Raw genomic sequence first — 57,671 nt, forward strand, 5'->3', positions numbered from 1 at the left:
TTGAGTTACCTCAGTAGATATATTCTTTTTGTTTACTTATCTTAACATAGTTCGGTTTTTTTGCGCCGACCTACTTACATAATTTTTCATTGTAGTCTATGATTGAATGTAATTAAATGTAATTAATGTTACACAATATCTATCGCAAAAAGTCACATTTTGTAAGAGATATCATAAAATGTCATAAAAAGTCTGATAAAATAAGCAAAACCACTACACCTACCCGACCAATGGACGTTCAAGAAGTCTTGAGATTTGCCGACGAAATGGTTTTCGCCAAAACAGGAGAGCACTTGGACGATCTGCAAAAAGCTATCCTGCTGGGTGTATGGGAAGGTCAAAAATACTCTCAAATCGCAGAAGCATCATATTGTAGCGAAGGTCACATCAGGAATGTAGCTTCAAAATTATGGAAACGTTTATCAAATGTATTAGATGAAGAAGTAACTCAATCGAATTTACGCTCAACACTTGAGAGGCGACAAGTATTTATTGTTTCACAAAATTTTGGTAATGATTTTGTATTTTATAACGTCAATGTCAGTACAGATAGCCAATCTCCAGAAGTTCCAAAAGAACGATCGCTCTCAACCCCCACCTCAGACACCTCCCAAACCGTAACCCGACTAGACTTAGCCGATGCACCTCATATTTCATTATTGTGCGATCGCACATCCCAACTCGCCACCCTGGAAAAATGGATCGTCCAAGAAAAGTGTAACCTTGCAGCAATATCAGGACTCAGCGGTATTGGCAAAACCGCACTTTCCCTCCACCTCATCCCAAAAATTCAGCATAACTTTGAATACGTCATCTGGCGAAGTCTCCGCCACTCCCCACAGTTAGAAACTACCCTAAAAAATCTCCTAGAATTTCTCTTAAATAAACCAGAAATCGAACTCCCTACCAGCATTCCCGATCGACTTTCCCTGTTAATGGAATATCTGCGAAAAAACCGCTGTCTCATCATCCTCGACGACGTGCAAACCATTCTCAGCAGCGGACAACTAGCAGGAAATTACCGCCCCCAATGGGAAAATTACAGCATCCTCTTCAGACAAATCGGAGAAACAACCCACAACAGTTGTTTAATCCTCAACAGTTGGGAACCCCCCAGAGAAATTACCGCCTTAAAAGGTGAAAATTCACCAGTTCGCAGCTTACAACTCAAAGGCATAGGTACAGCAGCAGCGGAAATTTTCCGACAAAAAAGTTTACTCAATCCCGAAACATGGGAAAATCTAATTAACACCTACCGAGGCAATCCATTGTGGTTAAAAATAGTCGCCACCACTATTCAAGAAATATTCCGAGGTAGGGTTGCAGAATTTTTGAAATATGATATGCTATTCTTAGGGGAAGAATTGGCAGCAACATTGCACCCGCAGATAAATCGTTTGTCAGAATTAGAGAAAAACCTCATCTGCCACCTCAGCCGCGAAGCAAATTCAGTTTCAATAGAGCAATTGCTACAAGATGCCAATTTACCGCCCTCCGACTTATTCGACGGGCTGCAATCTTTGGGGAGGCGATCGTTAGTTGAAATAGAAGAACAGGAGAATGAAACGCTATTCAGCGTTTGTCCTGTGGTGAGACAATATGTGCTCTCAAATCCAGTTTGTTGATACTTTCCGACAGTCCGACAGTCCGGCAGGGGTTGAAACCCCTGCCTCAAAGCTAAAGTCGGTTAAAACCGACTACAGAGTGTGATGAAAATGCAATGAATTGTAGTCCTCTTTTAGAGGACTTTCGCTGTGAGACAGGGGTTTTCAACCCCTGTGGGACTCGAAGTCAAACGAGAGATTCGATCGCAAATATGAATACTGCTCAACCTTCATTAACTAAAACCGAATTAAGAAAATCGCTCCTCAACACCCGCAAATCCCTATCAGCACAAGAATGGAGACAAAAGAGCACGAGCATCTGCAATCACCTGCAAAACTCGCCCCTATTCACCCAAGCAAAAACAATCCTCGCCTACTTCAGTTGTCGCCAAGAACCAGATTTAAGTCCCCTATTTGTAACTCCCCGCAAATGGGGATTTCCCCGCTGTGTCGGCAAAGAGCTATCCTGGCACATCTGGCAGCCGGGAGATGCTTTACATACTGGAGCTTATGGCATACTCGAACCCCTGCCAGATGCTCCTAAAATAGACCACTCAGAAGTAGATTTAATCCTCGTACCCTCAGTAGGCTGCGATGTTCGCGGCTATCGCTTGGGCTACGGCGGTGGCTATTACGACAGAATGCTCAGTTTAGCTGAGTGGGAATCAAAAGTTACGATCGGCATTATCTTTGAATTTGCCTTGCTCGCCCAACTACCAGTTGACTCCTGGGATAAACCGCTGCACGGAATTTGCACGGAAAGCGATTTGACAATCGTACAGCAAAAATCAAGAAGGTCGATCGAGCAATAAATTTTCAGAAATTATCCCTAGATCCATGTTTATATATATTCTATTTAGGACTTGCACAAGTCTTTTTGAATCTAGAATCTAAAACCTAAAATCTAAAATAGTATGGCCCAGCGCTACGTTCGAGTCAAAACAACACAAGGACACATCCATTACGGTTTACTGCAACTCAGCCACAGCGTTCAAGTATTTGATGCACCGCCCTGGTTAAAAGGACAACCAACCGATTTGGAACTTTCACCAGATACTTACCAAATTCTCGCCCCGTGCTCTCCCTCAAAAATTGTAGCCGTAGGCAAAAATTATGTCGATCACGCCGCCGAGATGGGAACCCCAGTACCGGAAGAACCTCTGTTGTTTTTCAAGCCTCCGAGTGCCGTCATCCCTGCAGGTGCAACGATTCGTTATCCGCAGCAGTCGGAAAGGGTAGACTACGAGGGAGAATTAGCCCTGGTAATTGGCGAACATTGTAGCAACTGCACTCCCGAACAAGCACACAGCAAAATTTGGGGATATACGATCGCCAATGACGTAACAGCCAGAGATTTGCAAAAGCGAGACAACCAGTGGGCGAGGGCCAAAGGGTTCGATACTTTTTGTCCCTTGGGGCCTTGGATTGTCCGCGAACTGAGTCCTGCTGCACAGTTGCAGACTTTTGTCAATGAGAGCGAGCGACCGGTACAGTCATCCCAGATCGATCGCATGGTATTTTCCCCAGACTTTCTCGTCTCCTACATCAGTCAAATAATGACCCTAATTCCCGGCGATGTGATACTGACTGGAACGCCGCAAGGAGTAGGGCCGCTACAAATAGGCGATCGAGTCAGAATTGAAATAGAAGGCATCGGCAGTCTTGAAAATACAGTAGTTATTGGTTATTAGTTATTGGTTATTGGTTATTGGTTATTGGTTATTGGTTATTGGTTATTGATTGTTATAACCAACAACTAAGAACTTAACTGCTGACAAGTCACAACTAACAAATAACCAATAACTACTGACAACTAACAAGTAACAAATAACCAATAACTACTAACTAACGAACCTGCATATAAACAGCATCCGAAAGCGGAGGAATCTCTGCATAGCGTCCCAAAAGCGACTGAACGACTGCATAGACAAATGCAGCAAAAGCGCCCAAAAACACCATGTTATTCAGAGTTTCCGCAATAAATGCGACTTGGGGAACCTCAAAAATCGGCAAAACCAGACGGCACAGGATCAAAACAATGTCTAAAAGAATTGCCTGCATCGCATTAAAACGAATGAAGTGACTGATGTTTTCGTTTCTAACTACTCCTAAATACAGAGCAAAGAAGATAATCAAGCTAGCCAAGGGCAAACTATAAATTTGCATCAAAGGAGCTAGCGGTATCAACAACACTTGCAGGACAGGAAACTGTGTAAATAGAAACCTGCCAAACCACAGCCCGTCAATCAGCGGGAGCAAATAAGGCAAAGAAGCAAAAATCCGGTCTGGAACAGTTGTAGATCCGCGCCAAGTCATAATGAAGTCTCCTGAGTCGATCGATTAACTATGAATTCCATTAAACTCAGGATAACGCAGCAGGCTCAGTTCCGACTCGCCCGGAATTTGCTCATTTGTGGGCCGATAGCAGCCTCAAGTACCAGATAGGGGAACTTAGATCGAATCGGGTTAATAATAGTCACCATCCCCCATGCCCGATGCCCGATGCCCGATGCGCGATGCCCAATGATTATTTAATATTGGCAATGACAAAGCCCATTTGACACTCGTACTGATCGGGCAAATTTTCCGTAGGTTTAGCAACTCGATGACCGCAGCGAAGCTCTCCACCGCTCCAGCGCGGTTGGCCAGTGCGATCTGCCAGCAAACAACTTTGGCAAACACACTGAGGGGCAAGCATCTGATTTTCCATTAAAATGACTAACATTTGATACCTCCGACAGGTTTCACACCAGTAATTTCATTGTATGTCAGGAGTTGGGGACAAACGGCTTAACCTGAACACAACGTAATATTTATATCAATGGTGCGAAATCCGTAGTACGGTATAAGATCCCCAATTCCCAATCCCAAAACTGTCAAGAGGTTGATTATTGTGACGGACACTAACTTAGAATTCCTTTCCAAAACCGATCCGCTGATTGCCGATTTAATCGGGCAAGAGCTCCAGCGGCAGCGAGACCACCTAGAACTCATCGCCAGCGAAAACTTTACCTCCGCAGCGGTAATGGCAGCTCAAGGCTCAGTGCTGACCAATAAATACGCCGAAGGACTGCCAGCGAAACGCTACTACGGCGGCTGCGAATTTATTGACGGCATCGAGCAAATTGCGATCGATCGCGCCAAACAGCTATTTGGAGCCGCTCACGCCAACGTCCAGCCCCACTCCGGCGCTCAAGCCAACTTTGCAGTATTTTTGAGCTTGCTGGAACCCGGAGACGGAATTATGGGCATGGATTTGTCCCACGGCGGACACTTGACCCACGGTTCGCCGGTTAACGTATCCGGCAAATGGTTCAAAGCTTTTCACTACGGCGTCAGCCAAGAAACAGAACAGCTTGACTATGACGAAATTTTGGCCAGTGCCAAAGAAAACCGACCGAAATTGCTAATTTGTGGCTATTCAGCATATTCGCGAATTATCGACTTTGAGAAGTTTAGAGCCATCGCCGACGAAATCGGAGCCTACTTGCTCGCCGACATCGCCCACATCGCCGGGTTAGTCGCCACAGGGCACCACCCCAACCCCCTCCCCCACTGTCACGCAGTCACCACCACCACTCACAAAACCCTGCGGGGCCCCCGTGGCGGCTTGATTATGACTAATGACCCGGAATTAGGTAAAAAATTTGACAAAGCAGTGTTCCCCGGCACTCAAGGTGGGCCCTTAGAACACGTCATTGCGGGTAAAGCAGTAGCTTTCGGCGAAGCATTAAAGCCTGAATTTAAAACTTATTCCGGTCAAGTAATTGAAAATGCGCGCGCTTTAGCTGAACAGTTGCAGCAGCGGGGTTTAAAACTCGTTTCCGGTGGCACGGACAATCACTTAATGCTAGTTGATTTGCGATCAGTAAATATGACAGGTAAGCAAGCGGATCAATTAGTCAGCGGTGTGAATATTACTGCTAATAAAAATACCGTACCTTTCGATCCGGCATCGCCCTTTGTCACCAGCGGTTTGAGACTCGGTTCGCCGGCGATGACGACCAGGGGAATGGGAACAGCAGAATTTACCGAGATTGGCAATATTATTGCCGAGCGCCTGCTAAATCCCGATGATGAAAGCGTCGCAGCCGACTGCCTGCGTCGAGTAGCAGCACTGTGCGATCGCTTCCCGTTATATCCCCACTTGTACTTGAAAGTGCCGGCATTAGCTTAATTTTCCTGATCGGCAATGGGAAATTGGTAGTTGGAAGTGTACGGGTAAAAGGGTAAAAGAGCAGGAAAAGATTGAGAGTTGCCGGTAGCGATATTGACAAGCGGTTTTCACCAAAAATATCGATCGCCAATACGGTTTTTAGTAAAGATATTTGTCGGGCGGGGCTGGTTTGACTAACGGTATTTGTCGGTTGCGAAAGATACCGCTAGGGCTGGGCCCGCTCGCCAAATATCAACTTTTTTGCTCGCGAAAAAGTCGATATTTCAAATCGTTAATTCGAGAGTTATGAATGAAAAACCTGACAATTCGCCCCAGGGCAACTGCCATTGCGGCAAATCTCCGACTCCCAAACCCCCAGTCGCTCTTCAAGATGTTTCCTTGTTATAAGCCATCTGAAATGTAGTAGACTCTGCCTGACAGCCTAATTGCCCCGCACTATTTAAAATTGATTTCAGATGCCGTACCAGTATCTGTACCACATACTCGCTTTCCTGGTTTCTGCGATCATCGTCCTCTGGAGTACGCCAATAGTCAAAAAAATTGGTCTCAAAAGCGGGCGAGTCGATCGGCCAGGCGAGCGAAAAGTCCACAAGCGCCCGATGGTGCGCTTGGGAGGAGTGTCCATCTTTCTCGGCACTATCACTGCCCTCTTATTTGTCTGGCTCTCAGGAGGCTTCATTGATGCTAGCGGACAAGTTCTCAATCCCAAAGACGAATACGAAATTTGGGGAGTCACCCTCGGCGGCATCGGATTCTTCCTCATCGGTTTAGCAGACGACCTATTTTCGCTCTCGGCCTTAAAACGCTTGCTCATGCAAATTGGCGTATCCAGCATCGCTTGGATGGCAGGCGTACAGATTGAGTTTCTGACAGTTCCCTCCTTGGGACTGACTAATATTGGCTGGCTGAGCTTGCCAATTACCGTGATTTGGCTCGTCGGCATGGCGAATGCCATCAACTGGATTGACGGTTTGGACGGTTTAGCTGCCGGAGTTTCAGGGATTGCAGCAGTTGTGATGCTGATTGTCAGTTTGGCGATGCAGCAACCAGCGGCGGCCCTGATTGCAGCGGCTTTGGCTGGCGGGACATTGGGGTTTCTGCGCTACAACTTCAATCCTGCTCAAATCTTTATGGGAGATGGCGGGGCTTATTTTATCGGGTTTACTCTCGCTGGAGTGGGAGTAATTGGGTTAGTTAAAACTACGGCTGTTACTTCTGTGTTGCTGCCATATTTAATTTTAGCTGTACCGATTTTAGATATGTCGGCGGTGATTCTCGATCGACTTCGCAACGGCAAGTCACCGTTTATTGCTGACAAGCGCCATCTCCACCACCGACTTCTACAAGCCGGACTATCCCATCGATTTGCGGTTTTATTTATTTACTCGCTGACACTGTGGGTGGGAAGTTTAGCCCTAGCTTTTTCGCTTCCCAGCGGCGTAATTTACGCTATGGGTGCAACCAGTTTGCTGGGATATGCTAGCTGGAAAGTTTGGAGACACGCTCGATAGTTAGTTGACTGTTGACTGTTGACTGTTGACTGTTGTTAGTAAGAATCACCAATCACCAATCACTAATCACTAATGACCAATTTCCACTGCCCTATGCCCTATGCCCTATGCCCTATGCCCAATTCCCCAATCTAAAATCTAAAATTGAATGGTTGCTGAAATTATTTGTGTTGGCACTGAATTGCTGTTAGGCGATATTCTTAATAGCAATGCCCAGTTTTTAGCCAAAGAATTAGCGAGTCTGGGAATCCCTCACTACTATCAAACAGTGGTGGGGGACAATCCAGAACGCATCAAACAAGTGTTAGAAATTGCCGTCAGTCGATCGCAGCTTTTGCTCTTCACCGGAGGCCTGGGCCCCACACCAGACGACCTCACAGTCGAAACGATCGCCGATTTTTTTGGGGTTCCCCTCATCGAAAAGCCGGAAATTATCGCAGATATCGAATACAAATTTGCCCAGCGGGGACGCACCATGAGTCCCAGCAATCGCAAGCAAGCTTTAATTCCAGAAACTGCGGACATTCTGCCGAACCGCAGCGGTTCTGCACCGGGCATTATTTGGCAGCCGGTTTCTGACGTGACAGTAATGACATTTCCCGGCGTACCGGCGGAAATGCACTTGATGTGGCAAGAAACCGCCGTTCCTTACCTGAAAAATGGCGGCTGGTGCAGCGCCACTATTTACAGCCGCACATTGAAATTTTGGGGGATTGCTGAGTCGGCATTGGCCGAAAAAGTAGAGAGTTTTCTGAATTTAACTAATCCTACTGTGGCTCCCTACGCCAATCACGGCGAAGTCAAACTGCGGATTTCGGCCCGCGCGGAGTCCTCCGTGGCGGCGAAAAACTTGATTGAGCCGATCGAACAACAATTGCGGCAAATTGCCGGCTCGGACTGCTACGGTGCTGATAGTGATACCCTCGCTTCGACTGTGGGCCAATTGTTGCTGGATGCGGGGCAAACTCTTAGCGTGGCTGAATCCTGCACCGGAGGAGGATTGGGGGCGATGCTGACTGGTGTTTCCGGCAGTTCGAGCTACTTTTTAGGCGGGATTATTTCTTACGACAATCGGGTTAAGGAAGGATTATTAGGTGTTAATCCGCAAGATTTAGCCGAGTTTGGGGCAGTCAGCCACCAAGTGGCAAAACAAATGGCTGCAGGAGTTCGCGATCGCCTCAATACCGATTGGGGATTGAGCATTACAGGCATCGCCGGGCCCGAAGGCGGCACAGATGCTAAACCTGTCGGACTGGTTTATGTTGGTTTAGCAGGGCCCCACGGCGACGCAGAAAGCTTTGAATACCGCTTTGGCGATGCCAGAGGCCGCGAGTGGATTCGGAATCTGAGTAGCTGTACGGCGCTCGATGGGCTCCGGCGTAAATTATTGTTGGCAAAAGCGTAGAAAAAATCCTATGATTGGTCAATTGTCAACAGTCAACCGTAAACTTAAGCTTTATTTAACACTCTATACTCCGATATAATTCGGCAATTTTCCTTTTGCCTCTTGATTATCTGTAAAGATTCGTTATGATAATAAGATAGGACTGATTGGCCAAGATACTGACTCTCTCCATTGCTCAAAATAACCAGCAAGCGAGAAAGCAAGTTTGACCTTTGGTTTCAAAGTCGTGCTTGCTTATTTTCAGATATTTAGCCGTCGGTTTAGCAATCTAGACTATAAGAAAAGGAGCTATCCGTTCAATGGAAGACATTGAAAAGGTGCTGGAACAAATTAAAGAATGGGTTCGCAAGCTGATAGAAGGACTGCTGAGTCCCGAACCTGAACCGGAACTCGAACCGATTCGTATTCCTGTAAACCAACCGAGGAATCGCAGGTAGTCGGGACTGAATTAGAAGTTTGAGGTTTAAGGTTTGAGGTTTGAGGTGGCAGACGGGTTCTAAATCCCATGTCAAAACTCTCATAATTTTTGTTGCGCTGGAAATTTTAAAATTGTTAAATATCCTGGTACTTCACGGCCCCAATCTGAATCTATTGGGTCAGCGAGAACCTGGAGTTTATGGTTCTGCGACTTTAAATGATATCAACAAGTTGCTAGAACGAGAAGCGCAAGCCCTCCAGGTGCAAGTCTCTATTCAGCAGTCGAATCATGAAGGGGTATTGGTGGATGCAATTCACTCGATGTTAGGGCAGCACCAAGGCTTATTGATTAATGCTGGAGCTTATACTCATACGAGTGTGGCAATTAGAGACGCGATCGCCGCGGTGAATATCCCTGCGGTAGAAGTTCATCTGAGCAATATTTACCGGCGGGAAGCTTTTCGGCACCACTCGTTTATCGCAGCGGTGGCGATCGGGCAAATCAGCGGTTTTGGCCCAGAAAGTTATCGGCTGGGGCTGCAAGCTCTAGTTAGTTACCTGATTAAAAATTAAAAATTTACCGATTGTAGCGATCGGATGAGGGCAGGTTTTAGATGGAAAACCAGCCCTTATATGTTTGGGTTGAATTCAAATTAATCACAAGAATTAGGAAAAGAAGCAAACCAGGAAGAATTCTAAATTACCAATTACCAATTACTAACAACTTGAGTTAAATTCAAATGCGGCATTCCCTGTTGAGCAAGTTTCAAGGAACCATCCTGGGGGCAGTTTTAGGAGACTCTATAGGCCTGCAATACCAGAGGCAACTCGTGGGTATTCCCCCCCAAACAGAAGACTTGCAGCCGATTTTACAACTGACGAAACACCAACAATTGACCCTAAGAGGGGCAACATTAGCGCTGAATTCAGTCAACAGTAAAAGCCCAAGTGGCAAAGACTCATCCGCATCCGGGAGACTTGCGGTAGCCTGTACTCAAAGTTTAATTCGGTGTAGGGGTTTAGATTTAAAAGATTGGCGCGATACTTGGGAAGCATTTGCCAAGTCGGAAATCTACCATCCCCGCAACAGTGAGTTTCAAACCCTGCTTAACCCTGGTGAAGCTGCCGTTGCTGCGCTGCCATCCGCGATGTTTTTTCACGAAAATAAAGCCAAGCTGCGAGAAAAAATCATGCTGGCGATAGAGGTTTGGCCCAACGAAAACCAGCCAGAATGGGAAACAGCAATTTTAGCAGTAGCATATACGATCGCCCGGGCTCTCAAAGAAAGACTTGACCCCGCGACAGCGATCGAGCAAACACTTGCCTACCTGAAAACAGATAATGCCTTAACAGAGCTGCTGCTGCAAGTGCAAATACTACTAGAAAAGGGAGCCGATTTAGAAACAGCCGCCACTCATCTGTGCAAAAGCGCCACAGCTTTGCGAGAAAGACAGGGCGAAGGTAAGAAAAAATTACAAACCGAGTCAATTGTCAACCCAGGAAATTTCATTCCCATTGCCTTAGCTTTCTACTGCTTTTTGAACACCCCAGAAGACTTGCGCTTGTCAGTGGTGCGCGCTGCCCGCTGTGGTATAGCCGGACAAATAACCTGCGCTTTGACGGGAGCTTTGTCTGGAGCCTATAACGGCGTTGCTGCGATTCCTGTAGAATGGCGACAGGTATCTTCGGCTGAGGTTAAATCGCAGCAGCTAGCCGAGGGCCTAGAACCCTCGCTCTGGGGAACTGGCAGCGATGCAAAAATTGTAGAGTTAGCAAATAACCTGTTTGCTGTTTGGGCAGGAGTTTACAGACCCGATGCCGGACTGGATTCCGCAGCGCTAGCCCGATCGGTGGCTGCACCTTATGTCATTAGACCTCGTAAAATATAAAGGTTGGAGCTTTTACTGGTAAGGGGAAACCAGAAATTAGCAATTAGCCATTAACAAGTCAAAAGCGAAAGTTGAAGGATAGCGACAATTAAAGATTAAAAAGTGAAAAATTAAATGTGAAAAATTAAATCGGACGCGCCTGCCCCAACAAGCCAGGTTTAAACGAGAATATGGGGTTGGAAAACGAAGAATCTACGGAGAAACAAGGTTTTTAGCCCTCGCCCGCAAGTTCTGTTCAAGACAGACAAGGGAAGCAAAGAAGCTGCTTGCGTTGTTGGCCACCGTCAGGAAAGCCAACTTCTGGCGATAGTCAGGCAAAGTAGCCTGGAGGGTTGAATATTCAGCCAGGGTAGTTCGGATAAAATCAATCAAGATGCATAGTCAGAAATTCTGACAAAGCTGCTGGATAACAGTGATATATCTTCGACACAAATGAATACGCTCTCCTCATTGATGCGGCAGATTGAGCAGCTAGGGGCTGCGCGCTCACTGCGCCAACACATTGCTAAAGTGCAAAATGGCAGCAGCAAAGCAGATACCTCACGCGCTGGCGGGCCTCTCCTGAGCCGTTTGTCGCGCCAGAAATGGCTTCTTCCCGAGACTTTTACTACTAAATTTACAAGTAAAACCTCCAAATCAAGCCTCAAAAATCAAGCTCGTTCTCCTATGTTGGCGCTGGTAGCGGTAGTTTCCCTAAGCAGCACTCTGGGCCACCGCTTCTACAACCAGCCGAAACTGGATGTGGGGACGAAAGCTCCTCAGACGATTAAGGCTCCTGCTACTGCTAGCATCCCCGATTACAAAACTACTGAAGAACAGCGGAAAGCGGCGCGGATAGGGGCTGTAGCGATATTAATGCTGGATTCGGCGGTCGATCGACAAATTTATCAAGAATTGCAACAATTTTTGCAGCAGGGAAGCGAGCTACGGGAGGCGGTAGGCCCGTTTCCGTTTGCGAGTACCTCGGCGCTCTCACTTGCTGTTCAGGTTTACTTGCGGGGCTGTCCTGAGTGGGAGTGGCGCTCGATTTTGGCGCAAGCGGGTGACAAAAGTGCAACTTCCGAGCGATTGAGTTTGGATTCCCCGGCAATTGCTGCGGCAACAGATAACAAGTCTCAGCAAGATGCTATCGCTCAACTGCAAGCTTACAGCCGATCGGTCCGGGCAGCAGAATTTCAAAGCCTGACAGACAGTATTTCCTCTGCTCGCCAGCGCTATCTCAATGCTGTGGAGGCGCTGGGAAAACCGTTGGTTGTGGGGCTGCCACAGATTTACGATACTTCGCTGTTTGATTGGTCAGATGCAGCTTGGCAGAAAACCCAAACCGGTATGAGTCGGGCGGCAAAAAGGATGGTGGCTCAAGGTATCCCGCAGGGGTTGCCAAAAGAGATTTTGAAAGAAGCCGTGAAGCTGCAAGTGGCTGATGAAGTGCCGTTAGAGTCCCAAGCTTTGGCGGTGGAGGGTTTAACAGCGATTTTGCAGCCAAATCTGGTGAGAGATCGCGAGGAAACCAAACAGCTAGCTGAATTAGCGGCGCAAAAGGTGAAACCGGTGATGATCGCAGTAGATCAGGGCGAGATAATTGTTGCCCAAGGACAAGAGATCTCGCAGCAAGATTTCGTGTTGCTGGACTATTTTGGTTTAAGCAGGCGGGGGGTGAATTGGCTGGGGCTGACGGGTTTTGTTTGTTTAGTCGCGGGGGCAATTGCGATCGTACTGCTGGTGGAAAGGCACTACCGCTTGCGCCGCAGAGATCATTTGTTATTGCTGCTGCTGACTTTGAGCGCGCCTGTGCTGGTGAGTTTGGGGCTGCCTTGGACGAGTTTGCCCGCGATCGGGATTTTAGCGGGAGGCTTCTACGGTTCGGCGGTGGGAGTCACTGTGGTGGGGCTGCTGTCGGCGCTGCTACCCATTGGCTTAAATGTGGACTTGATTCATTTGGTGGCTAGCGGGGCGGGCGGATTGCTGGGCGCTTTTATGGCCGGGCGGCTGCGATCGCGCGAGGAATTGGCTCTTTTGGGCGTGGCTGTCGGCTTGGCTCAGGGCACCGTTTATCTGGTGGGGACTTTGATTGCCAGCGCGGCTGCCGGTGCAATTTGGTACGTCGTACTGGGTACGGTGGGCGCGCAAAGTTTGGCCGGTTTGGCTTGGAGCGTTGTGGCGATCGGCATCAGCCCTTATTTGGAACACGTTTTTGACTTGATTACCCCGATCCGGCTGGCGGAACTTGCCAATCCCAACCGCCCGCTGTTGAAGAAATTGGCTGCCGAGGCTCCGGGGACTTTTCAGCACACGCTGTTTGTGGCGAGTTTGGCGGAGGCTGCGGCCCGGGAACTTGGCTGCAATGTTGAGCTGGTCAGAACTGGGACATTATACCACGATATTGGAAAAATGCACGATCCGTTGGGATTTTGTGAAAATCAAATGGGTGGGGGCAACAAACACGATGAAATTAATGACCCTTGGGCGAGCGCGGAGATTATTAAAAAGCACGTTACCGAGGGGTTGGTGATGGCGCGGAAGCATCGATTGCCGAAGGCAATTCAGGCGTTTATTCCAGAACACCAAGGTACAATGTTAATTGCTTACTTCTACCACCAAGCGCAGCAAATTGCTGCAAAAGAAATAGAAGATTTAAAGATGGTTTTGCCAGATGCGGATAATTCAAAGTTAACAATCGCAAGTCGCCAAGTGAGGGAGGAGGATTTTCGCTACGATGGGCCGATTCCGCAGTCGCGGGAAACCGGGATTTTGATGCTGGCGGATTCTTGCGAGGCTGCTTTGCGATCGCTCAAAGATGCTACTCATGAAGAGGCTTTGAATATGGTTAATAAGATTTTGAGGGCTCGCTGGCAGGATAATCAGTTGATTGATTCGGATTTAACGCGGGAGGATATGTCTCTAATTGCGGAGATTTTTGTGCGGGTTTGGGAACAGTTCAATCACAAGCGGATTGCTTACCCTAGTGCAGTTTTTACTCCCAGGTAGGCGAAAATTTTTAGTTAGGAAAAATCAGTTCGCATTTCAGTTGTGAATGAGATTTCATTGCGATTTGCCCGGTAAAGCGCCATGCACTTCAGGATTGTGGCTGACAATTACCACAGTTTGTTTGATTCCTCAAAATTCCGAGGAGTCGATATCTCTTTCGCCAGCTAGGTGCGATCGCAATTTTTGCCAGTCTTCGGCATCGATCGCATTTGCAAACCCGATGATATAGTCATTTCAAATAAATGTGAGACAAATGCAAGATGATGTAAAATCAAGAAAAATTGTTAACTCGGAGCCGAAAAATGGCATACAGTCTAGATTTGAGAAAAAGAGTAGTGGATTATGTGGAAAATGGAGGGGGTATAACCAAAGCCGCCGCCCTGTTTAAAGTAGGAAGAGCAACAATATACAGATGGCTAGGGAGGGAAGACCTTAGAGCAACCAAGGTAGAACACCGTGAGCGAAAGATAGACTGGGAAGCACTCAGAAAAGATGTAGAAGAAAATCCCGAAGCAAGATTAATAGAAAGAGCAAGGAAATTCGGGGTGAGAGCGAGTGCCATATGCTATGCTTTAAAGAAAATGAAAATTACGAGAAAAAAAAAGAATTTCGTTATAAAGAAAGGAATAGAGAAGAAAGAATAAAATACTACCAAACACTGAGAAATTTAATTAAGGTTTATGGTAGTAAAAGCCTTGTATTTATTGATGAATCAGGATTTGAAGAGTTTCATGCTTGTGTTTATGCGTGGTCAAAAAAAGGAAAAAAAGTATATGGGGATAGACAAGGAAAACGGGGAAAAAGAGAAAACTTAGTAGCAGGAAGAAGAAAAGGCAACAAGGACTTGATTGCACCTATGGTCTTTACAGGGAGCTTGAATGCAGAAAGTTTTGAAGGGTGGTTAGCTTTATATTTATTGCCATCTTTAAAAATACCATCAATATTAATCATGGATAATGCACCGATTCATCGTAAGACAGCAATTAAACTCCTGGTGGAGGAAGCAGGCCATCAGATACTTTTTTTACCAAAATACTCTCCTGACTTAAATGATATTGAGCATGATTTTAGTGCATTAAAGAGAGCTCTAATGTATTCGCATTCTGCCACATCTCTTGATGAGATTATTCGCGCTTATTGTGCAACCTAGTGTCTCATTTTTATTTGAAATAACTATAGTATCTACAACCCCAGCGCAGTCAACTATCCAGCGGATTTCTGGCCGTTCCTACATCACAAATAAGTTTGGTGAGTTGTGAGTTTAAAAGATTTTAATTTTTAACCGCAGATGAACGCGGATAAACGCCGATTTTTTATGTTGATTCTATCCTTTGACTCCCGCAGCAGTTTCTGTTGGCACAATGTATTTTTGCAAAAGCAAAAATAGTCCTAAAACTGGAACAATAGAAATAATAGAACCCGCCGCAACTAAACGCCAATCTAAAGAAAATGTCCCGGCTAAATTGGCTACCCCTAAAGGTAAAGTGTAATATTCCGGCCTGTCTAAAACTAGCAGTGGCCACAGAAAGTCACTCCAAGAACCGATAAATACAAAAATTCCTAAAGTAACTAAAGCTGGTTTAATTGCCGGAATCATGACGTGCCACCAAATGCCTAATTCGCTGCAGCCGTCGATGCGGGCGGCTTCTTCTAGTTCTTTGGGAACTGCTAGAAATGCTTGTCGTAATAAAAATATGCCGAAGGCTGAGGCTAGTCCGGGAAAGATTACGCCTAAATAACTATTTTTTAGTCCGAGTTGTACAGTCAATATGTATAGGGGAATCATGACTATTTGGAAGGGAATCATGATTGTGGAAATGATCGTGATTAAGATGGCTTCGCGGCCGCGAAATTTGAGTCTGGCTAAGGGGTAAGCGGCGAGGGCGCAAAAGAGGACGTTGATGCTAACTGTGAGGCCGGCAATTAGGGTGCTGTTGAACAGGTAGCGGCCGAAGGGGTTGGTTTGCCAAACTTTGATGAAGTTTTCGAGGGTTGGCTGTTGGGGCCACAGTTGCGGGGGAAATTGAAAGATGTTTTCGTTGGGGGATTTGAGGGAGGTACTGAGCAGCCACAGCAAGGGAAACAGCATTAAAAGTGCGATCGCGCTCATGATGCTGTACGTCCACAGGGTGCTCCACGGCGAGGGAGTGTTGTTTGGGGAATTTGGTTTTTTAGTTTTGAGATTGTTCATTGTTGGGATATGATAATAAGTCCTTGCTTCGTGAGAAGCCTTGTTGTCCATAAGGGGATTATTGCCATGAAACCGTTTATTTACGAAACTATGTACATTCTGCGCCCTGATTTGGGCGAGGAAATGACAGACCAGGCGATCGCTAAATATCAAACTATTTTGCGCGATCAAGGTGCTGAAAACATCGAAACTCAGCACCGTGGCAAGCGCCGTTTGGCTTACGAAATCGGCAAGCACCGGGACGGAGTATACGTTCAAATGAACTATACAGCTCCGGGCGCTGCAATTTTTACCCTGGAGCGCGCGATGCGTCTGAGCGAAGAAGTGATTCGCTATTTGACGATCAAGCAAGATGTGCCAGATGCACCGGAAGCGGAAGCTGAAGCTGAAGTCGCCGATTAGCATTCGTGTCAACTTAACGTCTTATGTTGTAGTACCAGTCTACTGTTTGACGATTAGGGCCGCTTATTCCCCGGCACGCCTTTCTTTCTTAAGGGCTACCCTGTACACACAACTTGAAAAACTAACGTCAGAGCCTTTCGCTCCCCCTGGCATCCTCCTGAAAAAGACGCTAGGGGGATATTTGGAATTGTGGGTACAGCATAGTTTCTAAAGGGCGGGACTTGATGTTAATTGAAATTATAGGTGGATGGGCGATTGTTTTTCTAGGGGGGACGATCGCTCTTTGTTGTGGGGAGGCTGCTGGGACTTAATCTATTTTTATCCACAAAGAAAGCTCGCATTTTGAGGATGGCGAGGGCGATTCACTTTGGCTCAACTCTATTATCTAGTTGACTACAAAAAACTTGACTATGCTTGAGCATAGCTGCTTAATCATTGTAAATCTAATTGTGATCCGCTACTTATTAAATTTACTGTCAACTAAGGCAAATTCGACTTTCTTGAGAGGCAAAATTCTGCATCTATAACTCTGAACCAAACTATAAACTTATTTTTGCCCTTGGCAATTAAGCTGTTGTGCATTTAAATTGTATATTTCGAGTCCCGATCAAAAATCGTCAAATCATCTCCCCCGATCCCCATCGGACCCTCTCCCTCTCTAATACCATAGGCAATCTAGATGCAACACAGCTTAGGTAGCAGCTAAAATGTGGCTCTTAGCCCTCTTAAGTCACTCTGGGAAAATAAAAATAAGAGCCAAATTTTTAACTGTAGATAGAGCTAGCATTTGAGCGTTTATTTTCTAACAGAATGGCCCAAATCAAGATTTTTGGTAAAAGTCTTATGCTATAAGCCTTCCAGATTATTTTTTGCCTAAAGTGACAGAAGAGGGTTAAACGAGGATAACCCTAACCCTCTTCTGTCACCCTGGGAAAATAAAAATAAGAGCCAAATTTTTAACTGTAGATATAGCGAGAATTTGAGCATTTATTTTCTAGCAGAATGGCTGAAATCAGGATTTTTGGTAAAAGTCTTATGCTCTAAGCGTTCCTGATTATTTTTTGCTAAAAGTGACAAAAGAGGGCTAATTTTCCTATCCATTCCAAAACCTTGTTCTAGGCGGGGATACTTGTATTTCCCCGCCTAGGGCTTGAAACTGTTAAAGCTAGGTCAGATACAGAGTAAAACTACCACCCTGGGTTTAGATAATCTTCTGCCGAAGTCCCATCACACGAAAAAGGAGTAGCTAAGGACCGTAATTCAAAAATTGTGTCGGTCAGACGGTCAATTTCTCGACCAAGCATACATTTTTCTTCGGTTAAAGTGGTTACTTCGTACTCCAGTGTACATTTTTCGGTGTCTAAGGCGTCGTACCTATCTTTCAAGGAAGAAATTTTTTCTTCACAGTATTTCAGAGCCTGGTCTTTTGCTGTAGTTGCTTCCAGCAAGGTATTGTAAGATTTTACCAACGCTGCATTTTTTTTGAACAAGCAAAAATTAAACTGTGCTAGAATCTGAATCTCTCTTTCTAATGCAGAGAGATTTTTCTTGGCATGAGATAGTTTGTTGTACAAACTAACCCATGTTAGGTTATGCTTAGACATGGATTACAGTGTCCTTTTATTGTTTGTTTTTTGGTGGTAACAGTTAGAAGTTTCGCCACCGGAGATTTTTAATTGAAACAAAAGTCCTACCTGGATGGCCGTCTAGGTGGGCTTTTTGTTTTAATTATCAAAATTAGACCATACCACTTTTTATTTTAAGCAGGCACTACAAAATGCTTGTTTCTCAGGAATCAATGCATCAAAGCACTTAACTCTAAAATAGAAGCGCGATATAGACAAGTTTGACCTTATACCAAAGCATAACAGAAAATTTCAATTTTACAACCACATTTCCAAAAAAAAATCAAAACACATGGGTGTCAATATTTACGGTTTGGCTAAATTTCATTAGCAGAAGACAGCAGACGGTGGACAACGAATCCATGCGGAATTGATACAGAATCGAAAGCGAATCGAAAGCGAATCGATTGCGAATCGATTGCGAATCGATTGTGAAGGGACAACGAATTGACAACGAATTGACAACGAAGGGACAGCGAATTGACAACGAAGGGACAGCGAATCGATTGTGAATCGATTGCGAATTGACAACGAATTGACAACGAAGGGACAGCGAATTGACAACGAAGGGACAACGAAGGGACAGCGAATCGATTGTGAATCGATTGCGAATTGACAACGAAGGGACAGCGAATTGACAACGAAGGGACAGCGAATTGACAACGAAGGGACAGCGAATTGACAACGAAGGGACAGCGAATCGATTGCGAATCGATTGTGAATCGACTGCGAATCGATTGTGAATCGACTGCGAATCGATTGTGAATCGACTGCGAATCGACTGCGAATCGACTGCGAATCGACTGCGAATCGACTGCGAATCGATGCTACTACCTACTTAGAGCGGAATCGGTATTTTCCCGCCTAGGGCTTGGAACCGTTGCCGCTACGTCAGGAAATGTAGCTATCCTGATTGACGACCGGAATCTTAACCCTCTTAAGTCACTCTGGGAAAATAAAAATAAGAGCCAAATTTTTAACTGTAGATAGAGCTAGCATTTGAGCGTTTATTTTCTAACAGAATGGCCCAAATCAAGATTTTTGGTAAAAGTCTTATGCTATAAGCCTTCCAGATTATTTTTTGCCTAAAGTGACAGAAAAGGGTTAGAAGAGGAATATTGTCAAATTTTGCCAACTGCTGCTTGAGGTTGGGCCTGAATCCACGAGCCAAAGCCCGATCGCACTCCCTGCAACCTCGATCGAGATTCTCGCCCCATAGCCCAATTGTAAAGTTTTGTGACAATTTTGATTTGGTAGCTTTAGATACAGAATTGTCTGTTATAGTGATAGAAGAGAAGAAAAAACAAGCCCAACATTAATCTAAAGAATACGGAGGAAACCCATATGTCTACTGAAAATCAAGCTCGCTCTCTGATGATGCGCCACCACCAACTGGTGAAGAACCGCCAGCAATCCATGCTCAACCGCACCGCCACCGAAGTCGGGATGGAAGATACGCACTACTGGGGTCACATTCAAGGCAAACCACAGCCCAGCTTTCAAGCCAGCTACGATCGCAGCAACGCCACTATGAGCTAGGCCAAGCTCAATTTCGACAATTGCCTACGAAGTTATTACCTATAAATTGGAGAAATCAGTTATGTCAACTCAAGAACAAGCCCGCAACCTGATGATGCGCCATCAACACGTCGTTAAAAACCGTCAGGAATCCATGCTGAGCCGTGTGGCTGCTGAAGTGGGTTTAGATGCTGGTTCTCCAGCGAGTATCGATCGCAAATAACCCCTTTTTTCAACGGCGAGATAGTTGAATCGAGTTTGTTGTTTGCCAGCTAAAAATTAATAATGTCAATTACAAAACCGTCGCGACTTCTTCTTGAGTTCTAACTCTAGATTGGAAGCCGCGATTAGTTTTATGGGGAATTGGGAATGGGGAATGAGGAATGGGAAATGGGGTTCAAAAGAATCTAAAATCTAAAATCTAAAATCGTTTGACTGAGCGCTCACGCCGAAGTCTAAAATCTAAAATCTAAAATCTAAAATCTAAAATGGTATAATCCCCTTTCAGCAGATTGAAGGCTACTAGGGAGGTCATGATGTCGGACTGGAAAGAAATTGGCGGCGGAGTTACAGCACCCAGAGGGTATCGAGCATCGGGAATTACAGCGGGTTTGAAGCCTTCAGGCTTGCCAGATTTAAGTTTAATTTTGTCAGAGGTAGACGCGATCGCCGCCGGAGTCTTCACAACCTCCACTGTCCGGGCCGCTTGCGTGGACTACTGCCGCCAGCGTTTGCAAGCTAAACCCAGCGCGAAAGCAATTTTGTGCAATGCGGGACAAGCTAATGCTGCTACTGGCGAACAAGGTTTGGCAGATGCCCTCGAAAGTGCCAAATTGTTGGGAGAAGCGCTGAATATTCCTCCAGAATCAATTCTTTTGGCCTCCACTGGCGTCATCGGACAGCGGATAAAAATGGAGCCGCTGAGGGCGGGAATTCCCCGATTAGTTGCTGAGGCATCGGAAACTGGTTCGGATGCGGCGGCTAAGGCTATTTGTACGACTGATTTAGTGCCGAAAACGATCGCCCTGGAAACCATGTTTGGCGATCGACCCGTCCGCATCGGCGGCATTTGCAAAGGTTCGGGAATGATTCACCCGAATATGGCAACAATGCTGGCATTTGTAACTTGCGATGCAGCAGTGTCATCGCATTTGTGGCAAGAAATGCTGAGTCGGGCGGCTAACAGAAGTTTCAATCAAATTACTGTTGACGGCGATACCAGTACCAACGATTCGCTAATTGCTTTGGCCAACGGTCAATCCCGCACGCCCGCAATTACAGAAATGGGGGCGGATGCTGAAAAATTAGAGGCGATGCTGACAGAAGTTTGCGTGCATTTAGCAAAGGCGATCGCCCGTGACGGCGAAGGTGCAACTTGTTTGGTAGAAGTACAAGTTAGTGGCGCGCTGGATGAAGTTTCTGCGAGTAAAATTGCCAAAACAATTGTCGGTTCTTCTTTGGTGAAAGCTGCTATTTTCGGACGCGATCCGAATTGGGGGAGAATTGCGGCGGCGGCTGGGCGCGCTGGTGTACCTTTCGATCAAGAGAATTTGCGGATTCAATTAGGGGATTTTTTGATGATGGAAAACGGACAACCTAAAGAGTTCGATCGCGCTGCTGCAAGTAATTATATGAAAGCGGCTGCGGAGGGAGAATATTTGAAGGCTGATACGGTTGTAATTCAGGTTAGTGTGGGGAATGGCAGCGGTTTTGCGAAAGCTTGGGGATGCGATTTGAGTTACGACTACGTGAAGATTAATGCGGAGTATACGACTTAAATAAGTCCAGGCGGTTAGAAGTCCGGGTGGTTAGAAACCTCGCCTGCACAAACAAAACCAGACGAGAGCGGGTTAAAGGCAAATTTCACACAATTTAAACTAAACTTCCCCCCGTGGGGGGAAATTAAAAAATCTGAAACCTTTACTCACCGAGTTAATCTCAGCTTTTTTGCTCCTCATTTTAAAATCGCTGAAGCCCTTATACAGATAAGCTTTTTAGGATTTTAACTAAAAATCGATAAAAATATTATTCAGAATAAGTTTCAATACTTTTTAAGCTTATTACCAATAAGTCTAATGTATCACCTTTTCCAAAAATTGCTAATGCTGATTGGAACAATTTTGCTAACAGTGTATATAGCTGCTTGTGCGTTTCTGCTAATTCGGCAGAGGCAAATGATTTTTAAACCGACCTATGACACTTTAGAATTACCCTCAAATTTTAATCTCAAATATGAAGAAGTTTGGTTTTTGGGAAACAGTAGGTCTAATTCGCAAGACAAATTACATGGGTGGTTTATTCCAGCGTTAAAACGAGATACAGAAGTTGGGACTATTTTATATTTTCATGGAGCTGGAACAAATATTAGCAATCCGATTTATCTTCGAGATATTGCACAACTCAACCAACTAGGATTCTCTGTCTTTATATTTGATTACCGAGGTTATGGTCAAAGCGGGGGAGATTTTCCCTCTGAATTGAGCATTTATGAAGATGCCGCAAATTCTTTAAAATATTTAACAGAAAATAGAAAGATTGCACACCAAAACATTTATTTGTTTGGGGTTTCTTTAGGTGGAGCAGTTGCGATTAATTTAGCAGTTAAAGAGCCAACTATAGCGGGACTGATTGTTGTCAGTTCTTTTACCTCTATGCAGGAAGAGGTACTTCATTTAGGTTATAGGATTTTCCCAATTGCATGGATATTAAATCAAAGATTTGACTCCCTTAGTAAGGTTGCATATCTAAAAATACCTATTTTAATCGTTCATGGTACTTCTGATCGGTCAAATCCTGCTAGTATGAGTCAAAAGCTTTATGATGCAGCACCTCATCCCAAGCAACTTCTTTTAATTCCAGGTTTTGGGCATGATAATATCTCAGACATGATTGAAAGTCCTCAGTTTAGGGATGGCATGAAAAAATACATTGAGGAGGTTAATGCAACGAAATGAGAATACTTCTTCTTGGGTTCATATTTTTATGTGATTACAAAGTTTAAAAACACGCCCTAACCAAAACTATCGGAGACAAACACATAGCCGCCGCCATATCCAACATTATCATCCACTAATATTAAGCCCTCGTTACCCTGCGAATCGACACTCTGAGCAAGTCCATAATTGACCACCCGCAACAACCGCTGCGGCGTAAACGATTCCAATTCCACAAAATTGCCGGCTTCCAGCCATGCTAGTTCTTCTGCTGTTAAACCTTGCCTTACAGCGTCGGGTAATTGACGGGCTGTTTGTGCCATTGTTTGAGATTGCTGCACAAACATATCGCGGGTTGCTAAGATTTGACGGGGAGAAATTCCCAAATCAAAAATCGTTACCGCTTGATTCGCAAACCACTCTGGATTAGTCCGCAGTTGATGCACTAAACCAACTCCACCAGGACTCGCATTGTGCAGCGCATAAACTTTTAAATCGGCATTACGGCGCAGCATTTCGATGACGGTGTTGAAGATGCTTTGGGGATAGCCACTAATACTAAGAATCGCGCAGTTGTTTTCAAAATGGACGTTGTTGGCAATTAGGAATTGGGCAATTTCGTCACTGTCGCAGATGATTGCGCGATCGAAGCTGTAGGCGCTGACTTCGCGATCGATGCTGGCGGGTAAAGCTTCTTGACGAGGTGCAGGGAGCAGTTTTTCTAATGTGCCGTTCACTGTTTGCCAGTCTCGCAGCCATTTATCGCTTTGCGCTTGATTAACGAGAAATATTTCACCCGTTATCTGTGGGCGTTTTTTTTGTGAAATGCTGAGCCAGTAGGAAAATAGTCCTAGTGCAGAGGCTGCGATGTATCCTGGAAAATAATTAAATATCAAGCTTCCTGAAATCCCTGTTACTAAAATAATTATTCCTAAAGTTTGTAAATTTGTGGCATTAATTTTTCTGCTGCGAACACTTTGCTCGGTAGATTGGCTGTTCGCGAAAAATCCCCGAATCCAAATAATATTGAAAACTGTCCATACTATCAAAAATCCCGCAGTGTCAGAAAAGATAGAGCTAATGAATATCCCGCCAAAGTTCACCAGGAAAAAACTCTGGACTAAATATCCTAAAATCCAGTTCCAGAGGTTAGATGAGGTGCGATTTTTTAGCCGTTGATCTATCAAATATAAAAACTGTTTGGGCGTAAAAAATAACATATTCTGGCTGGAAATATCTTCGATCGCATTTTTGAAAAAGGGATCGGTGAATGCCAACTTTTTATCAGTGACGGTATTGGGTTCAAAGACAAACGGATGGTTGCACCGTTTACAGCGACCTGAGTTCCTGATACGATCGCTCAAAATGTTGTCGGTTTGACACTGGACGCATTTCATTCCCATTTCGGTTACTCCTGATTGATTTAATGGATTTATATTGTTGACGGTTGTTTTGGAATGATTTAACCGCAGAGGGCGCAGAGGGCGCAGAGGAAGAGAAGAGAGATAATAAGTAGAAGGAAGAAGGAAGAAGGAAGAAGGAAGAAGGAAGAAACTATGCCCAATGCCCAATGCCCAATGCCCAATGCCCTATTAAAATATTTGCCCGTTTAACAAGATAGAATAGTCTTCTCGCTGTCGAATTAATCGATCGCCCTTAGCATCAATCAACACCTCAGCAGGGCGGGGGCGGTGCAGAAAATGCGACGACATCGCATAGCCGTAAGCCCCGCTATCCAAAATCGCGATCGCATCTCCAATTTTGAGTTTCGGTAGCCAACAGTTGCGCCCCAAATAATCCCGCGAATAAGTGGTGTTGCCGCAAATATCCGTTTCGTGTCGCGATACATCGTCGGTTTCCCAAGTTGCGATCGCCCGATAGCCCCCGTGCACCGCAGGCACCGATAGATTTGATACAGTCGTATCCACGCCGACAATTTGCCTATCGCCCAACCACTTCACCGACACAACTTTCGCAAGCAAAACGCCACAACCTGCGATCGCCGATCGTCCCGGTTCAATCACCAACTCGATCGGGCGAGATAGCGCACTCAACCTTTCAGTAATCGCCGCACCAAACTCCCGCCAGTCAAACACTGCACCGCCTCGATAGGGATAGCCAAAACCACCGCCAAAATCAAGGGTTCGCCAATCGGGCAACTGTTGGGCGATCGCAATTAGGCGATCGATCGCCTGCGTAAAAGCACTCGTGGCGTTAGTTCCTGTCCCCCGATAAAAATGCAATCCGGTAATCTTCAACCCCTGCTGCTGCGCGATTTCGTTGGCTTTCTCGAATTCGGCGGGACGCACTCCAATCCGACTGTCTCCCGTCAATTCCGGTGAGTTGAGGCGCAGTCCAATTTCGGCACGGATCGATCGCGGTTGACTCCCGAAATATTCGCAAAAATCTTGGAGTTGCGACAGACTATCGAAATTAAATCGATCGATCTTCCACTCGATCAATTGCTGAATATCCGCCCTGTTGAGGTTACTGCCGGTGTAGACAATGCGATCGCTCGTAAAACCCGCTTTCAGCCCCAAAAAAACATCCCCCGGTGTATTCGCGTGTAGCCCCCAACCAGCCTGCTGAATCAATTGCAACAGAGCAATATTGCCGTTGGTGACGCTAGCAAAATGAAACTGAACGTGCGGATAGTTGATCGATCGCGTAATATGCTCAAGGGTTTGATGGAGGCGATCGGCCTGATACACATATAAGGGCGAACCATAAGTTGACAAAAGTCGCTGGGCCATTGCTTCGGAGAACGGCGGCGAATGAGTTTTGGTTTCATTCTGTAGCAAAGATTCAGTCATATAGAAGAAGGAAGAAGGAAGAAGGAAGAAGGAAGAAGGAAGAAGGAAGAAGGAAGAAGGAAGAAGGAAGAAGGAAAAAGGAAGAAGGAAGAAGGAAGAAGGAAGAAGGAAGAAGAAATTAAGGAAGAAGGAATAAGGAAGAAGAAATTAAGGAAGAAGGAATAAGGAAGATTGTAAAATCGAGTGAATAGTAGTCAACAGTCAACAGTCAACAGTCAACAGTCAACCTCCTTCGATATTTCCAAATGCGCTGTCCGATCGCAGGCGGCAACCAAAACACATGATCAAGCGATCGCTTAACCGGAATTTCGCCTAAAACCTCGGTTCGCCATGCCTGCCACATCAGCAGCAACCAGAGATTATTGCCAATATAGCGATCGCGCATTGCAACTCCAAGTTGTCCCGATAACATCGAGTCGGCCAAATAAGGCTGCCAGCAATTTTCCGATCGCAGCACATTCGGATTCAGCCGATCGCCGATCGCAGCCCAAAACTCCCCGTAATACCAAACCTTCAACGGCACACCCATCCCGCGCTTTTCCCGCCAGACAATTTCCGGCGGCAGCCAGCGTTCGGACGCTTTTTTGAGGATGTATTTTTCGCACGCACCTTGCAGTAGAAGCTCGCCAGGGAGTTGAAACGTCCATGCTGTGAGGTCGGGGTCGCAGAAGGGCGATCGCACCCACAAACCGCAAGCAAACCCCAATGCCGTTGCCCTCGGCTGAATATTTTGGGCACCTTTGAGCATCAGCGAAGCGCGCCGTAGCCTTGCTAGCAGGGAAGGACAGGTTTCGGGGTCGATCGCGTCTTGCAGGTAAACGCTCAAATCGTGAGACTGAATGCGATCGAGCATTTCTGGCGAAAAAATCTGTTTTTCATAACCATAAAATCGCTGAAACGTCCGCAAATACTGCTGTTCAAAGGTTTCTTTTCCGGCAGGATGTTCTGCACTGTAAACTCCGTTGGCAATCAAAGGCTTGTTTGTCCATCCGGCAAATAGCTGATCGCCATTCTCGCCATTGAATACAACTCGCACGTCTTGCGCCGCCGCCTGTTTGAGCAAAAACAGTGCAGCCGTCGTGCCATCTCCATAGGGTAAATCGAGGGCTTTGGCGGTTGGCCCGATCGCCCGCAACACTGCATCACCCGTCGCCGCCACTCGGATCAGCGGAATCTGGAAAAAGTCCGCCACCTGTTGGGCGTAGGGCAGTTCGGAATAGGCTTCGACACCAAAATCGAGGGCATAGGCGCGCACCTGCAAGCCTGCTTTCACTAGCAGCGCCGTCACCAGGGAAGAATCGATGCCACCGGAGAGTAAAACGCCTACGGGTTCGTCGATCGGCAAATCGGCTACTTGTCGATCAATCGCCTGTTGCAACAGCCCTTGTAATTGTGCGATCGCCTCGTCTTCACTCCGCAGTAATTGGGGCGCTTCCTGCCAAGCTGATTTGAGCGATCGCACTTTCGGCAGATTGTTAACATCGGCGATTTCCCAAATCATCTCGCTTCCGGCTGCTACGGATGCAATTTGCTCGATCGGCGTTAACGGCGTGGGCACGTAGGAAAAACAAGCATAACTGTGTAGGGCGATCGGGCTAATTTGAGGGGAAGCGATCAGCGGTAGCAGCAATTGCAGGCGCGTCGAAAACCAAATCGTTTCTCCCAACTGCATCCAATAAAGTGGCACTCGCCCAAACGGATCGCGCCCCAGCCTTAGCTGTTGGGCTTCTACCGCCGCCCAAGCATCTCCCGGAAAATCCGTCGCCCGATCGCGCCCGCAAGCATTCAGCGTCACTCGATCGCCCGCGAGGGCTGATGCAGAGGCGATCGCCCACTCTGATAATTTGCCCTGCCGAATGCAGTAATCTGGGACTAAACGGCTGAGCGTTTTTGTGTGATCGCCCTCTCCCCAATAGCCGATAAAATGTGAAGGTTTGTCGATCGCACCCATTAGATGTCTCCAATAATTATTGTGGAACAGGCATCTTGCCTGTTCAAAACAGGCTTTTTTGGATAAGTCTATTTAGATATCTCCAGTAATCATTGTGGAATAGGCATCTTGCCTGTTCAAAACAGGCTTTTTTGGATAAGTCTATTTATTTCACCGTGAAAGGTTCACTGCTGATCACGCGCCCATCCAGAGACATCCGAACTTCCCATTTGCCTGGGGCTGCTGCAGATCCGAGATCGTAAAAGCAGTGCGTATTCCAAATCGGCGTATCGATCGTGCGAGTTTGATACCTGCCCTGATGAACAATGTCACCGCTGGGATTAATCCAATCGCATTGCAGAGACAACTGATTGCCGATCGGAGCATTTTTCAACGTCACCTGATAGTAAACGCGGGGATTAATTTGACGGTTGACTTGAGTGAGGCTGTCACCGCCCTTTTGAGATAGGGCAATCCTGTCTTCTCCTGCGACAATTTGAGCAGTTTGCTGCTTTTGATTTTGCCCGAACAGTACACCTATAGCGATCGCAGAAATGACAACGGCTGTCGAGGCGATCGCGATCCAGCGGTTGCGTCGCTGCTGTTGTTCTAGGGCTTCGCGGCGGCGCATTTGGGCGATCGCATCTTCTAAAAGCTCATCAGGCAGATTCAACTCCCGTAAAATTTCTCTTACCTGATCTGGGGCCAATTCTAACTCGCGCTGCTGCGATAACTTGTCGATTTCAGCGATCACCTGTGCTAATTGAGTTTGAGTGAGTCGAGGTTCCATAGAGTTATTTCCAGTTAAAATTATATATATAAATCACCCCTCTCTTCTCTTCCTCTGCGCCCTCTGCGCTCTCTGTGGTTAAATTATCCATATTATTCAATAAATAGCTCTCAAAGTCAATTCATAAAAATCATAACCTTAACCTCATAAAATTCATATAAAAGCTATGGTAAGGTGCGTCGCTATCTATACTATCCAATTTTTATTGAATATCTGACAGCGACGCACCCTACACATTATCGCTAATTCCTCTATTTAAGAACCTCTATTATAAAATCAAGGCTGCTGCACTGTTCTATTTTCGTTTCAGTTAAAGGCAATTTGCCTGATTCTACTTTTTCCTGTTGGCGATTCAACCAAATTGCGTTTAATCCCGCATTTTTAGCACCACAATAATCAGCCTTAAAGCTGTCGCCGATATGCAACACATCCTCGGCGATGCCGTTGTGCTTTTGCAAAGCTGCGGTGAAAATTTGAGACTGGGGTTTTGCTGCACCTACTTCGGTGGAAATTGTCACTGATGTGAAATATTCAGCTAAATTTAGTGCTTTTAATACTGCATAAATTCTGGAATCGAAATTCGAGACTACTGCTAATTCAATCCCTTGTTGCTGCCACTTATTTAATGCTGGGAATACGTCGGGATAGACGAACCAAGGTTCAGCGGTGGCAAAATGAGCGTAGAGTTCCGCAAAGAACTTTGGAAAGTCTGAGAATTGATTGAAAACGCCTGCTCTTTGAAAAGCGTTCGCGCAAACTGCTTGCCACCATTCAAATTCTAGCTGGGGAATTTTGGCTAATTCTCTTCCGGGAAATGCCATCGGATTTGAGTCGGCAAAACTTTGGAAAAATGCTGCATTTAACTCTTTGTTAGAAACAGTTATTCCCCAACTGCGGGCAAATTTTCCGTAGACTTCGCCGACGCTGCCCCGAACGTCAAATAGTGTACCGGCTGCGTCTAAAAAAATAATTTTGGTCATTTGAGAAGAAAAAGGGAAGAGGAAAGAGGACTTATCGCACATCCGGTTGCATCGGAATGATTTAACCACAGAGGACACAGAGAACACAGAGGAAAAGAAGAGAAGAGAAGAGAAATGAGATTTGAATAATTCCTTCTTTCTTCTTCCTTTTTCCTTCTTCCTTCTAATTAGTTGTTTGCGGATTTACTACACCAGAATGATTGGCAATGTTGCCCGCAGGTTCAAATCTGCCTCCTAAATATTTGGCTAGGAATTCTTCGGCGATCGCATAAAAGTGCAGGCGATTTTCGGGCCGCGCAAATCCGTGTCCTTCGTCTGTATACAGCACGTATTCTACAGGTTTGCCGGCTTGTTTCATGGCATTGACAATTTGCTCGCTTTCTGCTAATTTAACTCGCGGGTCGTTAGCGCCTTGGGCGATGAGTAAAGGTTTCTGAATGCGATCGACAAAAGATAAAGGCGAGATCGATTTCAGAAACTCTGGTTCTGTTTCCAAATTGCCCACGCGGTGATACAGACTTGCTTTTCTCGGTTCCCAGTAAGGGGGAATAGTTTGCAGCAGTGTAATCAAATTGCTTGGCCCGACAATATCGACGGCGCAGGCAAAAACATCGGGACTAAAAGTCAATCCCGCTAAGGCGGCATAACCACCGTAGGAACCGCCCATAATCGCAATTTTATCGGGTTGGGAAATTCCTGTTTCTACCAGCCAATTCACCCCATCTAGCAAGTCGTCGTGCATCTTAGCGGCCCATTCGCGATTACCGGCATTGAGAAAGGCTTTGCCGTAGCCGGTGGAACCGCGAAAATTGATTTGCAAAACGGCGTAACCTCGGTTTGCCAGCCATTGGGCTTGTGGATTGTAACCCCAGGTATCGCGTGCCCAGGGGCCACCGTGAACTAGCAAGACTGTCGGTACGGGTGTGGCGACGCCAACAGGTTTAGTCAGGTAGCCGTGAATGGTTAAACCATCTCTTGCGGTGTAAGAAATGGGTTCCATTGATGATAGCGGTAGCCCTTCGAGTTTGGGTTGGTTGCTGAACAGAAAGGTGAAAGTTTTGGAAGTGCGATCGTACACATAGTAGTAGACTGGGCCGTCGTCTGTCATATAAGCGACTAGCCAAGTGGTATCGGCGAGGTTGCGGCTGGTGATGGAGAATTCGCCGGGGCGGAATTTGCCGATCGCCTCAAAATCCTCTGCTATGCTTTTATCTAAAATTTGCCACTCTTGCTTGTCTTTGTAGAAGGAAACCGCCTGAATCTCTCGCTTGGTGGGGTGTACGACAATGCCGCCGACATCGTATTCTGGGTCAGAGGCGAGATCGGTTTCTTGTTTGGTTTCTAAGTCTAATGCGATCGAACGTTTGGCGTTAGCATCATGATTGCCCATGATGTAAAGAATTTTGCCGTTTTCTGAGAACATGACCGCACCACCTTCCTCATCGGGCCCCCACCTTCGCAGGCTTTCCCAAGACTTGTCGGCAGTTTCCCGAAACACCAATTCTGAGCCGCCATCGGCAGTTGTGGCTGTGGCCGCCCGCACTTGGAATTGGGCGTCAACAGTCCAACCGACGATGTTACCTGGGTTGTCGGTGTCAAATTCAACGGCACCATTTTGCAGGTTGATGCGGTAAACGTCGTGTTTGCTGCGATGGCGGATGTTCATTCCCACTAATATTTCATTGGGGAAGTTGCGGTCAAAGGCGATAGTGTGAGCTTGAACGCCTTGAAATGGTGTCAAGTCGCGAACCAGATTTGACTGGATATTGACTGAGAATAAATGCCAGTTTTCGTCACCCTCAGCATCTTGGAGATAAATTAGCTCTTCGCCGCTGTAAGTCCAGTAAAAGATGCGGATGCCTCGTTTTTTATCGGCTGTCAGTTGGCGATCGTCTGCTTGACCGACGGTACGCAATTGCACTTGCAAAACGTTGTGTTCATCTGGTGCAATGTAGGCGAGATATTTGCCGTCGGGTGAAAGTTTGGGGCTAGTTTTTTCGGGGTTTCCAAACAGAATTTCCCGCTCGATTAGCGGAGGAACTTCTGTTTTTGACTGTTGAAATGTGGAAGTTTGCATTTTTTTTTGCCTAAGATTCTCTAGCTGTCGCACTCGCCCGCCAGTCCGCCAGGGAATAAATTCCCTGTCTAATAGCTAAAGTCCTCTAAAAGAGGACTGCATAATTCATTAGACATCTCCCAAAAATAGGTTTTTGTCCAAATACGGCAAGGCTTCCATAATTTTTTTAGGAGATGTCTATTAGTCCTCTTTTAGAGGACTTCCGCTTTGAGGCAGGGGTTTCAACCCCTGCCGGACTGACGGACTGACGGAAACAGCCTTAAATTGACAGGCCTTGGACTCTTGGAGTGCCCCTACGGGTATCGATCGATCGGGGGTGTACTTCATAAACGTAGAATCTGCTGTATCTATTTGAAGAAGCATCGATTAACTTTTAAGCAAATCCTGAATCGGCTTGCTAATCCAATTGAAACCAACTTTTAGCTGATGGTCAAATGTTGGCATCCGATAGAGATAAGCTAAGCGGCGAGCAATGTGGGCTAGTTGTCCGTCGAGTTTAATTCCTAAACCTGCCAGGGTGGCGTTATCAATTCCTAATGTCATCATTTCTCCTAGCGGCTGATAGCGGAAAGGAAGTAATGGGCGACCGGTGAGGGAAGCCCAAATGTTCCATGCGGTGTAGTCAGCTTGCTGGAAGGCTGTTTGGGCTGTTCCGGGGACTTTTTGATTAGTTGCATCGTGACATTCTGCTAAGTCTCCCAAGGCAAATATATCTGGATGGTCGATAATTTGCATTTGCGAATTGACTATTAATTGACCGCGGCGGTTTTGTTTGAGGGGTAGTGATCGCACTGCTTGACTAACTTGAGTTCCTACTGTCCACAGCACTATGTCTACGGGCAGAACATCTAATTGTCCTTTGTAAAGTAAGGATATTGTGTCCGCTTCGATCGCCTCTACTTCTGTTTCTAAGTCGATCCACACTTTCCGTTTTTCTAAAGCTTGGCTGGCGGCTTCGCGGTTAAACTCCGGTGATGTCCGCAGAATCATGTCGCTTTGCTCAACTAACCGCACGCGACCTTTTTCTCCGAGTCGATCGGCTAATTTACAAGCTAATTCTACTCCCGAATAACCGGCCCCGACGATCGCCACCCGAATTTTGTCGGTGTTGCTGGCTTCTAAAAACCGCAGTCTTTCTTCTAAGCGGTAGGCGTCGTCGAGAGTGCGAAACGAGTAAGCATATTCAACCGCACCCTTGACCATATCTAGAGGGGTTTTGCCGCCTAAAGCTAAAACCAGGCGATCGCACGGAATTTCTGGCCCGTCGTGCAACTGCACTCGCTTTTCCTCCACATCGATGCCGGAGACAGTGCCTTGACAAAAGCGCACGCCTGTGTTTTCCAAGAGTTCGGCAAACGGTGGGGCAATTTCCCAGGTTTGGAGTTCGCCGGTCAGGAGTTCGTACAGCAGCGGAACGAACAAAAATCGATCGCGACGGTCAACTAGGACAATTTCGGGTTTTTCGGTTTTGGAGAAGGGTAACTGACTCAAGCGCAGGGCTGTGTAGAGTCCGCCGAAGCCTCCGCCGAGAATGCAAATCCGGGGTTGTTGTTGAGTCATGGTGTTTTGTTTGAGGGGCTCACGGTAGCAAGGAAACTTATCTTATTCTAACGAGAGTGAGGGAGTGGGGAAGGGGGAGAGTGAGGGAGTGGGAGAGTGGGAGAGTGGGAAAGTGGGAAAATCTTCCCTCTTTCCCTCGAACCTCAACATCCATTCGTTAAATCCGTTAAACTGAGATCCTGCACCATTGTCAGCAACAGGCAAGATGCCTGTTCCACAAAGAATAAATTTTCTTGTGGAACAGGCATCTTGCCTGTTCAGAAAAGGCTTATTGAGAATGGTGCAAGATGTGAATTTAACTCATTATGTTGCACCATTCTCAATAAGGCAGGACTTACGCACGCATATTGCCTGTTCTTGAGAATAGTTCTCTTCACAAGAAAATGCACTTGTTGTGGAACAGACCGGAAAGCCGGTTCTTGATAATGGTGCTCTGGGCGTGAGTTAAATCCATTAAATCCGTTAGACAATGCGTTTCCGAACTGTTTTCTACATCTCTAGGCTTGATTAGCTTTACCTATTACCCGCCCTCAAATTTTCTGAATGTTCGCAGAACTAATTTTGTACTATATTAGTTTATAACGAATTATTTCGCACATTAAATTCACTTTTTATAGGGTCATCTACTCTACCACTTGCCCCCGCACTCACAAGTGAAAAAAACCATGCAAATTTCTTCCAATTCTTCTAAAGTTAAGAACGGCGATCACAATAACGAAGACGGCTCATCTTTGTTAAAAAGCGAAGAACGATATAAAAATTTAGTAGCTAATATTCCCGGTGCTGTCTACCGCTGTACCTGCGAGTATATGGACGCCGGGGAATTAACACGGACAATGGCGTTTTTGAGCGAGGCTGTTCAAGAAATATCAGGCTATCCCTCTTCTGATTTTATCAACGATCGTGTCCGTTCTTTTGCCAGCATTATCCATCCTCAAGACCGCAAAAATGTGGATGCTGTTGTCAAAAAAAGTGTAGAAACCCGAACTCCGTACATCCTTGAATACCGGATTGTCCGGGCTGACGGCGGCATTAGCTGGGTTTACGAAAAAGGCAAAGCTGTTTGCGGCGAGGCGGACGAGGTGAGAGGAAGACAAGAGGGGCAAGGGCAAATTGAGGGCTTTTTGTCGGCTGTGGTTTCGCCCGTTTCGCCGATTTCGCCGATCGCAAATTCTCAGTGTCGGGTTGTTTATCTCGACGGAGTGATTTTGGATATTACTGAACGAAAGCGAGCTGAGGAAAACCTGCGAAACACTCAAGATTTTCTGAATGCGGTACTGCAAAATCTGCCGATTAGCGTCTTTATTAAAGATGCTGTAGAGCAAAAATTTATTTATTGGAATACTGCTAGCGAAGAATTGTTTGGCTATTCCAGGGATGAAGTGCTCTTAAACAATGCTGCTGACTTGTTGGAGTCAGATCATGCCAATTACTTGCAAGCACAAGATTTAGAAGTGCTGGCAACAAGAAAAGGCGTCGATTTGCCCGAACAAACTATCGAACTTCTGCACCGAGGAACGCGGATTTTGCACACGAAAAAAGTTCCTTTGTTTGACGAGTCGGGCGCGCCTAAGTACATTCTGGGTATTGCTGAAGATATTACGGAAAGCAAAAAAACTGAAACCGAATTGTCACGGTTAGCTATTGTGGCTCAAAAAACGCAAAATGGTGTGATTATTACTGATGCTCAAGGCTGCATTGAATGGGTGAATGAAGGATTTACTCGGATTAGTGGTTATGTGCTGGCAGAAATGCAGGGAAAAAAACCGGGTGATGTACTGCAAGGCCCTGAAACAGACCCGCTAACTATTGCTCAACTGCGATCGGCATTGTCTGCGGGGGTGCCGTTTAATCAGGAAATCTACAATTACAAAAAGGATGGAAAGGGTTATTGGGTGGCGCTTTCGATCGCCCCAATTTATCAAGAAAATGGGGAACTCGAAGGTTTTATTGCGGTGCAAACTGATATTACGGATCGCAAGCGAGCAGAAGAAACACTCAGGGAGAGGGAGAATTATTACCGCTGCATTGTCGAGACGGCTTCGGAGGGCGTTTGGATGTTTGACAGCGAAAGTATCACGACTTTTGCTAACTCTCGGATGGCCGAAATGCTGGGGTATACTGTGGAGGAAATGCTGGGGCGATCGCTATTTGAGTTTATCGACTGCGAGTCTAGGAAAATAGCAGAAAGTTACGTCCAGCGCAGGCGGCAAGGTATTCGCGAACGCCACGATTTTAAGTTTACTCGGAAAGACGGATCTCACTTGTGGGCCATCGTGTCGGCGACGCCGATGTTCGACGGTGAGGGCGAATTTTCAGGTGTTTTGCGGATGATTACCGATATTAGCGATCGCAAACAAGCAGAAGCAGAATTGCGCCAAACTCTCAAAGAGTTGGAATTTGAAAAATTTGCTTTGGATCAATCGGCAATTGTCTCGAATACCGACGAATTCGGAGCCATTACCTATGTCAACGATCAATTTTGCGAACAATTTAAATATTCCCGAGAAGAACTGATCGGCAAAACCCACAGACTTGTCAATTCTGGCTATCACCCAGCCGATTTTTTCAAGCAGCTTTGGTCAACCATCCGCCAGGGAAAGGTTTGGCGAGGAGAAATGAAAAATCAAGCTAAAGACGGCACATTCTTCTGGTTGGATACTACGATTGTACCTTTCTTAAATAGCAGCGGCGAACCCCATCAATATGTAGCAATTCGCAAAGATATTACCGATCGCAAACACGCAGAAGAAGCGGTGCGGCTTTCCGAAAGTCAATTGAGGACTAAAAATCAAGAATTGGCAAAAGCTCTGCGGGACGTGCATAAAACTCAAAGCATGATGGTTCAAAATGAAAAAATGGTAAGTTTGGGGCAATTAGTCGCTGGGGTTGCTCACGAAATCAACAATCCAGTTAGCTTTATTTACGGCAACGTCATGCACGCTGACGATTACTTTAAAGACTTGCTAAAAATGCTGCAACTCTACCAGCAGGAATACCCGCAGCCCACACCGGCAATTCAACAAGAGATAGATGATGTAGATTTAAATTTCCTGCTGAGAGATTTGCCGAAGCTGCTAAATTCGATGAAAATGGGAGCAGAGCGAATTCGCCAAATTGTGCTTTCACTGAAGAATTTTTCGCGATTGGATGAAGCAGAACAAAAGCAGGTGGATATTCACGAAGGGATTGAAAGCACTTTGTTGATTTTGCAGCACAGGTTGAAAGAAACGGCAGGGCGTCCTAAAATTACGCTGCTCAAAGAGTTCGGGAATTTGCCCCACGTACAGTGTTATGCAGGACAGTTGAATCAGGTATTCATGAATATTATTGGCAATGCAATTGATGCTTTGGAAGAGGCAATGGAGACTGGAGAGTGGGCAGAGGGACTACTGGCGCCTATTCCTTATTGTCCTTCGCCGACGCTGCGGATTTGTACGGATGTAAAATATGAACAGGATGCTTTGATGCAGGCAGATTCTGCTGTTTCGGATGATTCAATGCGGCATCCTTCTCATATTGTGATTCGGATTGCTGACAACGGGCCGGGGATTCCGATAGATGTTCACAAAAGGCTCTTCGATCCGTTTTTTACTACGAAAGAACCCGGTAAAGGTACTGGTTTGGGGCTGTCTATCAGTTATCAAATTGTGGTGGAAAAACACGGCGGGCTGCTTAAGTGCAATTCTGCACCGGGTCAAGGCACGGAATTTGCGATCGAGATTCCTGTGGGGAATAGTCAGTAGTCAGTAGTCAACAGTCAACAGTCAACAGTCAACAGTCAACAGCTAACAGTCAACAGCCAACAGTCAACTAATGAAATATAACGTAATTTACGACGGCAATTGCAATCTCTGCGTTACCTTGGTGCAGTTACTAGAAAATTTAGACAAAGGCCAGAATTTTGAGTATATTTCCATGCAAGATTTAGAGCAATTAAATCGCTTTGGGATTACGTCTGGTGACTGCGAAATGGGGATGATTTTGATAGATGGCAACACCCCGGAACGGCGCTGGCAGGGCAGCGATGCGGCGGAGGAAATCGGGCGGATACTTCCTGCTGGCGAGGTGTTTGTGGCTGCTTATCGGGCAATGCCGGGGATGAAGTGGATGGGCGATCGCGTGTACGAACAAGTCCGCGATAACCGCTATACTTTGTTTGGCAAGCGATCGACTACTTACAAATCTGTTTATCCAGTTGGCTGTAAGTCGATCGACAATTGCGACAATCAGAACTAACATGAACTCCACCTTCGTTTCCGTAGGGGCAATCCCCCCGTGGTTGCCCGATTTCAATCGCCGATTGACCTTCAATTTAAAATCTAAAATCTAAAATCTAAAATCGATTGATTGATTAAACAAATCGAATATCTGCTGGCAAAAGTCTTTGAGTTTTTGCGCCGATTCCAGCGCAGGTTCGGTTAGGCCGAGAAAATTCCAATTTTCCACAGTAGAAAAGTGCCACTGCTGACCACTATGATCGTAACCGGCGGCCTCAACTCCGATCGCCCGCCGATATCCTTCCACCGGATCTTGGTAAAATCGGATTTGAATCAAAATGCTGCGGCTTTGCAGCAAGCGGCTTCTACCGGGAAAATGGAAGCCAATGTCGATCGAATCTGGATCTACAAGTTCTCTGGTATCCTCGTCATTCATCCAAGGTTTCAAATCGACTTTTGCATCCGGGAATTCGGACTTGAATAAATTAACAACCGCAGCAATTTTGCTGGCAACTTCTATATTTTTGGCTTGTTCGGCAGCGTTCACTCGAAAAACTCCTATCAAATATAGTTATTACATTTAGCTAATAATGTAACTGCATACTGCCGAATGTAGACTGCCAACAGCGGACTTTTTCAGAAATAATTAGGCATTGACAAATTTTCATATATGTGTTGTGCTGTTTTTATCCGAGTCTCGCTCCCCCTAAATCCCCCTTAAAAAGTGGAGTAGGGGTTGACTTTGAGCAGAATCTTGTCCCTCCCTTATTAAGTAGGGTTAGAGAAGCTCTCCGGGTTTTAATACACGCCATAGTTCCATAATTTTAATTCAAGGGAAGGGCGATCGCAAATTCCGAACCTTCTCCCAGCACCGATTCGCAAGTTAGTTTACCGCCGTGGGTTTCTTCGACAATTTGCCTGCTGATGGACAACCCCAAACCCGTACCTTTTCCTACTCCTTTGGTAGTAAATAAATGGTTAAATATTTTCGACTTGATCTCCGATGACATCCCTTGACCGTTATCTTTGATTTTAATCACCACGCTGTTGCTATCCTCGGAGACTTGAGTGATAATGGCGATCGTATTCGGTAAAGCTTCAATTTCAGCGTAAGTACGACCCTGATTGGATTCGTCAAAACACTCGATCGCATTTGCCAGCAAATTCATAAATACCTGATTCAGTTGCCCAAAATAACATTTAACGGGCGGGATATCTCCGTATTCTTTGATAATTTTAATCGCGGGGCGAGTATCTTTAGCTTTCAGACGATACTGTAAAATCATCAAAGTGCTGTCGATGCCCTCATGAATATTTGCTGACACTTTATTCGCACTGTCAGCGCGGGAAAAAGTCCGCAAAGACTTGCTAATATTGCGGATGCGCTCTGTACCTGATTTCATAGATAAAAGCATTTTCGGCAAATCTTCGATCAAATATTCTAAATCAATCTCCGATGCTTTATCCTGTAATTCATCTCCAGGATTAGGAAATTTTTCTTGGTAAAGTTGTAAGCAATCAATCAAATCTAAGCTCGCTTCAGCAGCAGCATCAAGATTGCCCGCAATAAAACCAAGCGGATTGTTAATTTCGTGAGCAACCCCTGCAATCAAATTGCCGAGAGCAGACATTTTTTCGCTTTGAATGAGTTGCAGTTGCGCCTGTTGCAGTTCATTGAAAGATTTTTCTAACTGTTGAGATTTTTCTTTCTCGCGCGCGTACAAACCAGCATTTTCTACAGCAATAGCAACTTGAGAAATTAACACTTTGAATACTTCTACTCTCTCTGCTGTAAAAGCTCCTACTGTCAAAGCATTTTCTAAATAAATTATTCCCCGCCGCTGAGATTGATAAATAATCGGCAAACAGAGAATTGATTTTGGTTGATATTTCTGAATGTAGGTATCTACCTTAAAAGGTTCCGCGACAGTCGCATTGTCTAAAACCAGATGCTTTTGACTGCGGTGTACGTAATTAATCACAGACAGGGGTACATCTTGACGATTTTCTACGGGAATAGAGGGTAAAAGTGTCACTGTATCCTCCCCATGAGTGCCAGTAGCTTCTATGCAGAGAATATCGTTTTTCAGCAGCAGCAGCACTACTTTTTGAGCCGCCGCATTTTCTAAAATAATTTTGATTAATTTGGTCAACAATTTTTCTAGAACAATTTCACCGTTAATGGCTTCCGCCGACTTAATAAAAGTAGCTAAGTCTAATAAATCGCCTAAACTACTACTGGTAGTATTTCCCGTGGCAGTGCGGGTGACATCGAGGGTTGGGGTTGGAATTGTGCGCGTCTGTGCTGCTAAAAAAGGATGTGTTGATTCTAAGTGTTTAACTTTAGCGATGGCTCCCCAATGGATATATCCATAATAGGCTTTAGTCAGATATGCTTGAGAAACTATCTCTTTACCCAAAGCTTGATAAAATTCTCCTGCTAATTCATAGGCTAATGCTTCCTCTTGAATGTAACCGTTTTTTGCAGATCCCTCAATTGCGCGATCGTACAATTCCATTGCTTCGGTATTTTGCCCCAAAACTCGCGCTATTTCCGCTGCTACTAAGTCGTATTTGTGTTGATAGTTCATCGGAGCATGAACTGCCCATTTTTTCATCCTCTTTTGGTTTTGCAGCACTTTTTCCAAATATTGCTTTTGTTCCCCTTTGCCAGCTTGGGGATACAAAGCTATGATACTGAGAGAGGAGTAAAAATTATTCAGAGCAACCACATCAAATCCGGCTACAGACTCCTCATGTTTCTCAAATAATCTTGAATTTTCTAATGCTTGCGCGTAGTTTCTGAAGAGAAAATTAAGCTGAGTTTTGGCATTATAAACCAACCCAACTAAAAAAAAGTTTTTACATTCTATTAAAATGGGGAGCGTTTTAAGTTCATTAAATCTCTCACCGACTAAATGACAGGGTTCGACAGCTTGACCGCGCAAATTGAGGCCTGTCTGGCTAGCTATACTTATATACTGTACAGCCATTTCAAGTTGAGATTGCTGCATTAGTTTCATATATTTCCCAGTCTCCTGATCCACCAAATCAAGAGGCTCTCCTATCGACAGTTTGTTTAAGCAATATGCACCTATAGCATAACCAGCAAATTCCAAATCTCCAGTTTCCATCCCATTTTTAAACCCTTCTTTGAGATCACCTAATCCTGACTTAAGAGCGGCTTTCCAGTGGTGAATAAAAGAACCAAATGTTGCATAAACTCTACTTTTGATTGAACGGGAGGGAAATTTGTCTAACAGCCTAATTGCGAGTTGACCGAATTGGTATGCCAAACTAATGTCCCCTAACTTGCACATAACTACGCCATAATAAACGTAGGCAATACTTGCATAAGGGGAATTACCGTATTTAATACACAGCTTGACCATCCTAAATGCCAGCAGCGGTATCAGTGGGGGTTTTGCCTGAATAGCACTGCTGAGAATCCCTGATAAAATCCGCATGGCTGCTTGTTTTTCGGGATCAATCATTTCTGGGAAGTTAGCTAAATCCTCAATTCGTTTCAATCCCAAGCTCAGTTTGGTATTACTCAGTCCCGCCATAATATGTAGCGCGTGGGGATTTTGAGGAAAAGAAATGCCTAACAGTTTCAGCACTTCCAGTCCTGTATTGAGGGCTTCTACTACTCTATTTTGAGCGTTATAAGACTGGATTTGAAGTTCATAAACATTCACTTTTTCGATTAAAGTTTTAGCTTTTTGCAGTACAATATCAACCAGATTTCTTGAATCTTCATAGTTGATGTTTAAGTATTCAGCTTCTGCTGTTGACTCGTAGATTTCTAACGTTAAGTCATAGTGACATTGCCAAGAATCGGCCGGCAATAATTCCATAGCAACCCGCAAATACCTAACAGCAGCTTCATAGGCAGCAGCCGCTTTTGCCTTGCGCCCAGCAGTTAAATTTAATTGTGCCAACTGAGTTTTTTCTGACTGTTGGCTAATCGTGTCAATTCCAACATTCAATTGATTGACAATATCAAAGATGTTTTCTTCTAGCTTGTTTGGTGGAGTATTGTTTAACAGTAATTGACCGATTTTTAAATGAGTTAATTGCTTTTGGTCTTCGGGGATTAGCGAATATGCCGCTTGCTGAACGCGATCGTGCAAAAATTTATAACTAACCCGCGAAGTGTCTAACTTGAGGTTGATTGATTCGGCTCGATCGAAAACTAAAGGAATGCGATAGGCATCGCTCAAGGGCAGAATTAACCCGGATTGCAAAGCTGAATAAAGTTCAGTTGCTGTAGTATTAGCTGACTTTTCGCTAACAAGTGACAGCACATCTAGAGCAAATTTATCTCCCACGCAAGCTGCTAGCTTCAACACTTCTTGCGTGGGTGCGGGCAGCTTTTCAATGCGAGAAGCTACCAGTTCCACCACACTTTTATCGGTGATTCCAATGGCTTGGATTTCATCGATACTCCAATACCAGCCACTTTGACTTTCCTCATTTGTAATGTGATCAAATTCAAATTTTAAAAGAGAGTCTTGATAAAGTGCTTGGAGTAATTGAGTCAAGAAAAAAGGATTGCCACCCGTTTTATTCCAGATTAACTCGGCTAGATTTGTTACTTTTTCTGTAGAAATGTTAAGGGTTTCAGTCACTAATTCCGTCACATTTGCTAAATCCAGCGGTTGCAACACGATATTGTTGACTATTGTACCAGTCTTTTCAATTTCTTCTACAGTCTGAATTAAGGGGTGAGTCGGACTAACTTCATTGTCTCGATAGGCACCGATTAGCAACAAATATTCTTGGTCAGGGTCAGTTATCAGTATTTGCATCAACTTTAATGTTGCTGAATCTGCCCACTGCAAATCGTCTAAAAAGATAACTAGGGGGTGTTCTTTTTGGGCGAAAACGCGAATAAATTCTTTGAATACCCGATTGAATCGATTTTGGGATTCTACGGGGGCTAGTTCGGGGACTTCTGGCTGTTTGCCGATGATTAATTCAACTTTTGGAATTACGTCGGCAATTACTTGGCCGTCTGTTCCCACTGCTGTTAAAATTTTAGTGCGCCATATTTCTAATGAAAGTGCACTTTCTGTTAGCAATTGCCGCAGCAAGGAGTTAAATGCTTGGATTAATGAGGCATAAGGAATGTTGCGTTTTAATTGGTCAAATTTGCCGCTGATGAAGTAACCTTTTGACCTGGTAATTGGTTTGCTAACTTCGTTGACTACGGCTGATTTTCCGATGCCTGAGTAGCCTGATACTAGCATTAATTCGCTGCTTCCTGATGGGAGCGACTTTTGTTCTAAGGTTGCTGATTTTTCTAACAAATTGTTAGCTAAACCCCCTCTTACACGTTCAAATGCTGCTAATAGTTCGTTGACTTGTTGTTCTCTACCGTACAATTTTTGGGGGATTAACAATTGGCTGAGAATATCTAAGCGTCCGGGGATGAAGTCGGCAATTTGTCCGGTGGTTTCTAAATGATGCAAAGAAATTTCTAAGTCGGCTAACAATCCTGCCGCACTTTGATATCTATCTTCGGCATTTTTTGCCATCAATTTCATCACTATCTCTGAGATGGCTACAGGTATTTCTGAATTGATTTGATGGGGATATATTGGTTGAACTGCGATGTGGCTATAAACTATTTCTAAGGGGTCGTTGCTGCGGAAAGGCAATTTTCCGGTCAGCATTTCATATAATGTGATACCAAAGGAATAAAAGTCTGTGCGGTAGTCGAGGGTGCGGTTCATTCTCCCGGTTTGTTCGGGTGACATATAGGCTAATGTGCCTTCGACTGAGTTGGGATTGTTAAATTGTGGGTTTTCTTTGTTGAGTTTTGTAGCAATGCCGAAGTCTGTGAGTTTTACTTGTTTTGTCTGCGAGTTAATTATGATGTTGCTGGGTTTAATGTCTTTGTGAATAATGTGCTGGAAATGCAGGTATTGTAAGGCTTTGACTATTTGGATGGCGATGTTTAAATTTGCTTGCAAGCTCAAGGTTTCTCTTTCCAGCAGTTTGGCGAGGGATTCGCCGCCAAAGTCTTCTAAAACGATTCCTAATCGGTGGTCAAATGTTTCGAGACTGATTGCTTTGACGATTTGTTGGCTGTCTAAGTTTTGGCGAATTTGATATTCGTGTTTGAGCCTGGTAATGGCTTCGAGGGTGGGATATTCAGCTTTGAGGACTTTCAGAATTACTGGGGGCGCGTCTGTCGGTGTTTGTCCGCGATAGATTATTGTTTCCACGCCTTCGTGCAGAGTAGAAGTTATTTGGTATTCTGATAAGGTTAACATCACTTAAGTTAAAAATTACAAGAGCTAATTAGGATTAGATTAACACTACTTAATCTAGATTTTGTGTGATTCCGATCGTGTATTGGGCGATTCCAAATCACACGGAATATACACTAAGTGAAAATGTGGGCTGGGTCGTTGGTGTCAACCAACATCTTAAATGTAATATTGGTCTTGTGTGTGAGTCCCGAATGCTTTCGCTGCACCGTTTTTCAGGGGCATCGGAGCGATCGCACTCTCCGTCAAACAGCAGGAGATGGGAGCGATCGCACTCGGCCTCAAACAGGCAATTGAACGGGTTATCAATCGCTGACTACTGTAACTTCACAGATAGTAGAAATAGATTCCGGGTCAGGCAAAATACGCACGCGGGCGAATTTTAAACCGCTAACTCCTTGTTGTGATTCTACCATGCCAGTCTGAACTTTTGGCTCTACCCAACCTTCGCGAGACAAGTAGCGCAAGTATTGCTGATACTCTTCCCACTCCTCCTCGGTGGAATAAACGACAGTTAACATCCCCGACTGGGTAATCCGCTCTTGTGCGTCTTTGTCAACGGCTTTTTCGATCCGCTTTTTGACAAGTTCGTAGCGGATGTCGCGAGTGCCTTTGACATCAAACATTTTTTCGGTGTTTTCGTTGTGAAAAATGTCGATTGTGGTATTCTGCACTAAGACTAAATGTGCGAGTTCCATGTTGATTTGAGACTCGGCTTGCAGGCGAAAAACTGTGCGGCCACAATCGCAAATAGCTCGCAGTTGTTCGTACCGCAAACTGTGCAGGTGAAACTGGCTAAATTTGGGATCGATCGATTTTCCTACATAAATCATGTGATCCATGCCGTCGGTGCATTCGATGTCGCAGTAGTGGGGCAAAATTTGCTGCATTTTTTCTTGCCAGCGGGCCCAGGTTTCTTGGAGTTTGGTGCTGATTAAGTTCAGCATTTGGTCGTACCGGGTGCGATCGCTGTAAACGCAGTTATGTTCATTTTCACAGGCTGCTTGGTAAGCTTCAACGGCTGCTTGAACCTTGGGCCCGCACTGCACAAAATAGTCAAAATATACTTCTAAATGCTCGTTTAAATACTCGGCGGCTCGCACCTCCATATCGACTGTTACTTTTTGTTTTAAATGCTGGATGTAGTCGAGCAAGTCGAGCCGCAATTGCTCGCCGAGGTGGGTAGTTTGTGTTTGGCAAACAGCATCAGCTATGACTAAACCTAAGCGAAATTGTTCGAGCAAATCAGTTTGAATGGCTCGATTTCTTTCGTCGCTAGAACCGCGAATGTCCGAAATTCCGTACAGCGGATGAACGTCAGCAAATACGATTGTTTCTGGAGGCAGTCCCCAACTTCGCCTTTCTGCTTCTTGGGCGAACCGCCACTCGACTGCGGGGTGGATGTTGTGAATGTGGGTAAACCGCTCCTGTATGGCTTGCCGCAGGGCTGCAATGAAGGCGGGAATGAGTTCTTGGGCGTGTTGAGCGTCAATGCCGTTGAAGTGGTTTGGCCGATCGCACAACAGCCCCACGACACCCAAAATCCGCTGCCCGCACCCCTCGCGGGTGACGGATTTGACTACCAGGGGCACCAGCAGCATCGATCGAGTTCCCATTCTCCGCAAAGTTCGATCGCACTCGGTTTCGCACTCCCTACGCAAGTCGGGCACGTTCCAAACTTGATTTGCTGCTGTGGCCTTCAAAAAGTGAGAAGCTTCTAGGGAGTGCATTGAATAAAGAATCGGCTGCAAATGTTGACCGTCTTTTGCAACTAATAGCTGTACCTGTTCGCCGTCGGGCCGCAGCAGCAAAGTGCCGTCAGCATTGAAGAGCGATCGCAAACACCGATCGATTTTCTCAAATTTGTCTGGCCGCAGCATCGAATCTTGATCGATCAATAACTGAGTCAGCCGCCGAATTTGCTCCTGCACAGTGACATCAAAACCTTCTAGCAGCAGCAAGCCTTCTACGCGATAATTATCCAACTGCAATCGATCGGCTAAATTTTCCAGTTGATTCGGCTGCATCAGCCAAGCTTCCCGTTCCGCAACAGGCATTAATTTTAAAGAAACATCCGCAAATTCATCTATTTTTGAGTCAATTCGAGTAATTTTTAACTGTTCCGAACCCAGCCAAAATTCTATAAATCTTGGTTCTCGGTGTTTGGGGTTTTTTACACTCGCCGTGGCAGGTTCTTCTAGCACCCGCAAACCGTCGATTTCAATTTGATAATATTGCTTAAATACCCAGTGCAAAAGGTGGCGACGGTACAATTGTTCTGCTGTTTTGCCGTCCCCATCCTTGAACAGTTGCAGCAAAGAGATGTCGGTTTCTGCAAACAAACCGTTGGTAGATTGAGTTGCCAAGGACGTTTCCTCCCAACCGGCCAAGCGGCAAAATGCTGCGTTAGCGTACCGCAGGGCAAAAGTTCCCGGTTGCATTACTGCGATTAAAACGCGGCGATCGCCGAGAAATTGAAACAATCGCTGTAAATCTTGTTTCCACGTTTTCCAGGGTTCAATTTCAGAAGATTGACTGGGTACTTGGCCCGCCAAAGCTTCCAGTAGCTGTTCTATACTTGGTTCGCTGGGCAGATTGTTACTGTCTGGCTTTGTTGGGACGATATCTGTCGCTGGCAGTGATTTTACGGAGTTGTTGTTTTGATGGGAAGACGATTTAGGAGTAGACATGAGTAAAACACCTGAAAGCAGTGGATTTTGCCAAAAAATGTCAGCGATCGGCGATTATGGCTTTGTAAAGAGCTTAGATCCTGTTTGTAAAGTTTGTGCGTGGGTATCGGAAACTGGGTTTTTTCTCGGACGATGGGCCCAGGGACTTTTACTTTTATTCACAAACAACCTCTCAGTCTCGACGTTATAGGTGATATTAACGTGTTACCGCCTGGGGGGTAACACCCATTATAAGCGGTAGACTGTAGCGGATAGTGTCAGCAACTAATGCTATTTGACTAAAAGGCGAGATGTATAGCAGGTTTGGATTGAATGAGGCACAGCCCTGGTAATTGGTAATTACCAATTGGTAATTACCAATTGGCAAACAGGTTGCTGGTCACTAATTTAGCAAATAAACTTGCGATACAAATTACCATATAACTTTCTATTTGGCAAGGCAAGAATTAACATATATAATACAGATAACATGATTTTTGAAAGGACATAGTTATGGCTTTAACGGTTAACAATCTCATCGGCGATGTGACGGGATTTCCTATATTTGCTGGCGGCGGGCCACGTCTTTTGGCATTCGCTACACCCGATGAGATTAACGTAGGGAATGGAAATTTGTCGTCTTTTCCCTGGGGAGTTTGGGGACTCGATGGCAACGATACTATAGGAGGTTCATCGGATTCCAACGAACGTCTGTTAGGAAATAACGGCAATGATATTATCGGTGGTGGTGGCGGAAATGACATAATTTACGGCGGGAAAGAGGACGATCGCCTGGATGGAAATGATGGCAACGACGTAGTTAGGGGCGACGCCGGAAATGACCTTATCTTCGGAGGGTTCGGAAACGATATCCTGCGGGGAGGGCAAGGAGACGACGATTTAGAGGGCAATGAGGGCAACGATTTCTTAGCGGGCGATCGGGGAGTTGACGTGCTCACGGGAGGCCTCGGTGCTGACATATTCGTGCTCAGAAGCAACGATGAAGCATTTGGTATAAATGGAGCCGATGTCATTACCGATTTTAACTTCGACGAGGGCGATCGCATCGGTTTGACGGACGGTTTAACAGAACTAGACCTTTTCTTTGAAGACGACAATTTGATTGCTTACGATAACGACGGAATTATCAACGACATGGTGATTGAAAACATAATTACCGGACAGATTGTGGGGGTAGTTTTAAATACCAACAGCTTTGAACTTACGGGTGCATTTGAACAGGCAAGTCCTTTTGCTTTGGCAGTTAACGGTTCTCAATTCCAGTTTTTGGCTTAGTTATTTGTAGAGAATTAGACGGGCAATAGAGCGAGTTCCGGGTAGGGGACACGGCAATTTTGCGTAGGGACACGGCACTGCCGTGTCCCTACAGATAGCGGGCAATGAATCTATACGCAACCGTACTTTGCAAAAGTGATATTAAAACAGTTCTCCCTTTAAATATTTTTTAGGCTAATCTAAAAGTAGAAATTAAAATTCGGGTAAAGTATATATGACCATTGCCACTCACCCCCAATTAACTGCACTCCCGGAACAGCGGTTGATTTTGCCACTATCAATGACTTGGGAGAAGTTCAAAGCTTTGGATTCCTTGCTAGAGTACACTCGCAGTGTTCGCTTGTCTTACCTCGACGGATATGTGGAAATTATGACACTTTCGCCGGAACATGAAACCATTAAATGCCTGCTGGCAGGAATGTTAATTACCTTTTTCCTGGAAAAAGATATTAGTTTTACACCGACAGGGAGTGCTACACTCCAAGGGGAAACAAAAGGCAGCAGCAAGGAACCAGATTTATCTTACTACTTTGGCGAAGACCGGCGGCAGCGAGAAACACCCGATTTGGCTATCGAAGTTGTTTTTACTAGCGGAACTATTAATAAACTGGAATACTACCGCAGATTTAACGTAGCGGAAGTTTGGTTTTGGGAAGACGCAGTATTTTCGATTTACCAACTGAACTCGGAGGGTTACGATCGCGTTTATCGGAGTATGCTGTTGCCGGATTTGGATCTAGAATTGCTGGGGAAATGCCTGCAAATATCCGAAGAAAAAGAAGCTTTGAAAGTGTTTCGGGATGCAGTTCGAGCTGGTTAACTTAGAAGATATACAAATAAAATATGACCTAGTAATGCCGACAAGGGCGGAAATATACGAAATGTACGAAATGTCATAAAAATCGAAATTATCGGAAAACATCCAGCGTTTCTGGTTTGCAGAAATTTTATTTTAATCTATACTATTCGCAGTATAAAAAATCTTACTCTTCAGCAATCACCTATGAATAGGGGTTATTCGCGCTTTGATTCCCTCACCAGCATCCTAGCAGGAACGGTAACGGTAGCAGGAATAGTCATTTTTGCGCCTGCACCGATTTTCGCGATTTCCTCACCAGAAATTGCAAAATTAGCTGAATCAGTCACCGTTCAAATCAATGGTAAATCTTCCAACATGGTGAGTAGCGGAACTGGATTTATTATTGCTAAAAAAGGCACGACTTACACTGTACTGACAGCTAATCACGTTGTTGTCAATCCTAAATTTACTTATACGATTCGCACTTCTACAGGAAAAGATTATCAAGTAACCCGTAGTGTACTATTGCAGAAAGGCCAGAATGCTCCAGATTTAGCAGTCGTAACATTTAACAGTGCAGAATCTTATCCTGTTGTGACTTTAGGTGATTCCGAACAAGCTGCAGTTGGTACAGGAATTTTTGTGTTTGGCTATCCAGCTAATGAGTTGCAAGAAAAGTACGGAACCAATCGCAATTTTGAATTTTCACCGGGCTTTGTTACCAGCCGTCTCCCGAATCATGCACAAGGTTATACTTTGCGCTACAACGCTGTCACCAAAGGGGGAATGAGTGGGGGGCCGGTATTTGATGTAGAAGGGCGCGTAGTTGGGATTCACGGACAGGGCGATCAGGATTTAGATGATGTCACAGATACGGACAAAAAATTCCTCATAGGTAATAAAGCAATTACTAAAACAGGATTCAATTCAGCGATTCCTATTAACACTTTTCTCTCTAAATTATCCGAGACTGGCTTAAATCGATCGGCACTTTTAATTAATACCTCTCCAACCGCTAATGCACCTCTGAAACTGAACAATCCGCAAGATGCTAAAACTTATTATGTTCGCGGTTTAACTCGGTTTGACAAAGGAGATTTGTCAGGGGCTGTTGCCGATTTTAACCAAGCAATTCAAACTCAATCTGATTACGCGGAAGCTTATTTCTATCGAGCCCTCGCTTATTTCGATTTGAAACAAATGCCCAAGAGTATCGCTGATTATAGCAAGGCGATCGCCCTAAATGCCAGTTATGTTGACGCTTACTACAATCGGGGGTTGGTTTTGTCGGCAATGGGAGATAAACCGGGGGCGATCGCCGATTATACTCAAGTCATCCGCTTGGATAGAAACTTTGCAGCAGCTTACAACAACCGAGGATTAGCACTTTCGGACTTGGGCGATCAAAAAGGAGCGATCGACGATTTCAATCAAGCGCTGCAAATCAATCCCGGTCGCGCTAACACTTATTTTAACAGAGGATTAGCGATGTTTCGCATCAATAACGATCGCTCTGCCTTAGCTGATTACACTCAAGCAATTCAACTCAATCCCAATTATGCAAAGGCTTTTGCTAATCGAGGAATTACGTTGGTGAGAATGGGAGATAGACAAGGGGCGATCGCAGATTTGCAGCAAGCGGCTCGTTTATTTAGGGCTCAAGGAATGAACGATGATGCTCAAAAAGCATTAGATTTGATTGGTCAATTGCAAAGGTCAAATTGATTTAATACAGTACACCTTTTGCATTATTTCGGTACTCAAAATTAGAAATATTTCGCCAGTCCTGCCTTCGCAATAGTCCGACAGTCCGGCAGGGGTTTAAACCCCTGCCTCAAAGCTGAAGTCCTCTCAAGAGGACTAATATCAAATCCGATTAATTGCACAGAATATTTGTAGGGAAACGGCACTGCCGTGTCCGTATCCGCCGTAGGGAAACTATCGAAATAAATACAGAAAGAGGACACAGCACTGCTGTGTCCCTACCGAATATCTGTATTACGATCCGTCGATCGGCATTTCAGTCCTTTTCAAAGGACTTTCGCTATGAGACGGGGGTTGAAACCCCCGTAGAACCCGATAACAAACGCGAGAATTAATATTACTATTTCCCCTAAAACCTCACCGTCACCAAAATCACCCGCCGAGGCTGATCTTCCGCTTCAATAGTATACTCAACACGCCCAAAACCTTTCTGCCCCGGTTCAACTAAATCATAGCGAGATGTCACTGTACCTGCGGCTGTATCGTATTGAGCAAAAACAGCACCGGGATTCCTCCCAGCAGACGCATCGGCATCCCCTCCCCAAGAACCCCAATCATCCAATCGCGATCGAGTTGGCAATACAGAAGCGGCGATTTCTGGAGGCGTTAATCTTTGATCGGCTAAGACTTGTTGAGCGTTATGAATAGCGCACATTGTCGGCCCGGAAATTTTGGCATCGCTATATTGATCTTCCCATTTTTGTACGAAGCCAAAACCAACATTCGGGCCGACTTGATCCTGTCTTTGCCGCCCCCACAGCCGACTGGTATCTGATGCAAAATTAGAACCGCTGCCAGTTACCGCTAATTCGGTTCTTTTGCTGGTAAAATTGCGGTTAACAAATTCTTTGTCTGCCGTGCGAATGGCATTAGCGGCCGCTGGTTCTATTTTACTGCTAACATTAGTATTGCCTTGTACGATTGGTGAGAGAACGCCGGGGATGGGCTGTGCTCCACAATATTTTTGAATACCGTTAAAAACGCGATCGGCTGATAAGGCACTAATCGGAAATTCTAGGGAATAAGCTTCGGCTGGTTTGGGGAAAAAGATGCCGGATGTGGCGGAAGCAGCAAAAGAAGCGCCACCCCAGATAACGATCCGATTAAATTGACGGCGGCTGATACTCATAATTTATCTACTCCCTGGAGAGCTTGCGCCTGGTATAATATGGAATGAGAAAAAGTAGTATGGTGTAATACTTTCATCACAATTTGTTGCTCTGGAACAAGTGATATCAATAGCTAGACTTTTACCATTACTAACATCTACCTGCATCGTATTAACTCTTCCCTCCTTTCCTACCTGGGAAGCTACTTGATTTCCATCTACGTAAACGTCTATTTTGGGGGGTGGAATGTTATCCTTATCACTAACTCCATACTCCAATCGAAGAGAGAGGCGACCGCCTGGAAGTTTACAAGTGAAACCGGTAGGTAGCGTGTCTAAAATACTTGTGTATAGTTCTCTACCTATGGAAACATCTCTACTCCTAATGCGACTAGCCTGATAACTAGGCCATCTGCCAACACAGCTTAGGTCGAATATATGGATTGGTCGCTGGGCCTGGGCTACTTGTGCGCCAACTGTCGCTAAACTAAAAGACAATACCCCAGCCGAGAACAAACCGCTGAGCCACCGCACTCGCTTCATATAAATATCCTTCTAATACCTTAATCAATTAATATAAAGGATGAGCTGTGTAGGAAAAGTCCTGACTTTAGATAGATGACAAAATCAAAAATGTCACGATTGTACGAAATGTCAGGTATAATGAATCGCGTAAACTCCAGCTTCTCCCTAATCTATGAATATTGCCGAAGTTGTGACACTGGCAGATGAGCTAATTTTTGCTAAGACGGGAAAGCATTTAGATTACGTGCAAGAAGCTATTCTGCGGGGAACTTTACAAGACACAACTTACACGCAAATTGCTCAAGAAGTTTACTCAAGTCCAAGTCATGTCAGAAATGTCGGATCACAACTTTGGAAAATACTTTCTAAAGGATTAGGAAAAAATATTACTAAAGCAAATTTTAGGACTGTATTAGAGAAGGAAAAAATTTATAATTATCAATTAGCTATAGTTGGCGATAATATTAAAGTTGGCGAGAATGTCACAGTCAATAATAACTTTAACGTTTGTCGTGAAAAAGTGCGATCGCCCAAAACACCTCAAAACCCCCAATCAACAGCAAAACAGCCCCGCATCGACTTAGGCGACGCACCCGAAATCTCGACATTTTTCGCTCGCACATCCGAACTCACCACCCTCAAACAATGGATTTTGGAAAACCGCACCCGTCTCATCAGCATCTTAGGATTAAGCGGAAGCGGCAAAAGTGCGATCGCCCTCCAACTAATCCAACACATTCAATATGAATTCGACTGTATAATCTGGCGAAGCCTCCGCGACGCGCCAGCCCTCCAAACACTCCAAACCGACTTAATTAAATTCCTATCGCAGCAGCAAGAAACCGATTTACCATATTTAATCAACTATTTGCGATCGCACCGCTGTCTGATCGTCCTCGATGACGTACAAACAATTTTCAGCAGCCAACAACTAGCAGGAAACTATCAACCAGGATATGAAAATTATGGCACTTTCTTCAAACAAATAGCAGAATCATGCCACAACAGTTGCATAGTTTTGATTAGTTGGGAAAAACCCAGAGAAATTGCAGCATTAGAAAGCTACCCGAAAAAGTGTCAAACATTGCAACTGAATAGTTTAGGCGAACCAGCGCGAGAAATATTTATAGAAAAAGGCCTAGCCGAATCTGAAAAATGGTCAGAATTGATAGACATTTACCGAGGAAATCCATTGTGGTTAAATACCGTATCCGCTGCAATTCAAGACTTATTTAGCGGCAATATTTCTGAATTTTTATCCTATGAGAGCCTAGTTTTAGGAGACTTAGAATATTTATTGCACCAACATTTTCAGCGCTTGTCAGACTCCGAAAAACAAGTAATGTCCTGGTTGGCGAATCAAAACAAAGCAGTCGAAATATCCAAAAAACCAGCCCTTCTGGAATTATCCCCTTCAGAATTTCTAAAAGCCGTCGAATCCTTGAGACGGAGGTTATTAATCGAAAAAGTCCAAAAGGGCGATCGCACCCTCTTCCAACTCCAACCGGCGATCGCAGAATACATAAAAACCAACATCAAATAACTTTAAAACATCCAAATATAAAAACAATCGCCCTTCTACATAAAAGAGCGATCGCCTGTTTTTTTGGGAAGTGATCTAGCTTCAAATCAATAATCAAGCAAACAGCAAGTTTTCTACGAGAGTTTTAGGTTCAGGGAGAGATTTACCATCTACCTGATATTCTTCAACTAAAAGCTCTAATACCTCTACTGCATTCTGCAAAGCTTCTTCGTAGGTATTTCCATGAGTGTGGAACTGCTGAGATGGAAAATCAGGTAAGTGAACTAGGTAGCAGTTATCTTCATCCGACCATTGAATAACAATTATATAAGGTAATTTCATGATTCAGGTTCCTCTTCTTCAATTGCTTTCAATATTCCAATTTTTCGATTAACTTCTCTCTCTAAATACAGTTTCGCATCATCGCCATCATTTCCAGCAATGGTAATTGGTTCATGATAGTAGTAAAGGATGAACCCATCTTGTATGGCTGCCTTTTGCCGAACGATAAGTAAACCCAGCTTTTAGCAGCAGGCTTTTGAGTTCTCGAATCTTTTTGGGCATAAGCAGACAGAAAAAATTGTGGCAAGGTGACGGAAATAGTTTAATAATATTCCATAAAGTATGGTTTGTCAAAACGTACCCTACTACATGAATTTGAATTAGTTTCAGCATCAATCCGCGTAAAAACTCACATCTTATAGCAGTTTTAGGAACAGGCATCTTGCCTGTTCCACAACACATGAATAATTTGCTTGTGGGGTGGGCTTCTAGCCCGCCCAAAAAGAATTATTCAAAAATTAGCAAAACATTAATCCAAACAGCCCCATATAGCCTTAAAATTAAAAAGACTGACTAGCCAACAATGCCCTATGTTTGAAGCCCTTGCCGATCGACTCGAATCCACCTGGAAAAAACTGCGCGGACAAAATAAAATCTCCGAGTCCAACATCCAAGACGCGCTCAAAGAAGTCCGCCGCGCCCTCCTGGAAGCCGATGTCAACCTCCAAGTCGTCAAAAACTTCATCTCAGAGGTAGCGGCAAAAGCACAAGGCGCAGAAGTCGTTTCAGGCGTCCGTCCCGACCAACAATTCATCAAAATCGTCCACGACGAACTCGTGCGCGTCATGGGGGAAACCAACGTACCCCTCGCCACCGCCGAATCCGGGCCCACAGTCGTGCTGATGGCCGGTTTGCAAGGAACCGGGAAAACCACCGCCACCGCCAAACTAGCGCTGCACCTCCGCAAGCAAAATCGTACCGCACTGCTAGTCGCAACCGACATTTATCGACCAGCCGCGATCGACCAATTGCTAACCCTCGGCAAACAAATCGACGTACCCGTATTTGAATTAGGCAAAGACATTGACCCCGTAGAAATTGCCCGCCAAGGCATCGAACACGGCAAACAAATCGGCATCGATACCATCATCGTCGATACTGCGGGCCGCCTGCAAATCGACCAAGATATGATGGCAGAATTGGGCCGCATCAAACAAACAGTACAACCCCACGAAACGCTGTTAGTTGTTGATGCCATGACCGGCCAAGAAGCAGCAAATTTAACCCGCACCTTTCACGAACAAATCGGCATTACCGGCGCAATCTTAACCAAATTAGACGGCGACAGCCGCGGCGGTGCAGCCTTATCCGTGCGGCAAATATCCGGCGCGCCGATTAAATTTGTTGGCGTCGGCGAAAAAGTGGAAGCTTTGCAACCATTTTATCCCGATCGCATGGCATCGAGAATTCTCGGCATGGGCGATGTCTTGACGCTAGTAGAAAGAGCGCAAGAAGAATTTGACATCGCCGATGCCGAAAAAATGCAAGAGAAAATGCTCACGGCAAAGTTTGACTTTACCGACTTTCTCAAACAAACCAGACTGTTAAAAAATATGGGTTCCCTCGGTGGCATCATGAAAATGATTCCGGGGATGAACAAACTTTCAGACGAACAAATGCGGCAGGGAGAAGTGCAGCTAAAACGCACCGAAGCCATGATTAATTCCATGACAGTTGAAGAACGCCGCAATCCCGAACTTTTAGCAAGTTCTCCATCCCGCCGCCGCCGCATCGGCAAAGGCGCCGGCTACGCTGAAAACGACGTAACTAAGCTGGTGAGCGATTTCCAGAAAATGCGTACAATGATGCAGCAAATGAGTCAAGGCAACTTTACAGGAATGGGAGGATTGCCGGGAATGCCGGGAATGCCGGGAATGGGTGGCCCCGGAATGCAGCCCGGTTCGCGTGGCTATATGGGAGCCCAGCAGAAGAAGAAAAAGAAAAAAGATAAGCCAAAAAAAGGTTTCGGACAACTGTAGAAAATATCAACAATATTGCACCATTGTAAAAAAATTGTAGGGGCGGGTTTCACGGAAAATAATTGCCTAAAACACACAATCTCGTAAACCCGCCCCACCCCGTGCGAGAGTCCTTTAACTTTTTCTTGTTGCCGAGTTCAATCTAAAAAAAACTGGAATTGAATATGGTACAAATATTTACTGAACCAGAAACCATCTCTATAGAATTGCCAAACGCGATCGGGCTCTTTGTCACCCCAGAACAATTCGAGGCCCTAGCATTGGCAAATCCCGACTTGAGATTAGAAAGAACTGCAGGAGGAGAATTAATAGTGAATCCACCCACCGGAGGAGAATCAGGCAATCGCAATCTCAGCATCAGCACGCAACTTGGCATCTGGTGCGAAGCAAATGAGGATTTAGGAAAAGGATTTGATTCTTCTACCGGATTCATTCTTCCTAACGGTGCTCGCCGTTCACCGGACGCTTCTTGGATAAATCGAGCTCGCTGGGAAGCACTAACGGCACAAGAACGCAAAGGCTTTGTTCCCCTGTGTCCAGACTTTGTAGTAGAATTGCGATCGGCATCTGACAGTCTCTCCACCCTCCAAACAAAGATGCGAGAATATATTGACAATGGTGCGAGATTGGGCTGGTTAATTGACCCCCAAAATCGGCGCGTAGAGATTTACCGACAACAACCAGAAGTAGAAATATTAATTAATCCAACCGAGTTGTCCGGAGAGGATGTATTGCCAGGATTTGTGTTGAATTTAAGGCGAGTTTGGGGTTAAATTTACGGAGACATTGCTATGGTACAAACATTTACTCAACCAGAAACCATATTTCTAGAAGTGCCGAATTCGAGCGGCCTCTTGGGCATCCCAGAATAATTCAAGGCCCTAGCATTGGCAAATTCCGACTTGAGATTAGAGAGAAATGTATAAGGAGAGTAAGCTTTTGAGCCTTTGCTACAAGAGATTCATAAAATTTATTGAGCCAAACTAGATGGGAGGCCAGCTTACTAGCCCTACTTTTATGCCTAATAGTTCGGTTGCCTTGAAGCTGTCTACAGGCTTAGAAAATAAATATCCTTGCCCCAACTCACACCCCAACTCTCGCAGTTTCTGTAGCTGTGTTGGCGTTTCTATGCCTTCTGCAACGATATCCATACCTCGGCTGCGAGCCAGCGTCACAATTGTCTGGATAATTTCTACGCCACTGTTGTCTGCCCCAATGCGGCTCACAAAAGACCGGTCAATCTTTAACGTATCAATGGGAAACTCATGTAAGCGGCTTAAAGAAGAGTAGCCCGTGCCAAAGTCATCGATACACAACAGAATGCCTAGAGCTTTTAGCTGCTTCAACATCTTTTCTTCCCTGGATACTGTTTCCAAAATGCAACTTTCAGTAATCTCTAGTTTGAGACGGTAGCTGGGAAAGCCAGTCTGCTGCAAAATTTCCTCAATGCGATTGAGTAGGTTTGCTTGCTTGAGCTGCACGGGGGAAAGATTGACATTAATCGCCAAGGGAGGTGTTTGGGGAAACTGTTGCTGCCAAATACTAATCTGGTGACAAGCTTCCTGCAAAACAAACCACCCCAATTCATTGATCAAACCAGTTTCTTCAGCCACAGGGATAAACTCAGCAGGCGGGTAGATGATGCCAGATGGGTGATGCCAGCGCACCAAAGCTTCAAAGCCACTCAGTTGCCCCGTAGAAAGGGAGACAATTGGCTGGTAGTGAACGCAAAATTCTTGTAGCGCCATTGCCCTTCTCAAGTCGTTCTCCAACTGCAAGCGCGTCATCGCCACAGTTTGCATAGCTGGATCGAAAATTTCGTAACGCCCTCTACCTTGAGCTTTAGCATAATACATAGCAATATCCGCATCTCTGAGTACGTCTTCTGGGCGCTCATAACCCATTGTGCTAACGATAATTCCAATGCTGATCTCGGTAAATACTTCATAATCATTCAAATTAAACGGCTGCCTTAATTGATTTTGGATGCGTTCAGCCACCCTGTTTGGTTCATCAATATCTTGAATATCTTCCAGCAAGATCACAAATTCATCTCCTCCAAACCTCGCAACTGCATCTGTATGGCGTAAACAAACTTGCAGTTGACGAGCAATGCTTTTTAGTAATTGATCCCCAACCAAATGTCCGAGGCTATCATTCACTACTTTAAAGCGATCTAGATCAATAAATAGCACCGCATATAGATAATCTTCACGTCTGTATGACAAGTCGATCGCCTGTTGCAGCCGATTCATAAACCAAGCGCGGTTAGGCAACTCCGTTAGGGCGTCGTGAAAAGCATCATGTCCTAATTTTTCTTCCCTTTCCAACAACTGAACTTGAGCCTGTTGAAGCTCGT

42 protein-coding genes and 2 pseudogenes (1 of these 44 running past the window's edge) are annotated in these 57,671 nt (G+C 45.2%); 25 read left to right on the forward strand and 19 right to left on the reverse strand.

The window, feature by feature from the left end; all coding sequences use genetic code 11:
- Positions 1 to 230 precede the first annotated feature (230 nt).
- The 3 genes from QUA83_RS16455 (at position 231) to QUA83_RS16465 (ending at position 3,295) form a co-directional block, all read left to right on the forward strand.
- Positions 231 to 1,625: an NB-ARC domain-containing protein gene (locus tag QUA83_RS16455; protein ID WP_333294340.1), complete on the forward strand. Its 1,395-nt coding sequence runs from the start codon at positions 231 to 233 to the stop codon at positions 1,623 to 1,625.
- A 191-nt stretch (positions 1,626 to 1,816) separates the two neighbouring features.
- Entirely contained in the window at positions 1,817 to 2,416 is a 600-nt protein-coding gene (locus tag QUA83_RS16460) for a 5-formyltetrahydrofolate cyclo-ligase (RefSeq protein WP_333294343.1), read from the forward strand.
- Positions 2,417 to 2,518: 102 nt separating this feature from the next.
- Entirely contained in the window at positions 2,519 to 3,295 is a 777-nt protein-coding gene (locus QUA83_RS16465) for a fumarylacetoacetate hydrolase family protein (RefSeq protein ID WP_333294344.1), read from the forward strand.
- Positions 3,296 to 3,449: 154 nt separating this feature from the next.
- Here QUA83_RS16465 and QUA83_RS16470 read toward each other — a convergent pair whose 3' ends face one another.
- Positions 3,450 to 3,920, reverse strand: coding sequence for a Tic20 family protein (locus QUA83_RS16470; RefSeq protein WP_333294347.1), 471 nt, complete (start codon positions 3,918 to 3,920; stop codon positions 3,450 to 3,452).
- Between the two features lie 211 nt (positions 3,921 to 4,131).
- Positions 4,132 to 4,329, reverse strand: coding sequence for a hypothetical protein (locus tag QUA83_RS16475; RefSeq protein WP_333294349.1), 198 nt, complete (start codon positions 4,327 to 4,329; stop codon positions 4,132 to 4,134).
- A gap of 168 nt (positions 4,330 to 4,497) precedes the next feature.
- Here QUA83_RS16475 and glyA point away from each other — a divergent pair, with 168 nt between their 5' ends.
- From glyA to QUA83_RS16515, 8 genes and pseudogenes are all read left to right on the forward strand, one after another.
- Positions 4,498 to 5,781 carry a serine hydroxymethyltransferase gene (glyA, locus tag QUA83_RS16480; RefSeq protein ID WP_333294352.1) on the forward strand — a complete coding sequence of 428 codons (1,284 nt, stop codon included), beginning with the start codon at positions 4,498 to 4,500 and terminating at the stop codon, positions 5,779 to 5,781.
- Positions 5,782 to 6,236: 455 nt separating this feature from the next.
- Positions 6,237 to 7,292 (forward strand): MraY family glycosyltransferase, encoded by a 1,056-nt coding sequence (locus tag QUA83_RS16485; protein ID WP_333294353.1) that lies wholly within the window; start codon positions 6,237 to 6,239, stop codon positions 7,290 to 7,292.
- A 148-nt stretch (positions 7,293 to 7,440) separates the two neighbouring features.
- Positions 7,441 to 8,697: a competence/damage-inducible protein A gene (locus QUA83_RS16490; RefSeq protein ID WP_333294354.1), complete on the forward strand. Its 1,257-nt coding sequence runs from the start codon at positions 7,441 to 7,443 to the stop codon at positions 8,695 to 8,697.
- A 299-nt stretch (positions 8,698 to 8,996) separates the two neighbouring features.
- Positions 8,997 to 9,134 carry a hypothetical protein gene (locus QUA83_RS16495; protein ID WP_006631912.1) on the forward strand — a complete coding sequence of 46 codons (138 nt, stop codon included), beginning with the start codon at positions 8,997 to 8,999 and terminating at the stop codon, positions 9,132 to 9,134.
- A 112-nt stretch (positions 9,135 to 9,246) separates the two neighbouring features.
- Positions 9,247 to 9,687, forward strand: coding sequence for a type II 3-dehydroquinate dehydratase (gene aroQ, locus QUA83_RS16500; protein ID WP_333208377.1), 441 nt, complete (start codon positions 9,247 to 9,249; stop codon positions 9,685 to 9,687).
- Positions 9,688 to 9,854: 167 nt separating this feature from the next.
- Positions 9,855 to 11,003 (forward strand): ADP-ribosylglycohydrolase family protein, encoded by a 1,149-nt coding sequence (locus QUA83_RS16505; protein WP_333294356.1) that lies wholly within the window; start codon positions 9,855 to 9,857, stop codon positions 11,001 to 11,003.
- A gap of 432 nt (positions 11,004 to 11,435) precedes the next feature.
- On the forward strand, positions 11,436 to 13,991 hold the full coding sequence (locus tag QUA83_RS16510; protein ID WP_333294358.1) for an HDIG domain-containing metalloprotein: 2,556 nt from the start codon (positions 11,436 to 11,438) through the stop codon (positions 13,989 to 13,991).
- Positions 13,992 to 14,293: 302 nt separating this feature from the next.
- Positions 14,294 to 15,141, forward strand: a pseudogene (locus QUA83_RS16515) (IS630 family transposase).
- Positions 15,142 to 15,315: 174 nt separating this feature from the next.
- Here QUA83_RS16515 and QUA83_RS16520 read toward each other — a convergent pair.
- The gene (locus QUA83_RS16520) at positions 15,316 to 16,233 is read right to left on the reverse strand and encodes a carbohydrate ABC transporter permease (protein WP_333294360.1); all 918 of its coding nucleotides are present in this window, start codon (positions 16,231 to 16,233) and stop codon (positions 15,316 to 15,318) included.
- 15 nt (positions 16,234 to 16,248) lie between these two features.
- Here QUA83_RS16520 and rpsF point away from each other — a divergent pair, with 15 nt between their 5' ends.
- Positions 16,249 to 16,584: a 30S ribosomal protein S6 gene (gene rpsF / locus QUA83_RS16525; protein ID WP_333294362.1), complete on the forward strand. Its 336-nt coding sequence runs from the start codon at positions 16,249 to 16,251 to the stop codon at positions 16,582 to 16,584.
- 1,187 nt (positions 16,585 to 17,771) lie between these two features.
- On the opposite strand, the gene QUA83_RS16530 is transcribed toward rpsF, so the two are convergent.
- Positions 17,772 to 18,188, reverse strand: a complete 417-nt coding sequence (locus tag QUA83_RS16530) for a hypothetical protein (protein WP_333294363.1) — start codon at positions 18,186 to 18,188, stop codon at positions 17,772 to 17,774.
- 1,365 nt (positions 18,189 to 19,553) lie between these two features.
- Here QUA83_RS16530 and QUA83_RS16535 point away from each other — a divergent pair.
- The 4 genes from QUA83_RS16535 (at position 19,554) to QUA83_RS16550 (ending at position 22,681) form a co-directional block, all read left to right on the forward strand.
- Complete coding sequence (locus QUA83_RS16535) at positions 19,554 to 19,748, forward strand: hypothetical protein (RefSeq protein ID WP_006631905.1); 195 nt, start codon at positions 19,554 to 19,556, stop codon at positions 19,746 to 19,748.
- A 61-nt stretch (positions 19,749 to 19,809) separates the two neighbouring features.
- A complete protein-coding gene (locus QUA83_RS16540; protein ID WP_015176121.1) occupies positions 19,810 to 19,950 on the forward strand; it encodes a hypothetical protein in 141 nt (46 codons plus the stop codon).
- Between the two features lie 313 nt (positions 19,951 to 20,263).
- Entirely contained in the window at positions 20,264 to 21,505 is a 1,242-nt protein-coding gene (argJ, locus tag QUA83_RS16545; protein WP_333294411.1) for a bifunctional ornithine acetyltransferase/N-acetylglutamate synthase, read from the forward strand.
- A gap of 324 nt (positions 21,506 to 21,829) precedes the next feature.
- Entirely contained in the window at positions 21,830 to 22,681 is an 852-nt protein-coding gene (locus QUA83_RS16550) for an alpha/beta fold hydrolase (protein WP_333294365.1), read from the forward strand.
- Positions 22,682 to 22,737: 56 nt separating this feature from the next.
- Here QUA83_RS16550 and QUA83_RS16555 read toward each other — a convergent pair whose 3' ends face one another.
- Positions 22,738 to 24,057, reverse strand: a complete 1,320-nt coding sequence (locus QUA83_RS16555) for a hypothetical protein (protein WP_333294368.1) — start codon at positions 24,055 to 24,057, stop codon at positions 22,738 to 22,740.
- Between the two features lie 195 nt (positions 24,058 to 24,252).
- The gene (locus QUA83_RS16560; protein ID WP_333294370.1) at positions 24,253 to 25,413 is read right to left on the reverse strand and encodes a decarboxylase; all 1,161 of its coding nucleotides are present in this window, start codon (positions 25,411 to 25,413) and stop codon (positions 24,253 to 24,255) included.
- Between QUA83_RS16560 and QUA83_RS16565 the strand changes: the two genes are divergently transcribed.
- The gene (locus QUA83_RS16565) at positions 25,392 to 25,595 is read left to right on the forward strand and encodes a hypothetical protein (RefSeq protein WP_333294372.1); all 204 of its coding nucleotides are present in this window, start codon (positions 25,392 to 25,394) and stop codon (positions 25,593 to 25,595) included. The genes QUA83_RS16560 and QUA83_RS16565 overlap by 22 nt on opposite strands.
- 86 nt (positions 25,596 to 25,681) lie before the next feature.
- Here the strand turns inward: QUA83_RS16565 and QUA83_RS16570 are convergent, their stop codons facing one another.
- From QUA83_RS16570 to QUA83_RS16590, 5 genes are all read right to left on the reverse strand, one after another.
- Positions 25,682 to 27,424 carry an asparagine synthetase B family protein gene (locus tag QUA83_RS16570; RefSeq protein WP_333294373.1) on the reverse strand — a complete coding sequence of 581 codons (1,743 nt, stop codon included), beginning with the start codon at positions 27,422 to 27,424 and terminating at the stop codon, positions 25,682 to 25,684.
- A 145-nt stretch (positions 27,425 to 27,569) separates the two neighbouring features.
- Positions 27,570 to 28,193: a DUF3859 domain-containing protein gene (locus QUA83_RS16575; protein ID WP_333294376.1), complete on the reverse strand. Its 624-nt coding sequence runs from the start codon at positions 28,191 to 28,193 to the stop codon at positions 27,570 to 27,572.
- A gap of 251 nt (positions 28,194 to 28,444) precedes the next feature.
- Positions 28,445 to 29,173, reverse strand: coding sequence for an HAD-IA family hydrolase (locus QUA83_RS16580; RefSeq protein ID WP_333294378.1), 729 nt, complete (start codon positions 29,171 to 29,173; stop codon positions 28,445 to 28,447).
- Between the two features lie 163 nt (positions 29,174 to 29,336).
- Positions 29,337 to 31,250, reverse strand: a complete 1,914-nt coding sequence (locus QUA83_RS16585) for a S9 family peptidase (RefSeq protein ID WP_333294381.1) — start codon at positions 31,248 to 31,250, stop codon at positions 29,337 to 29,339.
- Between the two features lie 366 nt (positions 31,251 to 31,616).
- Entirely contained in the window at positions 31,617 to 32,810 is a 1,194-nt protein-coding gene (locus QUA83_RS16590) for an NAD(P)/FAD-dependent oxidoreductase (protein ID WP_333294382.1), read from the reverse strand.
- Between the two features lie 665 nt (positions 32,811 to 33,475).
- Here QUA83_RS16590 and QUA83_RS16595 point away from each other — a divergent pair.
- Positions 33,476 to 36,556, forward strand: a complete 3,081-nt coding sequence (locus QUA83_RS16595) for a PAS domain S-box protein (protein WP_333294385.1) — start codon at positions 33,476 to 33,478, stop codon at positions 36,554 to 36,556.
- Between the two features lie 70 nt (positions 36,557 to 36,626).
- Positions 36,627 to 37,049, forward strand: coding sequence for a DCC1-like thiol-disulfide oxidoreductase family protein (locus tag QUA83_RS16600; RefSeq protein WP_333294387.1), 423 nt, complete (start codon positions 36,627 to 36,629; stop codon positions 37,047 to 37,049).
- Between the two features lie 90 nt (positions 37,050 to 37,139).
- On the opposite strand, the gene QUA83_RS16605 is transcribed toward QUA83_RS16600, so the two are convergent.
- The 4 genes from QUA83_RS16605 to QUA83_RS16620 form a co-directional block, all read right to left on the reverse strand.
- Positions 37,140 to 37,577 (reverse strand): hypothetical protein, encoded by a 438-nt coding sequence (locus tag QUA83_RS16605; protein ID WP_333294389.1) that lies wholly within the window; start codon positions 37,575 to 37,577, stop codon positions 37,140 to 37,142.
- Between the two features lie 277 nt (positions 37,578 to 37,854).
- Positions 37,855 to 43,311, reverse strand: coding sequence for an AAA family ATPase (locus QUA83_RS16610; RefSeq protein ID WP_333294390.1), 5,457 nt, complete (start codon positions 43,309 to 43,311; stop codon positions 37,855 to 37,857).
- A 156-nt stretch (positions 43,312 to 43,467) separates the two neighbouring features.
- Positions 43,468 to 43,617 carry a hypothetical protein gene (locus tag QUA83_RS16615; RefSeq protein WP_333294392.1) on the reverse strand — a complete coding sequence of 50 codons (150 nt, stop codon included), beginning with the start codon at positions 43,615 to 43,617 and terminating at the stop codon, positions 43,468 to 43,470.
- Positions 43,614 to 45,998, reverse strand: a complete 2,385-nt coding sequence (locus QUA83_RS16620) for a GAF domain-containing protein (RefSeq protein ID WP_333294395.1) — start codon at positions 45,996 to 45,998, stop codon at positions 43,614 to 43,616. The genes QUA83_RS16615 and QUA83_RS16620 overlap by 4 nt, the downstream gene beginning before the upstream one ends.
- 492 nt (positions 45,999 to 46,490) lie before the next feature.
- On the opposite strand from QUA83_RS16620, the gene QUA83_RS16625 reads away from it, so the two are divergent.
- The 3 genes from QUA83_RS16625 to QUA83_RS16635 all read left to right on the forward strand — a co-directional run bounded on the left by QUA83_RS16625 (position 46,491) and on the right by QUA83_RS16635 (position 49,797).
- Positions 46,491 to 47,273, forward strand: a complete 783-nt coding sequence (locus QUA83_RS16625) for a calcium-binding protein (RefSeq protein ID WP_333294398.1) — start codon at positions 46,491 to 46,493, stop codon at positions 47,271 to 47,273.
- A 214-nt stretch (positions 47,274 to 47,487) separates the two neighbouring features.
- Positions 47,488 to 48,093 carry a Uma2 family endonuclease gene (locus QUA83_RS16630; protein WP_333294399.1) on the forward strand — a complete coding sequence of 202 codons (606 nt, stop codon included), beginning with the start codon at positions 47,488 to 47,490 and terminating at the stop codon, positions 48,091 to 48,093.
- Between the two features lie 183 nt (positions 48,094 to 48,276).
- Positions 48,277 to 49,797: a tetratricopeptide repeat-containing serine protease family protein gene (locus QUA83_RS16635; protein WP_333294402.1), complete on the forward strand. Its 1,521-nt coding sequence runs from the start codon at positions 48,277 to 48,279 to the stop codon at positions 49,795 to 49,797.
- A gap of 388 nt (positions 49,798 to 50,185) precedes the next feature.
- Here the strand turns inward: QUA83_RS16635 and QUA83_RS16640 are convergent, their stop codons facing one another.
- Positions 50,186 to 50,965 (reverse strand): Tat pathway signal protein, encoded by a 780-nt coding sequence (locus QUA83_RS16640; protein WP_333294404.1) that lies wholly within the window; start codon positions 50,963 to 50,965, stop codon positions 50,186 to 50,188.
- Between the two features lie 676 nt (positions 50,966 to 51,641).
- Here QUA83_RS16640 and QUA83_RS16645 point away from each other — a divergent pair.
- Positions 51,642 to 53,012 carry an NB-ARC domain-containing protein gene (locus QUA83_RS16645; protein WP_333294405.1) on the forward strand — a complete coding sequence of 457 codons (1,371 nt, stop codon included), beginning with the start codon at positions 51,642 to 51,644 and terminating at the stop codon, positions 53,010 to 53,012.
- 93 nt (positions 53,013 to 53,105) lie between these two features.
- Here QUA83_RS16645 and QUA83_RS16650 read toward each other — a convergent pair whose 3' ends face one another.
- A complete protein-coding gene (locus QUA83_RS16650; RefSeq protein ID WP_333210635.1) occupies positions 53,106 to 53,333 on the reverse strand; it encodes a type II toxin-antitoxin system HicB family antitoxin in 228 nt (75 codons plus the stop codon).
- Positions 53,330 to 53,555: pseudogene (locus tag QUA83_RS16655) on the reverse strand (type II toxin-antitoxin system HicA family toxin). The gene QUA83_RS16650 and the pseudogene QUA83_RS16655 overlap by 4 nt, the downstream one beginning before the upstream one ends.
- Before the next feature lie 308 nt (positions 53,556 to 53,863).
- Between QUA83_RS16655 and ffh the strand changes: the two are divergent.
- Both ffh and QUA83_RS16665 read left to right on the forward strand, forming a co-directional pair.
- On the forward strand, positions 53,864 to 55,312 hold the full coding sequence (ffh, locus tag QUA83_RS16660; RefSeq protein ID WP_333294406.1) for a signal recognition particle protein: 1,449 nt from the start codon (positions 53,864 to 53,866) through the stop codon (positions 55,310 to 55,312).
- A gap of 164 nt (positions 55,313 to 55,476) precedes the next feature.
- The gene (locus QUA83_RS16665; RefSeq protein WP_333155790.1) at positions 55,477 to 56,085 is read left to right on the forward strand and encodes a Uma2 family endonuclease; all 609 of its coding nucleotides are present in this window, start codon (positions 55,477 to 55,479) and stop codon (positions 56,083 to 56,085) included.
- Positions 56,086 to 56,295: 210 nt separating this feature from the next.
- Here the strand turns inward: QUA83_RS16665 and QUA83_RS16670 are convergent, their stop codons facing one another.
- Positions 56,296 to 57,671, reverse strand: the 3' portion of a protein-coding gene (locus QUA83_RS16670) for an EAL domain-containing protein (protein WP_333294408.1). The gene runs 529 nt beyond the window's last position; the window shows 1,376 of its 1,905 coding nt (coding positions 530-1,905); its start codon lies off the right edge, out of view; it ends in the stop codon at positions 56,296 to 56,298.

The organism is Microcoleus sp. K1-B1 (assembly GCF_036704705.1).
Taxonomy (GTDB): domain Bacteria; phylum Cyanobacteriota; class Cyanobacteriia; order Cyanobacteriales; family Microcoleaceae; genus Microcoleus.

Excerpts from the sequence above, each read along its gene's own strand:
- QUA83_RS16455 (WP_333294340.1), top strand. The coding sequence starts at position 231 with ATGGACGTTCAAGAAGTCTTGAGATTTGCCGACGAAATGGTTTTCGCC.
- QUA83_RS16460 (WP_333294343.1), top strand. The coding sequence starts at position 1,817 with ATGAATACTGCTCAACCTTCATTAACTAAAACCGAATTAAGAAAATCG.
- QUA83_RS16465 (WP_333294344.1), top strand. The coding sequence starts at position 2,519 with ATGGCCCAGCGCTACGTTCGAGTCAAAACAACACAAGGACACATCCAT.
- QUA83_RS16470 (WP_333294347.1), bottom strand. The coding sequence starts at position 3,920 with ATGACTTGGCGCGGATCTACAACTGTTCCAGACCGGATTTTTGCTTCT.
- QUA83_RS16475 (WP_333294349.1), bottom strand. The coding sequence starts at position 4,329 with ATGTTAGTCATTTTAATGGAAAATCAGATGCTTGCCCCTCAGTGTGTT.
- QUA83_RS16485 (WP_333294353.1), top strand. The coding sequence starts at position 6,237 with ATGCCGTACCAGTATCTGTACCACATACTCGCTTTCCTGGTTTCTGCG.
- QUA83_RS16490 (WP_333294354.1), top strand. The coding sequence starts at position 7,441 with ATGGTTGCTGAAATTATTTGTGTTGGCACTGAATTGCTGTTAGGCGAT.
- QUA83_RS16495 (WP_006631912.1), top strand. The coding sequence starts at position 8,997 with ATGGAAGACATTGAAAAGGTGCTGGAACAAATTAAAGAATGGGTTCGC.
- QUA83_RS16505 (WP_333294356.1), top strand. The coding sequence starts at position 9,855 with ATGCGGCATTCCCTGTTGAGCAAGTTTCAAGGAACCATCCTGGGGGCA.
- QUA83_RS16510 (WP_333294358.1), top strand. The coding sequence starts at position 11,436 with ATGAATACGCTCTCCTCATTGATGCGGCAGATTGAGCAGCTAGGGGCT.
- QUA83_RS16520 (WP_333294360.1), bottom strand. The coding sequence starts at position 16,233 with ATGGACAACAAGGCTTCTCACGAAGCAAGGACTTATTATCATATCCCA.
- rpsF (WP_333294362.1), top strand. The coding sequence starts at position 16,249 with ATGAAACCGTTTATTTACGAAACTATGTACATTCTGCGCCCTGATTTG.
- QUA83_RS16530 (WP_333294363.1), bottom strand. The coding sequence starts at position 18,188 with ATGTCTAAGCATAACCTAACATGGGTTAGTTTGTACAACAAACTATCT.
- QUA83_RS16535 (WP_006631905.1), top strand. The coding sequence starts at position 19,554 with ATGTCTACTGAAAATCAAGCTCGCTCTCTGATGATGCGCCACCACCAA.
- QUA83_RS16540 (WP_015176121.1), top strand. The coding sequence starts at position 19,810 with ATGTCAACTCAAGAACAAGCCCGCAACCTGATGATGCGCCATCAACAC.
- argJ (WP_333294411.1), top strand. The coding sequence starts at position 20,264 with ATGTCGGACTGGAAAGAAATTGGCGGCGGAGTTACAGCACCCAGAGGG.
- QUA83_RS16550 (WP_333294365.1), top strand. The coding sequence starts at position 21,830 with ATGCTGATTGGAACAATTTTGCTAACAGTGTATATAGCTGCTTGTGCG.
- QUA83_RS16555 (WP_333294368.1), bottom strand. The coding sequence starts at position 24,057 with ATGAAATGCGTCCAGTGTCAAACCGACAACATTTTGAGCGATCGTATC.
- QUA83_RS16560 (WP_333294370.1), bottom strand. The coding sequence starts at position 25,413 with ATGGCCCAGCGACTTTTGTCAACTTATGGTTCGCCCTTATATGTGTAT.
- QUA83_RS16570 (WP_333294373.1), bottom strand. The coding sequence starts at position 27,424 with ATGGGTGCGATCGACAAACCTTCACATTTTATCGGCTATTGGGGAGAG.
- QUA83_RS16575 (WP_333294376.1), bottom strand. The coding sequence starts at position 28,193 with ATGGAACCTCGACTCACTCAAACTCAATTAGCACAGGTGATCGCTGAA.
- QUA83_RS16580 (WP_333294378.1), bottom strand. The coding sequence starts at position 29,173 with ATGACCAAAATTATTTTTTTAGACGCAGCCGGTACACTATTTGACGTT.
- QUA83_RS16585 (WP_333294381.1), bottom strand. The coding sequence starts at position 31,250 with ATGCAAACTTCCACATTTCAACAGTCAAAAACAGAAGTTCCTCCGCTA.
- QUA83_RS16590 (WP_333294382.1), bottom strand. The coding sequence starts at position 32,810 with ATGACTCAACAACAACCCCGGATTTGCATTCTCGGCGGAGGCTTCGGC.
- QUA83_RS16595 (WP_333294385.1), top strand. The coding sequence starts at position 33,476 with ATGCAAATTTCTTCCAATTCTTCTAAAGTTAAGAACGGCGATCACAAT.
- QUA83_RS16600 (WP_333294387.1), top strand. The coding sequence starts at position 36,627 with ATGAAATATAACGTAATTTACGACGGCAATTGCAATCTCTGCGTTACC.
- QUA83_RS16610 (WP_333294390.1), bottom strand. The coding sequence starts at position 43,311 with ATGTTAACCTTATCAGAATACCAAATAACTTCTACTCTGCACGAAGGC.
- QUA83_RS16620 (WP_333294395.1), bottom strand. The coding sequence starts at position 45,998 with ATGTCTACTCCTAAATCGTCTTCCCATCAAAACAACAACTCCGTAAAA.
- QUA83_RS16625 (WP_333294398.1), top strand. The coding sequence starts at position 46,491 with ATGGCTTTAACGGTTAACAATCTCATCGGCGATGTGACGGGATTTCCT.
- QUA83_RS16630 (WP_333294399.1), top strand. The coding sequence starts at position 47,488 with ATGACCATTGCCACTCACCCCCAATTAACTGCACTCCCGGAACAGCGG.
- QUA83_RS16635 (WP_333294402.1), top strand. The coding sequence starts at position 48,277 with ATGAATAGGGGTTATTCGCGCTTTGATTCCCTCACCAGCATCCTAGCA.
- QUA83_RS16640 (WP_333294404.1), bottom strand. The coding sequence starts at position 50,965 with ATGAGTATCAGCCGCCGTCAATTTAATCGGATCGTTATCTGGGGTGGC.
- QUA83_RS16645 (WP_333294405.1), top strand. The coding sequence starts at position 51,642 with ATGAATATTGCCGAAGTTGTGACACTGGCAGATGAGCTAATTTTTGCT.
- QUA83_RS16650 (WP_333210635.1), bottom strand. The coding sequence starts at position 53,333 with ATGAAATTACCTTATATAATTGTTATTCAATGGTCGGATGAAGATAAC.
- ffh (WP_333294406.1), top strand. The coding sequence starts at position 53,864 with ATGTTTGAAGCCCTTGCCGATCGACTCGAATCCACCTGGAAAAAACTG.
- QUA83_RS16665 (WP_333155790.1), top strand. The coding sequence starts at position 55,477 with ATGGTACAAATATTTACTGAACCAGAAACCATCTCTATAGAATTGCCA.